This window comes from Desulfuromonas thiophila (assembly GCF_900101955.1).
Classification (GTDB): domain Bacteria; phylum Desulfobacterota; class Desulfuromonadia; order Desulfuromonadales; family Desulfuromonadaceae; genus Pseudodesulfuromonas; species Pseudodesulfuromonas thiophila.
Map to the genome: position 1 here is coordinate 1 of NZ_FNAQ01000004.1, position 57,671 is coordinate 57,671.

The window sequence follows — 57,671 nt, forward strand, 5'->3', positions numbered from 1 at the left end:
TACAACGAGCGAAGTTCAGCGGAGCGCTGCAATGGTCGCTTCAAGGATGAGTTTGGCGGCCGCAGCATTCAGGTTCGCGGCCCGGACAAGGTCATGATGCATGCCATGTTCGGTATCGTCACTTTATTTGCCGACCAGTTGCTCAAAGTCACTGGTTGCTGATGTCAAAGAACAAGAAACTGGAGCTCTGAGGGGGGACGTCCGTCCGGAAATCCGGAAAAGATCCCTTTCTGGCCTGATTTTCGGGCCCAAGCCGGCACTCATGTCCCCAGATCGTTTGTCAACGCCTCAGCTCAGAACTTTTTGCAAGAGGCTCAGTTGTATGCTTTAATCGGAGCAACGGTGTCGATTCACCGCCACAGGCAAAGTCAGGTAAAAGGTCGTTCCGATCTCTGGCGTTGGGTCGCACCAGATCGACCCGCCATGATTCTCCACAATGCGCTTGCACAGGGCCAGCCCGATTCCACTCCCTGCATATTGTTCACGGTCATGCAGCCGCTTAAACATCGCAAACACCTCCTCGGCCTGAGACGGGTCAAAACCGATACCATTGTCAGAAACCGCCACCCGAACCATGGAGGGCGCTTCGGAATCGGCTGTAGCAGAAATACGGATGGCGGGCACGATCCCTTCACGATGAAACTTAAGACTGTTGCCAATGAGGTTCTGAAACAGCTGTATCAGCTGGACCCGGTCGCCCTCAACCTCGACCGGCGCCTCACAGCTTATAGCCGCACCGGTTTCCTCAATAAGAAGCTGAAGGTTTTTCTGTGCCTCCTCCACCACCATGGTTAACGACAACTGTTCGAACGCTTTCCCTTGTGTGGTTAATCGAGAATAGGCCAGCAGATCATTGATCAATTGTTGCATGCGCTGGGCGCCATCCAGAGAATAGGCCAGAAAATCGCGCGCATCTTCATCCAGCCGATCACCATAACGATCGGCCAGCAGGCGGTTGTAACTGCTCACCATACGCAACGGCTCGCGCAGATCGTGGGAAGCAATATAGGCAAACTGCTCCAGATCACGATTGGAACGCTGCAGCTCCTTCAGCGCAACACGCAGACTCTGCTCGGCTTTCTTCCGCTGCGCGACATCAAGAACGATCGCCACATAAATAGCCTCATTATCGATCTCGACCAGCTGAAGATGGATTTCAGCCGGATAGGACAGCCCGTTTTTTCGTTGGTGGACTGTTTCAAAAACAACCTTATCCGCACGTCCTTCGACCAGTGGCTGTATCGCCTGCTTAAAAGACGCCAGATCATACTCGGGTTTGATATCAAGCGGCGTCATCTGCCTTAACTCCTGTTCTGAGTAGCCGAGATTGTCCAAGGCCGCCCGATTAGCCTGGAGAAAACGCAGCGTATCGGCATCAAAAAGGTAGATTTCATTAACCGATTGGTCAAAAATTCTATCAAATCTCTTTTTCTCCAGCTCTGAGAGCTTGCGCTCGCTGATGTCCTGATGTGTGCCAAACATCATCAGAGGCTGCCCCTCCTCCGTGCGGGACAACACCTTGCCCCGATCCAAAACCCAGACCCAGTGCCCGTCGCGGTGGCGCAGGCGGAATTCACACTCGTAGACAGGGCTATCCCCGGAAAAATGCCTTTTCAGAGCCAGCTCGGCATGCTTGAGGTCATCGGGATGAACCAGATCGCTCCAGGTTTGGATCGAAATCGGCGCCAGATCGTCGAGCGCATAACCGATCATCTCCGCCCAGCGCTCATTGAAGCGAGTCTCCCCGGTCTGTACATTCCATTCCCAGGTACCGGCACTGGTACCATGCAGGACATTATCCAGCCGCTGGCGCTCAAGCTTCAGCTGACGGCGGCTAAAATAGAGATAGATACCGAGCAGGCTGACAACCCCGAACAACATGCCTGATAAAACAAGGGTCCCACGGTAAGTCTGCCAAACATCGGCGATCCGCATTTCGGGCAATTCATCAAACGGCGCAACCCGCAGATCCCGCATCAGCTGTTCCGTCGAGGAATAATCGGCCGGCGGCTGAAAGCCCTTCAAGGCAAAAACCGAACCAGACGAGACCGGCAGTTCAACCTTGAGCAGAGCGGCGATCAGCCATTTTTTCTGCTCCGACGGCACATGGCGCAACGATGCCAGCGGCCATTCCGGGTAGAGGTGGGTCGAAACCATGACCGGATAATCGATAAACTGCTGGAGATGAATCACTTTCAACTGCGCAGGATCAATCGTGCCGGCCGCCGCCATCCGCTCGATCGTGCCGGCACGGGCGAACCCGACATCGGCCCTGCCCTCCAATACCGCCAGCACCATTTTGTCGTGGGGCAGCCCGGTCACGACATAGTGATCCGGCTGAACAAGGGGCAGGCCGGCCAGAAACAGCTCATACTGCTGCACCTGGGCGGCGCCGAACGCTGAATCGAATGCAATGGCCACCCGTTTGCCGGCCAGGTCCTCCAAACAGTTGACGGACGCATTGTCCGCACGAGCAAAAATGGTCCCGCCAAACGAATAAAACGAACGTATGCCATTGCTCCGCACCAACGTCACCAGGGGTGCGGACAGTCCATACAGCGTGCGGAAACGAATATACTGGGCCGGATTGGTAAAAACAAAATCGATCTGCCGCTCCGAGATTGCCGTTTCCAGCTCATCCTGGGCAAGGGGAAGAATACGCACGTTCAACTGCGGCTCAAGGCGATTGAGGTACGCCTCCAGCTCCGACCAGGTCCTTGCCGCCACCGGTTTGGGTTGAAAGGACAGAACACCAATGGTCAGCTCACCCGCCTGAGCCGGAGCAACAAAAAGCAGGCCCAGCAACAGGGCCCATAAACATCGGCACTTCATCAGTTTCGCTCCGGGGCAGGAGGCAGAAAGGAGGCGTCGAACAAGCTCGAACAGTCAACGCCTTCCGCCAGAGCACCGGCCTGTTGCAACCCCCTGATCAGCTTTGCCAACTGGGGATTGGTTTCAGGGGTTGACCGGCTGAGAAACTGGCGATTCCACTCCCGGGTGGGAAAGGTAATCTGGCGCAAAATGAGATCGATGACTTCAAAGGGCTGGTTGAGGATTGTCGCGAGGCGATTGATCGTATCCGGCTCATCGGCAATAAGCTTTTTCACAACAGAAAAGTGCCCCGACAGCAGATGTTTCAGCGCCGGACGAAACAGATCCAGACGATCGCCGCGTACCGCCAGCACATCCAGGATCAGGTTCGGAATCTGATGCGAATCGAACAGGCAGACCGCCTCCGGCCCGATGCCCTCAGCCAGTGGCAGATAGGTAATCAGCGCATCGACCTCCGGTTCTTGCCACAACCGGCCGTGGTCCGAAACGATGGCCGTCGTCAAGGTCACATCCTGAGCCGTCAGTCCGGCACGCCGCAGCACCTCACCAAGAATCAGGCGACTGAGGGCGGAATCTTCCATGCCGATGGTCGCCCCTTTCAGAGCCTGCAGGGTTGCGACCGGCGGCTTGGCCAGGAGGAGATCCGCACCGGCCGAGGCATCAAGCACCAGCACAACCGTCAGGGGGACACCCTTCTGCCGCAGAAACAACACCTCGTCCAGGGTCACGGTTGCCGCATCCACTTTGCCCTCGCACAGCAACCGGCTCGACGCAGACAAGGACACACTGGGAACCAGTTCAACCTGAGCGGCATCAAGCCGATGTTCCTGCTGGCAGAGAATCAGGGACTGATAGCCCAGCCAGGGATGAACGGCGACACGCAACGGACGGGACGACAGATCCTGACAACTGCACACCAGCACGACCAGCAGCACTGGAAAAAAAAGTGCGCTGAAACACCGCTGGAAAAAAATCCTGACCCGATTTAGCACGGCCAGCGCCCTGCGAGCACGTACAAATACCATCCTGAACTCACGATCTTTTCCCCCGCGCCGCCTCGGCAGGTCGAGGCAGGGTGAAATAAAAACAGCTGCCATTACCCGGCTCCGAAGTCGCCCAGATCCGGCCGCCATGGCGTTCAACAATTTTTCTGCACAGAGCAAGGCCGATGCCGCACCCTGCGGCCTGACTGTCTGGATCAATTCGTTTGAACATCTGAAAGATCTTGTCCTGATACAGCTCGCTGTCAAAACCGATGCCGTTATCCGCTATCCTGAACTCCCACTCCTGTTCCTTTTCGTCACAGCCAATCTCCAGCCGGGGTGGACGGGACTGATTGTAGCGAATGGCATTACTGATCAAGTTCTGCCACAGCTGTCGCAACTGGCTGCTATCGACAGCAACCCGGGGCAGGCTGTCGACATGGACACAGGCCTGCCGTTCGGAAATCTGGGCATGTAAATCATCCAGCACACTGCGAACAATCGCATTCATATCAACAGGATTAAACGTTTTCTCCTGGGTCTCAAGCCGTGAAAAGGTCAGCAGCCCCTCCACCATTTTGCGCATGCGTGCTGCACCTTCGACGGCAAAATGGATAAACTCACGCCCGATCTCATCCAGACTGGCCTGATAGCGCTTCTCCAGCAGCGCAAGAAAGCCGGAAATTGACCGCAGCGGCTCGAAAAGATCATGGGAAGCCACATAGGCAAACTGCTGAAGATCCTCATTGGAGCGCTGCAGGTTCCGCGTCAGGACATGCAGCATCTGCTGATCGTAGGCCCGCTGCAGGGCAATGGCTGCCAGATCGCCAAACATGGCCGCCAGATGAGCATCGCGCGGGGTAAAGTCTGTCGGCTTGTTCGCCATGCCCATGATGCCGACCGTCCTGCCACCAACATTGAGCGGCGCAAACAGCACGTTGTCGAGCCGGACATGGCCCCCGGGCATCATTTTGACCCACTCACTGTGCATGAAGTCATTTTCGTAAGCGACCCCCTGCGTGCGGTAGGCGATCTCGCGCAGCCCCCGGATCGGCATCGGCAGGCTCGGGTCAACAGTACAGGGCCGCCCGCCGGCTTCAAGGAAGAGAACCTCGTTTTCATCCCCCTTCTCTGACAGCAGGGCCACATAGCCCGAGGTAGCCCCTATCAGGCCAATGGCGGCATCGAAAATCTGTCGCGCGACCTGTTCAAAACTGTCCGCCCCCAGAACCGACCGGGCCGCGTTGAGATACGCCTGGACCAGCGCCTCCTGATCGTGCAATTCAGCTTCGAGCTGCTGCAGTCTGACCCCGAGCTGCGCATCAGTTTCATTCTCCATGTAGCCCCCTTCTGGTTCATCAGCAGGTTCCGCACCTTGAGGCGGGGGCAACGGCAGGCACAGGTGAAAAACCGTACCCTTGCCCGGTGTGCTGTCAACCCCAATGGTTCCCTGGTGCTTACTGATAATATCGTAGCAGACACTCAATCCCAGCCCGGTTCCCTTACCAACCTCCTTGGTGGTGAAAAAAGGATCGAAAATCAGCCGCTTAACCTCGTTACTCATACTACTGCCAGTGTCGGTCACCGTGACATGAGCCCACCCGTCCTCGGCCCAGGTTCACAGGATAATAAGAAAATGCTTCCGAAAACCGGTAAACCGTTCGACAAGCAAAAAACAAACCTTATACTTGATGACACGCAGGGTGGGCAGTGCCTTGGCCGGAGGTCACCACATGGAACCGATAAATCTTGAAAAACTCGAAACCGAGCTGCTGCTGAAAGCGCTTCACGACCGTTACGGCTACGATTTCAGCCACTACGCCCCGGCCTCACTCAACCGGCGTATTGCCAGTTTCCTGAGCAAAAGCGGTTATCAGCACACGGCCGATCTGATTCCGCGGTTGCTGCGCGACCGTGCCTTTTTCAACCAACTGCTGTTCACCATCTCCGTCACCGTCACCGAAATGTTCCGCGATCCGGAGTTCTACCGCGCCCTGCGTGAATCCATCCTGCCGGTACTGCGCACCTACCCGTCGCTGCGCATCTGGCACGCCGGCTGCGCCACCGGCGAAGAGGTCTATTCCATGGCGATCCTGCTGCAGGAAGAGGGGATCGCCGAGCACTGCCAGCTCTATGCCACGGACATCAATGACGACTCCCTCAACCAGGCCAGGCAGGGCATTTTCAATGTCGATCGCATGCGCGAGTACACCCTCAACTACCAGCAGGCCGGCGGGCTCGGCAGCTTCTCCGATTACTACCACTGCCGCTACGACTCAGCGATCATGGACTCCTCGCTACGCCAGCGCATCACCTTCGCCAATCACAATCTGGTTTCCGATGGCATTTTTGGCGAAATGCACCTGATCTGCTGCCGCAATGTGCTGATCTACTTTGATCGCGAGCTTCAGGATCGGGCCCTGCACCTGTTCGCCGATGCCCTGACACCGCGCGGATTCCTCTGCCTCGGCACCAAGGAAACACCGGCTTTTTCCACTGTCGCCGATTTCTTCAACCCCGTCGCAGGAGCGTCGCACTGTTACCAGATCAATGACAAGCACCAGACACAGAACCCGATTTTCACAACCTGAGACCGGAATGGAAACGTGCACGCCACATCAAGAAAAAACCGGACCAGCCAGGCCGCCCTTCCAGTGCGTCGTCATCGGCGGCTCTGCGGGCGCCCTGACCGCGCTCAACGCGCTGACGGCGGTTCTTGCGCCGGGGTTTCCGGTGCCACTGGTGTGCGTGATCCATCTCCATCCACACTCGCACACCGACACCTTCGTTCGCGCGCTACTGGCTCAGACGTCCCTGCTGGTGAAGGAAGCCGATGACAAGGAAGCACTGCGCCCGGCCACACTCTACCTGGCCCCGGCCAACTATCACCTGCTGATCGAACAGGACCGCAGCCTGGCCCTGTCTGTTGACGGAAAAGTCAACCACAGCCGTCCGTCCATCGATGTCCTGTTTGAAACGGCCGCACTGGCCTACCGTGATCAACTGGCCGGAATTCTGCTCAGCGGAGCCTCCAACGACGGGGCTGCCGGCTTGCGCCGTATCCATGATCTCGGGGGCAAGACCCTGGTACAAACCCCGGACACGGCAGAAGTTCCATATATGCCGCAAAGTGCTTTAGCTGCAACGGAAACCGACGCCGTTCTGCCGCCGGTCGAGATCGGCCACTGGCTCAATGCCCGGCTTGCGCGTTTTTTTTCACCCTGAGGAGATGACCATGTCTGCCATGTCTGCCACATCTGTTACAGCGCGTCGGCTTCCCTGCCGAACCCTGCTGCTCGCTCTGCTCACCAGCCTGCTGTTGCCAACCTTCGCCCTGTCCATCCAGCAACCCACCAACGGGGCGCATCACAACAAGCAGTACCGTTTCGCCGTTCTGCTCGCTGGCGACCACCGCACGCCCCGCATTGACGGCTTCAAACAGGAGATGGCCAGGCACGGCGATCAGTACGGCGTCCACCATGTCTACACCTTTTTCAACGCCGAAGGCAACAGCAGCCAGCTCCTGCCGCTGGCGCGCCAGATCGTCGCCAGCCATCCGGATGTGGCCATTGCCGCCGGCGGCATCGAAGCGGACGCCCTGAAACTGGCCACGGATGAGGCCCCCCTGCCGGTCGTGTTTCTCTTCAGCGCTTCCTGCGTCGAGCGCGGCCAGATTGAAAGCATCCGCCATCCCGGTGGCAATCTGACCGGCATTGACAGCAATGACACGGTGCTGACGGAAAAACGCCTGTGGTATCTGCACAAAATGCTGCCAGGAATCAAACACGTCACCTGCTTCAGCATTCCAACCATTGGTTCTTCCGCCGAATCCGCCGTGCTGGCGGTTGAGGCCGGCAAGAAACTCGGTCTGGAGGTACGCATTATCGATCTCGAGAGCAAGGACGAGCTGAAGAGCAAGGCGCAGCAGCTTGTCCGGCGGGACAATACCGACGCCATTCTGCTGTTTCCCTGCGGGCCTATCCATCAGGTATTCGGCGAGGCCCTGGCCCCGTTGGCGACGGAGTTGGGCATCCCCATTTTTGGTGACTTCGATGACAGCCTCGCCAAGGGAGCGTTCGCCCACTACGGCAGTCTGCAAAGTGCCGACGGGGCCCAGGCCGCGCGCCTGGCTATCAAGATTCTTCACGGCGCATCCCCCGCCGACATTCCCGTCGAAATCCCTCAGCATTACGAGCTGGTACTCAATCGCAGCATGATCGAACGGCTGAAACTGAATCTGCCACCCCAGATCTGGCGGCTGGCCGACCGCATCGTCGATGCCGCCCCGGCCTTCTGACGCAGGGAGTGAATGATGGCGCACATCAATCCTTTTAAAACCATCCAGTTCCGGCTGCCGGCCCTGATTCTGCTGATCGGCCTGGTTCCGCTGGCACTCTTTGGTTTCTTCTCGCTGCTGGCCAGTTATCACGAACTGCTCAGGGTTCAGATCCGTGCCGGCCAGCGCACGGCCGTCATGGCCGTGCAGCAGATCGAGCAAACATTGCAGGACAGCGCACGCAACCTGACCACCACCGCTGAAAACCTGTCCTTGTCTTCTCTGCCACCTGAGGAGCAGGAATGGACCCTGCTGATGATGCTCAAGCAGCAGCCGGAACTCAAAGGTCTTAGAATCCTTGACCCGTCCGGTACAACCCGGATCAAAATCGACAACGACAGAGTCCACGCAAGCGGTGCCCTCGCAGACCAGAGTGTCCGGCCAGACATGGCAGCGCTGCGGCAGGGTAAAACCGTCTTCAGCGCGCCAAACTTCAGCGAAGGACTCGGTTACCTGCTGACCATCGACATCCCACTGGTTGATCCGGTCAACCGCACCCTGTCAGCCGTGCTGCGCGCCAAGCTGGCTGCGGCCCCCCTCTTTTCCGCCATAACCGACATCCGCATCGGCGAGCAGGGCGGCCTCTATGTGCTGGATGGTGAAAACCGGCTACTGGCCCATTCCGACCCGAGTCTGGTGTTCAGGGAGACCCGCTTTACCCCGGGATTCATGGCGATCACCCAGGATGGGTCAACGGATGAACACGTTCGCTACGCCAGCCTCAAAGGGATTGAGGTCTTCGGCGCCGGAGCACGAGGCCCGCTTACCGGCTGGTGGGTGGTCGCCGAACGCCCGGCTGCGGAAACCCTGGCTGAAATCCATCGCACCCGCGCCCTGCTGCTGTGGATGCTGGCAGGCATGGGTGCGCTGTGTCTGCCCCTGACCCTGTTTTTCAGCGCCCGCATCACCCGACCCCTGAAGCGTCTTGAGCAGGCAGCACGCGCCATCAGCGACGGCCACTTCAATCAGCAGATTTCGGTAGCAGGCAATAATGAGCTCGCCCGCGTAGCCCAGGCGTTCAATCAGATGTGCCGCGACCTGCTCCACTACGCTACCCAGCAGCAGCATACCAGTTGGCTAAAGGATGGCTTGGGCCTGCTGGAACAACAGACTCGCAGCATCCTCGACTTAAATCAGCTCGGCCACCGGGCGCTGCAGGTAATGGCGCAACACAGCGGCATTGCCGCCGCCCGGTTGCTGATCCCTCTTGCAAACCAGGGCTGGCAGCAGGTCGGCAGCTACTGTGTCGAAGTGGATTCCGCCGAGTCGGTTGACCGCCGGCAGGGGTTGGCGCTGGTGCAGCAGTGCGCTCAGGATCGAACGGTCGTGACCCTCGAAAACATCGCCCGCGATCAGCTGGTGGTGGCCACTGGCTTTGCCGGCATCCATCCGGGGCACTTGCTCGCAATGCCGCTGCTGTTCGAGGACGAACTGGTTGCGGTATTGGAACTGGCCAGCCTACCCCCATTCAGCGAGGCTCAGCGCCAGTTTTTCGATCACATTGCACCAGCTCTGGCCGTCATCCTCCACAGCAGTCAATCACGCAAACGACTGGAACAGGCGCTGAAGCAGTCGCAGGAGCTGAGCGCCCAGCTGCAGGCCCAACAGGAGGAACTGCGCGTCGCCAACGAAGAGCTGGAAGAACAGACCCAGCAACTGCGCGCCTCGGAAGAACAGCTGCGCGTCCAGCAGGAGGAACTGCAGAGCGCCAACGAGGAACTGGAAGAAAAAACTGAAACCCTGGCCGCCCAGCAAAAGCTGCAGATGGAGAAAAACCGCGCCCTGCAGGCGGCACAGGAGAGCCTGCAGGAAAAAGCCGCAGAACTCGAAAAGGCCAGCCGCTACAAATCGGAATTCCTGGCCAACATGTCTCATGAGCTGCGCACCCCCCTCAACAGCCTGCTGATTCTGGCGCATGAACTGGCCGGCAACAAATCGGGCCATCTCGACGACAAGGAAACCGAGGCCGCGCAGATTATCTACAGCAGCGGCAGTGACCTGCTGCAGCTGATCAATGAGATCCTCGACCTGTCCAAGATCGAGGCGGGGCGACTGGAACTGCATCGTCAACCGGTTTTTCTCGATCTGCTGAGCCGGCGACTGGAAGCGGCCTTCCGCCACATGGCCGACAGCAAAAACCTCAGCTTCAGCCTTGAGCGCAGTGAGGGCACCGCCGAACTGGTGGTCACTGACCCACAGAGATTGGAACAGATCCTGAAGAACCTGCTGTCCAACGCCCTCAAATTCACCGACCGGGGTGGCGTCAGCGTACGCTTTTACCAGCCTGACTCCGACGAGGCGGCGCGCCAGCAACTGGGCGATAAGCCGCTGCTGGCCATTGCCGTGCGCGATACCGGTATCGGCATCGCCAAGGACCATCTGGAAGACATCTTCGGCGCATTTCAGCAGGTCGATGGCACCATCTCCCGCCGCTACGGCGGCACCGGCCTCGGCCTGTCCATCACCCGCGAACTGAGCAAACTGCTAGGTGCCAGGGTCACGGTCGACAGCGAGCCGGGCAAGGGATCCACCTTCACCCTTTACCTGCCATTGGGCCAGGAAGCCCCCGCAGCGGCCAGCCAGGAGACTGTACCGGCGGCACCAGCCCAGGCGCAGGGCGTGTCGCCCAGGCCGGAAGAACCTTCTGCACCAGCGGACCCCGCGCAGCGGCCAAAATCCCTCGAAGACGATCGCGAGCAGCTGTCACCACACGACCATGTCATCCTGATCGTTGAGGACGATCTGCGCTTTGCCCGCATCCTGGCCGACCTGTGTCACGAACGCCATTTCCGCTTTCTGCACAGTGCCGACGGCGAATCAGCCCTTGAGCTGCTGCAGCAGACACCGGCCATCTGCGCCATCCTGCTCGATATGCGCCTACCCGGCCTGCACGGCATGGAACTGCTGGAGATCGTCAAAAACGACCGCAACCTGCGCCACATCCCGGTGCACGTCATCACTGCCACGGAGGACAGCAACGAAGCCCTGCAGCGCGGTGCCCTCAGCCTGGTGCGCAAACCGGTTCAGGCAAAAGAATTGGAAGGCGTTTTCAAACAGATTGAAAGTATGTCCCGCCAGTCGATCCGCCAGCTGCTGATTGTGGAAGGGGAATCAGGCGAAGCCGATGAGATCCGCCGCATCATCGGCAATGGCAATGTCCATTCCACTGCGGTCAACAGCGGTGAATCCGCGTTGACAACGTTGCAGGAGAAAAACATCGACTGCATGGTGCTCGATCTCAACCTGCCGGACATGAGCGCCATCGACCTGTTGCAGCAGATCGATGCCCTTGACAATCTGGCCGTGCCGCCGGTCATCATCTACAGCGGGCGGCGGTTGAGCGAAAAAGAAGAACAGCAGCTATCGCACTACACCCGCTCCATCATCATCCGCGACGGCAACCGATCTCCCGACCGGCTTCTGGATGAAGCCTCGCTGTTTCTGCACCGCATGGTCAGCGAACTGCCGGACCAGAAACAGAAGATCATCGATTCGCTGCACCGCAATGAAAACATTTTTGACAGCAAGACGGTGCTGCTGGTCGATGATGACATGCGCAATATCTTTGCCCTGTCCCACGTGCTGGAGCAGCGAGGTCTGACGGTGCTGCAGGCCGCCAATGGCCAGAAAGCACTGGAGGTGCTCGACGAGCACCCGGAGATCAACCTGGTGCTGATGGACATCATGATGCCAATCATGGACGGTTACGAAGCCACGCGGCGCATCCGCGCCCGCGAAAACGGCGGAAATCTGCCCATTCTGGCCCTGACCGCCAAGGCCATGCCGGAAGACCGTCAGCGCTGTCTTGACGCCGGGGCCAACGACTACCTGACCAAGCCAGTCCACGTGGAACGACTGCTGTCGCTGCTGCGCATCTGGCTGTACCGTTAAGTCGCCCAAAGGAGTGTCGGTTATGAATGAAGACTGGATTGATTTTGCCCAGCAGCAGGCGCCGCCACTGGTGCTGCTGGTGGATGACCGGGAAGCCAATCTGAAGGCGATGGAAACCATTCTCGCACCGCTGCAGGTGGGAACCCGCTGCGCGCGCTCGGGCAATGAGGCCCTGGCTTTGACTCTGGAACACGATTTCGCCCTGGCTCTGATCGACGTGCAGATGCCCGGCATGGATGGCTACGAAACCGTTACGCTCCTGCGCCAGGCCAGGAAAACCATGCAGCTGCCCGTCATCTTTGTTTCGGCCATCTACTCCGGCGACTTCCATCACCTCAAGGGGGTGGAAGTCGGCGCAGTGGATTTCATCGAAAAGCCTATCGTGCCCGAGCTGCTGCTGGGCAAGGTGCGCATTTTTCTCGATCTCTACCGTCACAAGAAGGCCCTGGAAAATGGCAACCATTTTCTCGAACAGCAGGTGGCCCAGAAGACCGCCCAGCTGCGCGAGGAAATCGAGCAGCGCAAAGGGACGGAAAAGACCCTGCGTTCCGTGCTCGGCAAGCTGGAGAAATCCAACATTGAACTGAGCCGCTTTGCTTTCATCTCCTCCCACGATCTCAAAGAGCCGTTGCGCACCATCGTCAGTTTCAGCCAGTTGCTGCAGAAACGCTGCAACCACCTCGACAAGGAACCGGCCGAGTACCTGCTTTTCATCATTGCCGCCGCGCGCCAGCTCGAAGCCATGATCGACGGGCTGCTACAGTTTTCCCAGATCGACGAGCTGGGGCCCGGCGACGTGGAGGTGGACCTCGAACGCACGTTACGGCGCGTTCTGACCACTATGGAACCACAGAGCCAGGCCCACCAGCTGCAACTGACCTGCGACCCGCTGCCCGTCATCCGCGGCAACGAGTCGCAGTTCGAGACACTTTGGTTTCACCTGCTCGACAATGCCTTCAAGTTTCACCGCCAGCTGCCACTGAAAATCGACATCCGCTGTGAAGAACAGGATAAAAACTGGCTGCTGCGCCTGTGCGATAACGGCATCGGCATGGATCCCTCCCAGTTTGACAACGTGTTTCTGATCTTCAAGCGCCTGCACACGGCCGAACACTATCCCGGCATCGGTCTGGGGCTGGCCCTGTGCCGCAAGATTGTTGAACATCATGGCGGCGAGATCTGGCTCGAAAACAGCCCCGACCAGGGACTCTGTGCCTGCCTGCGGCTGCCGAAGGAAAATCGGCCACAGCAAAAAAAACCGTCCGGCACGCAAGGAGAAGTCACCCCATGACCCGCCCACAGCACCAGAACCTCTGGGGCTGCGCGCTCCGCTGGCTGATCCGCAGCCTGGCCCTTGTGGCTCTGCTGACCCTGACGGGCTGTGGCGACGCGCCTGGGCCACAGAAGGCAGCCAGCCCGGCCCCCACAGCGGTACGTATTGCGCTGTCGAAAGAAGCCAAATCCACCCTTGCGCTGGTCGCCTGGAAACACCAGCTGTTTGAACAGTACGGTCTCGCCGTGGAAGCCTCCTGGCATCCGAGCGGCAAGCTGGCGCTTCAGGCGCTACTCGACGGCCAGGCCGACATCGCCATGGCCACCACCATCCCTGTCGTGTTTGCCGCCCAGCGCAGCGACCGGCCGCGCATCCTGGCCAGTTTGTCCACCGTGCGCGACACCTATCGCATTGTGGCTCGCACTGATCGCGGCATTGCCCGCGGCAGCGACCTCGTCGGCAAACGCATTGCCACCCAGCAGGCGTCGGCCGTCCACTACTTTCTCTACCTCTATCTACTGGACCAGGGCCTCCACCCCGAACAGTGCCAGCTGACGTTTTTGCCCATCGTCACCCTGCCCGCGGCGCTGGTGCGCGGCGACATCGACGCCTTCTGCGCACGCGACCCCTTCGTCGCCCAGGCCCTGACCGCCGCCGAACAACAGGGCATCGAACTGACCCAGTTCAAGGCGCCCTATCTGTTCGACAGTACCATGCTGCTGCTGGCCGGTGCGGAGTGGCTGGCGGCCAACCCCGAAGCAGCGGTCAACCTGATGCGTGCGCTGGCCGCGGCCGAAACCTTCTGCCTCAACCAGCCCCAGCAGGCCCAGCAGATGGTCGCTGAGCTGCTGGAAATTCCGCCCGCCACCCTGGCCAGCTACTGGCCGAGCATAGATCTGCACCTGGGGCTGTCCCAGAGCCTGCTGGTTACGCTGGAACAGCAATACCTGTGGGCCTGCCAGCAGCCCGGAAGCAACAGCCACGAAGCCGAGTTCCCGTTTCTGCGCTGGATGGCGCCGACCCCGCTGCGCAGGGTCGCTCCCCATCAGGTGACGCTGATTGAAGACGGTTGCCAATGAACATCCGCCGCTCGCTGCGCCTGAATCTGACGCTGTCCATCATCATCCCGCTGGCTGCGGGTATTGTGCTGCTCGTGCTCAATACCGACCTGACACGGGAAATCAGCCAGCACCGCCAGGCCCACATCATCAGGAACGACGTTCATCATCTGATCATCCTCAACACAGAGATGGCCGTTGCCCCCGGCCCACGGGTCATCGACCAGTGGCAACACCAGAGTCAGCGACTCGGTAAGGAGCTGGGGGAACAGGTGTATGACGACGCCAGCGAACAGCAGGCCTTAAGCCGGCTGACTGAGCTGCACAACCTGGCGGAACGCAGCTTTACTGAACTGTTTATCGAACAGCATCTGGCGCATCTTCCAGCAGAGCAGGCGACCCCGCTGCGCCAGATCCGCCAGGTTCAACTCACGGGCCAGCTGCAGCTGATGCATGAACAGCTGGAGATCCTCAGTCAGTCAACACTGGAGCGCACACTTCAGCTCAGCCACCGTTACGGCATGCTGTTATTGGGCAGTTTGCTGCTGCTGTCGCTGGTGATGACGCTGCTGTCGGTCCAGAGCAGCCGCAAGCTGCTGCCGGTACTCAAAAACATTGAGAGCGGCCTCAAGTCTCTTCGACGGGGCAACCGTTCATTTCGTCTGGGCTACCGCGGTCGTAACGAACTCGGGGAGCTGGCGCAGCAGTTCGATGCCCTGCTCGATGAGCTGCACACCAATGAACAGCAGTTGAAAACCTTGAACGAAAGCCTCGAAGACCAGGTCACCGATCGCACGGAAGAATTGCAGGCCGCACTGGAAAACATCCGGCTGAGCGAAGAACGCTACCGCCACTTTTTTGAGCTGGGCCTGATCGGTATGGCGACCATTTCGCCCGATGGCCGGATTCTCGATGCCAATAGGTATCTGTGCACGCTGCTGGGCTACGACCGGGAAGAAATTCTGCAAAAAACCTGGATGGAGGCAACCGCGCCGGAGGATCTGGAGCGCAGTATCGCTGTTAATCAGCAGGTGCTGGCGGGGGAGCGAGACGAATATTGTCTGGAAAAGACCTATCTGCGCAAGGACGGCACGCGGGTTGTGGCAAGAATCTCTGTGACCTGCCAGCGCCAGGAGGACGGCAGCGTCGATCATTTTGTCGCCCTGGTTCAGGACATCAGCAGCCACAGGCAGGCCCAGCAGCAGGTCAGCCAGGCCATGGCCGAGCTGCAGCGCTCCAACGAAGAATTGGAGCAGTTTGCCTACATCACCTCCCACGACCTGCAGGAGCCACTGCGCATGATCACCAGCTATGTACAGCTGCTGCAACGGCGCTACCAAGGGCGTCTGGATGAGGATGCCGACGAGTTTATCGGTTTCGTGGTCGAAGGCACCACGCGCATGAAAACCATGATTCAGGATCTGCTGCTGTACTCGCGCGCCGGGCGCGAGGATTTTGAGCGCCACGTCACAGACCTTAATCAGGTACTGGCAGAAGTGCTGGCCAATCTACAGCTTGAGATTGAAACATCGGGAGCAACAGTGGATTGTGATCCGCTACCAAAAATCCGCGTGGTACCGGTTCAGGCCGGCCAACTGCTTAGCAACCTGCTTGGCAACGCCCTCAAATTCCGCCAGCCCGATCGCCCCCCACACATCGAACTGCGGGTCACCCGCGAACAGGGATTCTGGCAGTTCATGGTGCAAGACAACGGCATCGGCATTGAACCGGATCAGCTTCCGCGGCTGTTTGTGCTGTTCCGCCGCCTGCACACCCGCGACGCCTATCCCGGTACCGGCATCGGTCTGGCGCTGTGCAAAAAAATTGTCGAAAAACATGGCGGAAAGATCTGGGCAACATCCGAACCCGGCACCGGCAGCTGTTTTTTCTTCACCTGGCCGCTGCTGGCTGAGAACGGCCCCCAGGATGTCTCGATACCAAATTAAGAAAAATTTTGCGAATTTTTTTATTCATTAGTTTGGTTTGAACGAAAATGCTGCTATGCTTTTTCAGGTCGACTTTTCTCACTTAGAAATTGATGAAGGCATGAAATTCAAACGACCCATCCATATCCTGCTGGTTGAAGACAATCGTGCCGATGCCCGCCTGGTTGAAGAGGCCCTGAAGGATAGCAAGCGGCCCTGCGAGCTATCCGTCGTCGACGATGGCGACCGAGCGCTGGCGTTTCTGCAGGCACGCGCTCCCTATGGCGAACGGCGCCTACCGGACCTGATACTGCTCGATCTGAATCTGCCGGCGCGGGACGGCCGCGAGGTCCTGCGCGAGATCAAAGCTGACCCCGATCTGCGGCGCATCCCGGTGGTTGTGCTGACCACCTCGGACGCCGAGCGCGATATCGTGGAGGCATACAGCCATCACGCCAACTGTTACGTCAGCAAGCCAGTGGATTTCGACCGCTTCATGGAGCTGATCCAGTCCATCTGTCATTTCTGGTTCGACATCGTCTGCCTGCCCTGAAACGAGTGAGCCATGCATCTGTTGCTGATTGAAGACAACCCCGGTGATGCCCGTCTGATTCAGGAACTGCTGATTGACGAGCTGGGCCGCGGTGGCTTCGAGTTCGTTTCCGCGACAACCCTCAAGCAGGGACTGGAGCTGGCCGGCCAGATCAACCCGGATCTGATCCTGCTTGATCTGACCCTGCCCGACAGCGACGGGCTCGACAGTGTGCGCCAGACGGTTTCGGCCTGTCCGCAACTGGCAATCATCGTCCTGACGGGGGTCAGCAATCAGGAAATCGCCACCCAGTCGTTACGCATGGGGGTACAGGACTACCTGAACAAGGGAGAGTTTGACGGCAACGGCCTGTGCCGGGCCATCTGGCACGCCATTGAGCGCAAGCAGCTACTGCGGCAGCTCCATGAGCATGAGGAAGAGATCTCCCGCAGCAAAACCCTGCTCGAAACCATTGTCAACAGCAACGCCGACGGTCTGATCGTTCTGGGCCAGGATCGCCAGATCCTGTTTTTCAACCCCGCCGCCGAAGCGATCCTCTCGCCCCAGCGCCTGGAACTCGGCAACGAGCTGAACGGTCTGACCATCGGTACTACCCCGGCCCAGAAGCTTGAATGGACCCCGCCAGGGCAGGCCAACCGCTTTCTCGATATCCGTCAGACCCCCATCGTTTGGAAACACCGGGCGGCGAATCTGATCTCAGTACGCGACATGACCGAGAAAGAGCAACTGCAGTACAAACTGAACCTGCAGGTCCAGATGCTGACCACCATCCATCAGGGCGCCCAGAACCTGATGGCGGAGTTCGACCTCGAGACCATGGGCCAGCAGCTGGCCAAAAGCTGCGTCACCGATTTTGGGGCCGACGCGGCCTGGCTGATGTGGATCGACGATCAGGGCCACCATTACGGCCTGGCCGCCTACCCGAAGGATGACGCGCTGGAGTGCCCCTACTATACCGACACCTCCCTGTATGAACGCATTCCCGACCAGTGCCCCACCGCCCAAGCCATCACGGAACGCACACCAAAGCTGGTCGCCCTGGGTCAGGAAACGCAGCAGGCCTGCCTGTGTGGCCGCCGCCAGCGCCAGGGCTGGAGCAGTGTCGGCGCCTTTCCCCTGCTGGGGCGAAACCGGGTTCAGGGTTGCCTGACCCTGTTTTCATATCAGGCCGACTTCTTCGTCACCGAACGCGTGAACTTTTTCCAGTCCTATGTTCATCTGGCCGCCGCCAGCCTGGAAAACGCCCAGCTGTTCAAGCAAACAGCGACCCACCTGAAACATTTCGAGGCCCTGCGCAGCATCGACATGGCCATCACCAGCAGCATGGACATGCGCCTGACACTGGACGTCATCCTCGGCTATGTCCAACGCGAGCTGAACTGCGATGCCTGTGCCATCCTGCTGTGCTCGCAGGGCTGCGGCCTGCTGAGCTACACGGCAGGCAAAGGGTTCAGCACCTCGGGGCTGCAGCACTTCACCGTCACTGCCGGTCAGGGTGTAGCTGGAACGGTAGCGAAGTCGCGCCAGCTGGTTTCCATCCCCGACCTGATGCGCACCGACATGCAGATCGTGCGCCTGCCCCAGTTGCAGAATGAAAGAATTCGAGCCTACCACGGCATTCCCTTGATGGCCAAAGGGCGGGTTCTTGGTGTCCTGGAAATCTTCCACCGCCACACATTCGAGCCCTCTCAGGAGTGGCGCGACTTTTTGCAAGCCTTAGCGACCCAGACGGCTATCGCCATCGACAACATTGCCCTGATTCACGATCTGGAAAAAGCTCACTCCAACCTGTTCGCCTCCTACGAGGAGACCATCGAAGGCTGGGCCAGGGCACTGGACTATCGCGACCGCGAAACGGAAGGCCACTCACGCAGGGTAACGGATATGACGGTCATGATGGCACGCGAAGTGGGTATCGACATCGATGAAATCATGCACGTGCGCAGGGGTGCGTTGCTGCACGACATCGGCAAGTTGGGGGTGCCCGACAACATCCTGCGCAAACCGGGGCCATTGACGGAAGACGAGTGGATCGTCATGAAGCGGCATCCGCAGATCGCCTACGAACTGATCAGCCCCATCGAATATCTGCGCCCGGCCATCCGCATTCCCTACTGTCACCACGAAAAATGGGACGGTAGTGGTTATCCGCGCGGATTGAAAGGAAAACAGATCCCGCTGGAAGCGCGCATCTTCGCCATTATCGATGTCTACGACGCCCTGCGCTCAGACCGCCCCTACCGCCCGGGATGGCCGGAAGAAAAAGTGCGCAACTATCTGCGCGAGGAATCCGGGCATCACTTCGATCCGGATCTGGTTGAACGGTTTCTACGGATTGATTTTGGTACGCTCGATGATGTACCGGGAGTCAGTTCAGAACAGGCTCCGCTAGTGGAAATGTAAGGGTAAAAACCGTGCCCTGAGGGCTGGTGCGAACATCAATATGACCCTGATGCTTGCGTACGATATCACTGGAAACACTCAGTCCCAGACCCGTTCCCACTCCAGCAGCCTTGGTGGTATAAAAGGGGTCAAAAATATGCGGCAGCACCTCATCGCTAATGCCGTTGCCATTATCCTCAATCGCGATCACAATCTGCCCATTCTGCTCGCGCGTCTGAATGCCAATCCTCCCCTGGGGTTCGGCCACTTTCTGTCCGGCCTGACCATATTTTTCTTCAATGGCATGAACCGAATTGAGCAGAAGATTCATAAACACCTGATTGAGCTTTTGGGGTGAACAGAGCAGTGGCGGCAGTTCCGCCAAGTCGTATTCAATCTTCGCCTGATACTTAAGGGCATTCCAGGCCACCCGAACGGTGCTTTTCAGGCAGGCATTGATATCCGCTGCCACCCGCTCCTGAATCCCCTGGTAGGTGAACAGCTTGAGGTTCTGACAGATATCCTCGATCCGGGTCACCCCGTCCTGCGACTCTGTCAGTACATCCGGACAGTCTTCCATCACCAGGGCAATCTTCAGCCGTCGCGCCGCCTCCTTCAGCTCAGGACAATCCTGAAGCGGCAGCAGCGCACAGAATTCGTTCAGCCGCTGAAAATAGTTCTGCAGCGTTTTCAGGTTACTTTTGAGATAACTGAGGGGGTTGTTGATTTCATGGGCTATGCCGGCGGACAGCTGGCCCACGGTTGCCAGTTTCTCCTGCTGAACCAGTTTCATCTGGGCGTCTTTGAGCTGGCGGTTGCTCTGCTCAAGGGAGGCACAGGTCTGGCGAATCTGGTGGTTGAGTTGATGACGCTGAACGGCGTAACGCAGAGACCGGCTCAGGCAGTGATCGTTAAGCTTGTCCTTTTCTTGATAATCCTCCGCCCCTTTTTGAATGGCTTCTTCGGCGAGACCATCCTGCAGTTGACCGGTCAGGACCACGATAGGGACCTCAGGATAGGCCTGCGTCAGACATTCGACAATGGTAATGCCATCGCAGTCGGGCAGGTGCAGGTCGGCCAAAACCAGGTCACAGGGCTGGCTTTCAAGGTTCTGAAGCCCCTCAGCCAGACTTTTTGCCCACCGCACCTCGAACAGGCTCTCCCCATCCAGCAGATGACGCACCAGCCGAGCATCCGCCGGATTATCCTCGATAAGCAAAACTCGGGTCATGGTCTTTCTCCTGGATCCGTGTCCGATCGTCCGCCACGCTCCGGGCCGTTCTGCGGTTGTGCGCCCCCATCGGCCAGCGGCAGGTGAAGGATAAAGTTGGTTCCCTGCCCCAGATGGCTCGACACCACGATTATCCCGCCCCAGCGGTTGACAATATCATAGCAAACACTGAGACGGCACCGGTTTTCATGGACACTGATTTGGGGTAATGCGATACCGCCTCAGCTCCACCACCTTCTCCGTCGTGGCGCCATGCAGCAGGGCTAAGTGTTTGCCATATCTGGGGCCATACTCTGCCTTGCCAAAAGATCGTCGCTCTTGCGGCCTCTCAGGCACCCGTATGTCAATGGCCTTTGTTAGACACTATCAGACCAAGCAGACATAAAAAACCCGCCATTTCAGCGGGTTATGGTCTTTCTTGTACTTGCCTGGATGTTGATTTGGCGGCCCCGGCGCGATTCGAACGCACGGCCTGTCGCTTAGGAGGCGACCGCTCTATCCATCTGAGCTACGGGGCCTAAGGCTAAAGAAGACATGCCGCCAGCTAGAAGTGGAGCAAACTGTAAACCTTGTCCTGCGGCAAACGCTCCCGGCCACGGAGAAAATCGAGCTCCGCTAAAAAGGCACACTCAACAAGCTCGGCACCCAGCTCACTGACCAGCTCGACCACCGCAGCTACCGTACCGCCGGTGGCCAGCAAATCATCGGCGATCAGCACACGTTCACCCGGGCAAAAAGCGTCTTCATGAATCTCCAGACTGTCACTACCGTATTCAAGATCGTAGGTTTTCTTACGGGTTTTATAAGGCAGTTTACCCGGCTTGCGCACCAGTACGATACCGACACCAAGTTTGTAGGCCAGTGCCGAACCCAACAGAAAACCGCGCGCCTCGACCCCAACAATTTTGTCGATTTTGCGATCAAGATAGCGATGCGCGATCAGATCGATCATCCGGTGAAAACTGGCGCCATCAGCCAGCAACGTCGTGATATCCTTGAAAATAATCCCTTTCTTGGGAAAATCCGGAATATCACGAATGATCTTTTTCAAGTCATCCACCTGTTCACTCCTTGTCATGCTTCTGGCGGCAGGATTTCACGCACCTCGTCTTGCATCATGCGCCTGAGCTTTTCAATGCTCTTCGCCTCGATCTGGCGGATACGTTCACGGGTGACGCCATAACGTTTACCAATGGTATCAAGGGTTTCCGGTTCCCGATCTTCCAGTCCGAATCGCAACATCAGAATATCGCGTTCGTTTTTTTTCAGGCCGGCCAACCATTTCTGGACAAATTCGTAACGATCGCGATCCTCAAGCAACTGCAACGGATCAATCGCCGTCGCATCTTCCAAAGTATCCATCAAGGAATAATTATTGTCGCCAAGGGGATGTTCTATAGAATAGGTTTTACGCAGCAACTGCTGCAACTGTTGTACCTGCTCGACCGAACCATCCATGGCCTCAGCAATTTCTTCGTCTGTCGGCTCACGATTGGCGGTTTTAAGAATTTCTTTTGATGTTTTGAGCATGCGATTGACATGATCAGCAACATGGACTGGCAACCGGATTGTTCTGCTCTGATTGATCAGTGCTCGCTCGATGGACTGACGAATCCACCAAGTGGCATAGGTGGAAAAACGACATTGTTTTTCCACACGAAAACGCTCGACGGCCTTAATCAGGCCCATATTACCTTCTTCGATAAGGTCAAGAAACGGAAGACCGCGATTCATGTAGCGTTTCGCGATCTTCACGACAAGACGCAGATTGCATTCGATCATGCGGGCCCGCGCCTGCTCATCGCCCTCTTCTACACGTTGGGCCAGTTCCCGTTCTTCTTCTGCTGTCAGCAAATAGGAACGCTGAATATCATTAAGATAGCATTTGATCGCATCATCGCCACCACTCTCACGTTGCGGCTCATCGATCAATGGCTCATCTTCTTGCTCCGCGTCTTCCTCCGGCATGGCAGGCTGTTCCTGCTTTTCCAAATCATCCAGATCCATACCGCCTCCATCATGGCTACGGGCGTACAGCTATCACTGAACAGCCCGCACAGGCTAGTCAAAGAGCCCTGTTATGGCAAGTAAAAAACCGGGTCGACAGCCTTGTTGCCCTGACGAACCTCGAAATGCAGCATGCCGCGCTGAGATCCGGGAGCCGTGCCAGATCGTGCGATTTCCTGCCCGGCATTAACAAAGCTTCCCTGCTTGACCAGTCCCCGCTGATTGTAGCCATACACGGTGTACAGATTGTCGCTGTGCTGAATGATGATCAAATGGCCATAGCTGACAATACCAGTCCCGCTGTAAATGACCTGACCGGCCGCAGCACTGCGTACCTGACTGCCTGGTGGCACGGCAATCTCGATTCCCTTACCCCGCCCGGCCTTGAACGACTGGGCCAGTTGGCCCTGTACCGGCCAACGCAAGCGCCCTCTGGTCGGCCCTGTTGGCCGGGCAGCGGACATGGATGAAACGCCAGCTGTACCTGTTGCAACGGCAGGTGGCTGCTTTGGCGGCACCGTAGCTGGACGGACAGCCGATTTGATGGTGGCGACAGCGGACTGGGTTGTTTTCCCTGGGACAGACACCCTCTGCGACTGACGGGCACCCGGAATGAACAGAACATCACCTGCCCGAATCTGATCCGGATTAGCAATACGGTTGTAACCGGCGATAACCACCTCGGACACCCCGTAGGTTTTACCGATGCGGTAAAGGGTCTGACCCGGCTGAACCACATGATGAACTCCACGCGCGCTGCAACCGCAGATCAGCACAACAAGGCACAACAGCCATGACAGGCGTAGCCAGGTCAATACAGCCTCCGGCTTGCAGACAGGACAGTGCGACGCGAACAGTTGACCGGCCTGAGCGTTGCCTCCTGTCGTGGCACCGACCAGTAGCGCTGTTAGCGCCACAATTGCGCGACACACAGACCGGCTACCAGGACAAGCCCGGCAGCAAATGTCAGCTTATTAAAATATCGCAGGGTAAAATCGCGGGTTTGTTCTCCAAAACGATAGATAAACAAACCGATCAGTAAAAAACGTAATCCTCGACTGATCAGTGAGGCCAACAGAAAAATGCCTAAAGGTATTTGAAAAACTCCAGCACCTATCGTAAAAATTTTATAAGGCAAGGGTGTAAATCCGGCCAGAAAAACAACCCAGAAGTCATAGCGCAGAAAAAGTTGCTGTAATTGGGCAAAACCGGCAGGGGAAAAACCAGGAACATAATGATAAAAGAAATCAGCCACCAGTGGCCAGCACCACACGCCAACAGCGTAACCCAGCAGGCCACCGGCAACCGAGCCTGCCGTGGTCAGCAATGCCATGCACACAGCGCGCCGTGGGATGGCTAGCCCCAGCGTCAGCAGCAGAATATCAGGTGGGATGGGAAAGAAAATCGCTTCTGTGAACGCCAGCAAGAACAGCATCTTACGCGCATGTCGACTATGGCCCCACGATAACACCCACTCGTAGAGCCGGCGCAGTCCGAACCACTGCCCCAGATTCAGCACGAAGGGCTCCAGCCGGCCTGGCCAACAAGGGGCACAAAACGGCAACTCAGCAGTGCCTCCTCATCGAACTGATCCGGCCCAAGACGGATGATTCGCTTAAGGATCTGTGTATCCTGCGGGCCTACAGGAATGACCAGCCGGCCTCCCACTGCCAGCTGCTCCAGATAGGCTTGTGGGACCTCAGGGGCCCCGGCCGTAACAACAATAGCATCAAAGGGAGCCTGATCTGGCCAGCCCAAGGTGCCATCCCCCACCTGAACAACCAGATTACGACAGCCCAGGGAATCAAGGATCTTGCGCGCGCGCCGGGCCAGACCAGCTAGCCGTTCAATACTGTAAACCTGACCGGCCAGAGCCGCCAGAACGGCCGTCTGATAACCACAGCCCGTGCCGATTTCCAATACACGGTCATCCGGCTGCAGCAAGGCAGCTTCAGTCATCACCGCCACCATATAGGGTTGTGAAATGGTCTGCTTTTCACCTATCGGCAGGGCATAATCGCTGTAGGCCTGATTCTGCAGTGCGGGTTCAACAAATAAATGACGAGGAATCTGCTGCATCACCTGAAGCAGCTGCGGATCACGTATACCTCGGGCGGCAATATGCTGTTCCACCATGCGGCGCCGGGCAATTGCATAATCCATCTTCAGTGGCAGTCCTGTTCTGCGGGAAAATCCTGAGTCCAATGGCGGATAGCGGACAATGAATGGTAATTGGTCAGATCCAGATGCAGGGGCGTCACGGACGCATAACCATCAGCGACTGCACCGCAATCGCAGTCCTGCTGGCGTTCGAATCCGGGAGGCTCGCCCCCTAGCCAGTAATACGGCCGACCACGGGGATCCTTCTTTTCGATGATCTGTTTATCGTAGATCCGTTTACCCTGGCGGGTCAGACGTAACCCCAAAGGGGGCAATGCAGGAAAGTTCACATTCAGGAAGGTATCCGCCGGCAGGCCCTCAGCCAAGACCTTCCGCACCAACAAGCGGATGTAACGCATCATACAGGTATAACTGGCTTTCTGGTCATCGTGAAGCAGATCCTGCGAAATGGCCAGCGCCGGCACCCCCATCAGGGTAGCCTCCATCGCGGCAGCGACAGTCCCGGAATATGTAATATCATCTGCCAGGTTGCAGCCCTTGTTGATGCCGGAAACCACTAAAGCCGGAGCGCACGGTAACAAACCATGCAACCCCAGGTTGACACAATCCGTTGGGGTTCCGCTGACGGCGTACCAATCAGGGCGAATGCGCTCAACCCGCAATGGAGCGTGCAATGTCATGGCATGGCCCGTTGCACTCTGCTCCCGATCCGGCGCTATCACCACGGCCTGGCCCAAGGCAGCTACCGCCTCACGCAAAATCTGCAATCCCACAGAATGGATGCCATCATCGTTCGTTACCAGAATAACTGGCATTGCCGCAGTCTCAGCGGTCATGGACGCAACCGTTCACGTAGGGCCAGCAGTTCCTGTCGCAAATCCTCCAGCCGCTGACGATCCGTCATTGACGTCTTCGATTCATCCGCAGCGTATCGACCAGCCAGCATCTTGCGCGCTCCCGCGATGGTAAACCCTTGATTGTAAAGCAGGTCTTTGAGTTGCAGAACGAGCTCGATATCTTTTTTCTGATATTTTCGCTGACGTGAACTGGTTTTCTGAGGCGAAAAAAAACGAAACTCAGATTCCCAGTAGCGAAGCACATGCGGCTTAATTCCCGTGATAGCAGCCACTTCACCGATCTTAAAGAAAAACTTGTTCGGTATTTCCACACTCACGGCACGTCACCAAAAAAAATGGCTAATTGGCTCCCTCATTGATGGCATTCTTCAAGACTTGACTTGGCTTGAACGTCAGTATCTTGCGGGAACTGATCTCAATTTCTTCACCTGTCTGAGGATTACGGCCTCGGCGGGTCGCCTTCTGCTTGACGATAAAATTGCCGAAACCGGCAATCTTGATCTTGTCCCCTGCCTCCAGGGTCTGCTTAATCAATTCGAAGACTGTTTCTACAATCTCAGCGGACTCTTTTTTGGAAAATCCCGTCCGGAAGTATACGTTTTCGACAAGATCCGCTTTCGTCATACAACCTCCACATGAGCTAAACAAAATAAGTTCTTGATTTCAATGGGTTATAGCATGAACCCAAAAACCACGGCAAGGGCTATCTCAACTGGGCCGGAAGTTTTTTAAGAACCTCTTTGACAAGCCTGCCGTGCATCTGGCTGATCTCCTCGTCCGTCAACGTTTTTTCACGCGAACGGTAACGGGCGCGGATCGCGAGGCTCTTCTTTCCTTCGGGAACACCACTGCCGGTATAGAGATCGAACAGCACCACCTCGTCAAGGTCGACCAGACGCATCTGCTGAACCACGTCAAGCAGCGCCTGCGCCGGCACCTCGGCATCGACCAGGAACGCGCTATCGCGGGTGACATCGGGGTAACGGGAAATCGGTGTAAAGCAAACAGGCGCGCTGCCGAGTGCCACCAGAGCCTCAACATCAAGATCAGCAATAAAAACCGGCTGAGGCAACTCAAAACAGTCCTGCACCACAGGATGCAACTCACCAAGAACGCCGAGTTGGCGCGGCTGTAAACCTCCACTCCACAGACAACAGGATTTCCCCGGATGCAAGAAAGGCTCGCCGCTGCCAGCAACAAAAGACACCGAACCGAGATTAAGAGCCTGAGCCAGCCCCTCGATGAGTCCCTTGAGATCGAAGAAATCGACCATCTGATCCGTCTGCGCCCAGCCTTCGGGCATCCGCCGCCCGGTCAAGGCTAAACACAGACGCAGACCCTCCTGTGGCAGATCCTGATCCGACACCCTGAATACAGGTCGCAGCTCAAACAGGGTCAGATCGGTGTTGCGATAGGACAGATTGCGCGCCAGGGTTTCCAGCATACTGGGAACCAGGCTGGTCCGCATGACGGACTGTTCTTCCGTCAACGGATTGAGAATCCGCACGTTCTGGCGGCGGAGATCATCATCAGCCAGTTGCAGCCGATCCCACAGAGTCGGCGAAACGAAAGAATAATTGATCAGCTCACTGGCCCCCTGTGCAACCAGCTGATCACGTACACGACCGATCAGCTGTTGGCGGGCATCGGGTTTCTGCAACAGAATCCGGCTCACCGGCAAGGTAACCGGAATCTCATCGTAACCATGCAGACGGGCAATCTCCTCAACCAGATCAACTTCGCGCTCCAGATCATGTCGTCCCGTCGGCACCACCACCTCCAGACGCTCATCCGGCAGCTCGCGACAGGCAAGCCCGATGGACTCAAGCAGCGCAGCCATGCGCGTCAGCGACAGGTCAAGCCCAAGCAAGCCGTTGGCCGCCTGACGGCGCAATTGCAGTGTGCGAGGCAGCAGGGGGCGAACATAGCTATCAAGGGTGCCCCGCACCAGCTCACCACCGGCCAACTGCTGAATCAACACTGCGGCACGTTCGAGAGCCAGGGGAACCATGGCGATATCAGCACCACGCTCAAAACGGTGCGATGATTCTGAATGAATACCCAGGCGCTTGCTCGTGCGACGAATGGTCAACGAATCAAAATAAGCGCTCTCCAGCAGCACATCGCGGGTCTGATCGTTGATCTCCGAATTTTCTCCCCCCATGATGCCGGCCAGAGCCACAGGGCCGACGGCATCACAGATCACCGCATCGCCGGACTGCAGCAGACGCTCCTGGCCGTCCAGGGTGGTGAAGCGATCACCTTCTTGGGCAGCCCGCACCTGAATGCGGCCGCCACGCAGGCGATTGAAATCAAAGGCGTGCAGAGGATGGCCAAGCTCCATCAAAACATAGTTGGTCACATCAACGACATTGTTGATCGAACGCAGTCCCAGGGTTTCGAGCCGCCGCACCAGCCACTGGGGCGAGGGGCCAATGGTAACACTGCGGATCAAACGGGCCATGTACCTTGGGCACATATCCGGCTGGTCAATATCCACCCGGGCTAGGTCGGCAATACCATCAGATGTCTCAGGAACAGCCGCCGGCTGAGGCAGCCGCAGCCGACTGCCGGCAATGGCAGCAACCTCACGGGCGATGCCAACAACACTGAGGCAGTCGGCCCGATTTGGCGTCAGGCCAATTTCGTAGCGGACATCCTTCAGCTGCAGAGCAGAGAACAGTGGCTCACCCAAAGGCAGATCCGGCGGCAAAATCAGAATCCCGGCAGATTCACGGGCCAGACCCAGTTCGGTTTCCGAACAGAGCATGCCACGTGATTCATAGCCACGAATCTTTGATTTTTTAATCTTAAAATCACCGGGCAACACCGACCCGACCGTAGCCAAAGCCACCAGATCACCCGCCCGATGGTTGGTTGCACCACAAACCACGGGAATAACCTCGCTGCCGGTATTGACCTGGCAGCAGGTCAATCGATCCGCCTGCGGGTGCGGCTCGACGGTTTCCAGCCGGGCAACAATAACCGAATCCAGCCCAGCTCCGAGATGATCCATGGCATCAACCTCAAGCCCTGCCATGGTCAGGCGATGCGACAACTCTTCGGGAGACAAAGAGAAATCGACGTATTCCTTCAACCAGTTGTAGGTAACGATCATGACGCAAACCCTTTAAACAACGTCGTGACGCTTAACGCGTCGGGACTGAAATCAACAGACGAACTGGCGCAAGAAACGGATATCGTTTTCATAGAACAGTCGCAGATCGTTAACGCCATATTTCAGCATCGCCAGACGTTCCAGGCCCATACCAAAAGCAAAACCACTGTAACGGGAGGCGTCATAATCCACCGCAGCGAACACGGCCGGATCAATCATGCCGCTACCAAGAATTTCCAGCCAGCCCGACTGTTTGCAGACACGGCAACCACTGCCGCGACAAATGACACAGGCAACATCAACCTCGGCACTGGGTTCGGTAAACGGGAAAAAGGAGGGCCGAAAACGAACCCCCACCTGATCGCCAAAAAACGCTGTGATAAAAGCCGTCAGAACACCCTTAAGATCGGCGAAGGTAATCCCTTCATCGACGAGAAAGCCTTCAATCTGATGAAACATCGGGCTGTGGGTCAGATCGGAATCGCGCCGGTAGACCGTGCCTGGGGCAATGATCCGCAACGGTGGTCGCTGAGCCAGCATACTTCTGATCTGGACCGGCGAGGTATGGGTGCGCAGCACTTCGTCAGCGGTAATGTAAAAGGTATCCTGCATATCACGGGCAGGATGATCCTTCGGAATATTGAGCGCTTCGAAATTATAAAAATCCTTTTCCACTTCAGGGCCCTGGGCAACGGCGAACCCCAAGGACGAGAAGATCTCCACCAGTTGCTCGGTCACCAGCGTAACCGGATGTTTGGTCCCACAACGATGACGGCGCCCCGGCAGACTGACATCAATCTTCTCCCGCTGCAGACGCTGAGTCAGAGCCTGTTGCCGTAGTTCCAGCAAGCGTTGCTCACAGAGATCTTCCAGAGCGTCTTTGACCTGGTTGGCCAAGGCCCCGACAACGGGTCGTTCTTCAGCCGTCAGGCTGCCCATGCCCTTCATGATGGCGGTCAAGGCGCCCTTTTTACCCAGATACTGCACCCGTATAGCCTGAAGCTGAGCTTCATCCCCCGCCGCATCGAATGCCTGGCGGGCCTGGGTCTGCATGGATTCAAGTTGATCATTAAGTGACATTTTGATGCCCTTCACTTGACAACGAATAACAGGAACAACCGAGGTGGTGGCAGAAACCGCCGCAGTGCGTATAACATCTGCGGCGTGAAAAAACACGGTCCTACGGAATACAACCGATATAACCAGCCGGTCAAAACAAAGACGCCGAAAGCCAAGAACCTTTCAGCGTCAAAAAAAAGAGGTGAGACGCTTCGCCCTCACCTCTTTTCTGTCGTATCAGGCTACTGCGCGTTGGCCTTGGCCCGGTCCACGATGGCACTGAATCCAACGGGATCGCTGACTGCGATCTGCGCCAGAACCTTACGGTCGAGCGCGACACCGGCAACCTTGAGACCATGCACCAAGCGGCTGTAGCTCAAACCGTCCAGGCGGGCGGCAGCATTGATCCGCGCAATCCACAGAGCGCGAAAATCACGCTTGCGAACCCGGCGATCCCGGAATGCGTAGTTCAGGCCGCGATCGACGGCCTCGGTGGCACTGCGGAACAACTTGCTGCGGGCACCGCGGTAACCCTTAGCAAGGTTAAGAACCTTGTTCCGCCGACGTCTCGCTTTGAATCCTCTTTTTACTCTCGGCATGTGTAAATACTCCTGCTGGCGATATGCTGCTACCTGCTTTCACAAGACGACGCCCTGCCGCCCTGCGGCCGGATCTGCAGGGGGAGACAGATCCCCACAGTTCACGGTCTTATCGAAGATCTTAACCGCCGTCAGTTACAGATAAGGAACCATCGCACAGATGTTGCGATGATCGGCGGCAGAAACAAGCGTTACCTGGCGCAGGTCACGCTTACGCTTGGTGGTTTTCTTGGTCAGGATATGGCTGGTGAAAGCCTTGTTACGGCGAACCTTGCCGGTTCCTGTCTTGCGGAAACGCTTGGCAGCTCCACGATTGGTCTTGATTTTCGGCATCTGATTTACTCCTTCCTGCCGGACAGAATTTAAAAAAATCCCATCTGCGGATTACTTTTTAGGTGACAACACCATATGCATGAAACGCCCCTGCATACTGGGGAAAAACTCAATCAATCCAATATCCGCAACCTTCTCGGATACCCGCTTAAGCAGATCGCGGCCAAACTCGGGATGGGTCACTTCACGGCCACGGAACATGATCGTCACCTTGACCTTATTGCCCTCTTCAAGGAACCGCCGTACATTCTTTACTTTGACTTCGAAGTCATGCACTTCGGTTTTTGGCCGCAGCTTGACTTCCTTAAGTTCGACACGCGCCGCCTTTTTCTTGGCCTCAGCTGCACGTTTCTGCTGCTGATACTTGAACTTGCCATAATCCATAATACGACAGACCGGCGGTTTGGCCGTAGGCGAAACCTCTACCAGATCCAGTCCGCGCTCCACAGCGGCAGCTAAGGCATCCTGCAGGGACAGTATCCCCAGCTGTTCGCCCTCATCGTCGATCACCCGGACTTCCCGCGCCCGAATCGCGCGGTTAATGTTGGTCTCCTGCTTAGCTATGGTGCCACCTCCTAACGGTAATTACTGCACTCTTGGGCAACAAAAGCGCAGAACTCAGTTGCGCTCATCGGTTCAAGATTCTCGCCACTACGGAAGCGCGGTGCAACCGTACCACTCTGCACTTCCTTGTCGCCGATCACCAGCATGTAGGGGATCTTCTGCAACTGAGCTTCACGAATCTTGAAGCCCAGTTTTTCATTGCGGACATCCAACTGCACACGAATACCGGCTGCACGGAGGGTTTCAGCCACCTCACGAGCATAGGCACACTGGTCGTCCGTCACATTCATGACAACGGCCTGGACCGGTGAAATCCACAAGGGGAAATTGCCGGAGAAGTGTTCAATCAAAATGCCGATAAACCGCTCTATGGAGCCGAGGATAACGCGATGCACCATAACCGGCCGATGTTTTTCCCCGTCCGGTCCGGTGTAACTCAGGTCGAAGCGCTCAGGCAGGGTAAAATCGCATTGGATTGTAGCACACTGCCAATGTCTGTCAAGCGCGTCCTTAAGCTTGATATCAATCTTGGGACCATAGAACGCGCCATCCCCCTCGTTGATTTCGAAAGGCATCCGGGTATCTTCCAACGCCGAAATCAATGCCTTGGTGGCACGCTCCCAATCGGCGTCGGTGCCTATCGACTTTTGCGGCCGGGTCGAGATCTCCATCTGGTAATCAAAACCGAATATCGCCATAACATCGCGAACAAAATGAAGCACGCCCTTGATTTCGCCATCAAGCTGCTCAGGAGTACAGAGAATGTGCGCATCATCCTGCGTAAATCCCCGCACGCGTGTTAACCCGTGCAGCACACCGGATTTTTCGTGACGATGCACTGTACCCAATTCAAAATAACGCACAGGAAGATCACGATAAGAACGCTTCCGGCTTTTATAAATCAGCATGTGCGCCAGACAGTTCATCGGCTTAATGCCAAACCCCTGTCCTTCAACCTCCGTGAAATACATGTTTTCTTTGTAGTTATCGTAATGCCCGGAAGTCTGCCACAAGTCAGTGCGCAAAATCTGCGGCCCCTGCACAATATCATAACCCCGACGCAGGTGCTCGCGTCGTTCGAAATCCTCCAGCACCGTCCGCAGCATGGCACCCTTCGGATGCCAGATCACCAGGCCCGCCCCCGCCTCTTCGCTGAACGAAAACAGGTCGAGTTCCTTACCCAACTTACGATGATCGCGCTTACGCGCCTCTTCAAGTCGAACCAGATAAGCCTTCAGCTCCTTCTTATCCGGAAAAGCCGTGGCATAAATCCGCTGCAGCATGGGCCGCTTTTCATCACCCCGCCAGTAGGCGCCGGCCAGGCTGGTCAACTTGAACGCCTTGATGCGTCCCGTTGACGGCAAATGCGGGCCACGACACAGATCGACAAAGGTACCCTGTCGATACAGCGACACCATCGGCACATCAAGATCTTCGATCAGCTCAACCTTAAAGTGCTCTCCGAGCGAACGAAACAAGGCGATGGCCTCATCGCGCGACATCTCGATGCGCTCGATTGGCAGGTCGGCCTTGACCAGTTCTTCCATCCGCCGCTCAATGCGTTCGAAATCCTCAGGCACAAAGCGGTGGCTTTCGCTGTAGAAATCATAATAAAAACCATTGTCGATAGACGGTCCAATGGTCACCTGAACCTGATCGCCAAACAGATCCTTGACGGCATGGGCCATCAGATGCGCCGTGGTATGACGGTAGACATCGAGCCCCTCGGCAGAAGAAAGCAGCACCAGTTCCAGCCGGGCATCCCGTTGCAGCACCCGGCTCAGGTCACTGAGCTCACCATCAAGGCGGGCGGCCACCGCATTGCGCGCCAAGCCGGCACCAAGACCTGCTGCCACTTCAGCAATGCTCGTACCAGCAGGCACGGTTCTGCTGCTGTCATCAGGCAAACGAATTTCTATCGGTTTTTCCATGGGTGGTTTCTCCCGGCTACCGACGAAAAAAGGCATCCACTGGGATGCCTTTTATCACGTTGACGTTTCTGCGGCCTGTCAGGTTCCGGTCCTATCGAACCGGTATCTGGTAGGCACGGGCGGGATTGAACCGCCGACCCCTACCGTGTCAAGGTAGTGCTCTCCCACTGAGCTACGTGCCTGTATGCCGCGAACTGTCGGGGTTATACCGAAATCGCTTTTGCGTGTCAACTCTTTATCTGCATTTTTTCGCCGCTGGGACTGCATACCGCTGGCATTCCGTTACAAAGGAAAATTTCTTGCCCGAGAGAGGCTGTCGGGGCTAGACTCCTGCGCGCCGCAAACGCTGTCTATCCCGGCGTCCTTCCATGTCAGCGGCAATCGGTGTTCGTCAGCCCAGGTTATCACCGGGGTCTGGATTCATGCTTTTATCTCACGCGAGGCTTCCCTTGAGCACGATACCCGATTTACTACAAAACAGCTGTCAAAACCATCCCAGCCAGATTGCTTTGCGCGAAAAACGCAACAAAAGCTGGAAAACTCTCAGCTATGCCGACCTCTGGCGAGATTCCGATCTGGTTGCCAGTGGACTTCAGCGTCTCGGCAAGAAGAAAGGGGACCATGCCGCACTGCTTGGCCCTTCGTCACTGCGCTGGGTGACAACCTACCTTGGCATCCTCAAGGCTGGTCTGGTGGCCATCCCCATTGACAAGGAACTCAAACAGAACGAATTACGCCATGTCCTGCGTGACAGCGATGCCAACATTCTATTTACCACCCAGGACTATGTCGAAATGGCTCTCGACATCCGCACCAGCACTCCCGATCTGGCTCAGATCGTTATCCTTGATTCCGCCGCCGGTCCAGGTCTGGATATCCAGATCTTCAATACCATTGGCGACCTGATCGCCGAATGGCACCAGTTGATCAATGAATTACAGATTCCTCGCGACAAAGCCGCGCGGCTGGAGGCTCTGGCCAACCGCACCCACAGGCTGCTGACTCAACCACAGGCCAGCGGTGAAGAGGGCAATCCGGTATCCGATCTGTTTTCACCGGCGGCAAGCCTGCGCAAAGAGGCTTTAAAAAAAGGGATCCTGCTCGACTACGAACATCTGCTGGGCAACAACCTGCCCGAAACGGTCGAATTGACCTCACAGGACACTGCGGTCATTCTTTACACCTCCGGCACCACCGGCCGCTCCAAGGGCGCCATCCTGACACATGCCAACATCACCTCGAACATCAAGGATCTGATACCCCACTTTCAACTTGATCAGCGCATCCACACCCTGTCATTTCTGCCCATCAACCACGTATTTGAGCAGGTCTGCGGAATCCTCTTGCCCCTGGCTCTGGGCGGCACCGTTTCCTTTGCCGAATCGCTCAAAAAACTGGGCGAAAATCTTTCAGAGGTCCGCCCGACCTTTCTTCTGGGAGTTCCGGCCGTCTATCGTATTTTTCTTGATCGCATCCTCAAGAACATCCAGTCGAAAAAACTCAGCAAGGCCCTCTACGCGATTCCGGCCACACGTGCCCTGGTGGCCAAAAAGGTCCGTGAGGTGCTGGGCGACGGCACTATTTTTGTCAGTGGCGGCGCCGCCCTTGATCCCGTCGTAGCGGCCCGATTCAAGGAACTCGGCATCCTGATTTACCAAGGCTACGGCATCACCGAAACCTCTCCTGTTCTTACAGCCGAACAGCCCGGCCGCATGAAACTGGGAACCGTCGGACGGCCATTACCTTCCGTGCAGATCCGCATCGCCAACCCCAACGAGGAGGGTGTCGGCGAAATCCTGTGCAAAGGGCCTAATATCATGAAGGGGTATTATAAAAATGAAGAGGCCACAGCGGAGGTGCTGACTGATGGCTGGTATCATACCGGTGACATGGGGCGGCTTGATGAGCACGGCTTTCTTGCCATTTGTGGCCGGGTCAAGAACCTGATCGTTACTCCCAACGGTAAAAACGTCTATCCCGAAGAAATCGAGAACGAACTGCTCAACAGCCCGTTCATTCTCGAAGTCATGGTCTACGGCCACAAGGTCAGTCCAACAGCCGAAGAGGTCCACGCCCAGATCTATCCGGATCAGGAAGCCATTGATCAGCACGCCCAGCAACAGGGCATCTATCCGATGAATCAGCAGCAAATTGAGGCCCTGATTCGTGGCGAAGTGCTGGAGATCGGCAAACAACTGGCCGATTACAAACGAGTCAAGAAATTCACCCTGCGCGAAGATGAGTTTCCCAAGACCACAACGCGCAAGATCAAGCGCTTTGCTGTTGAAGCCGACATCAGCACAGCCGATTAGTCCGTTTTGCTGCCCTGCCCTCCCCTGTCACCACGCTATCCGGCAGCCACACCGCCCTTCCTTGAAAAGGAATAGCCCCCAGCCGTTCAGGGCGCTGTATCCGCCATAAAAACGCCGCAAGGAACTGGTGGTTCCTTGCGGCTATTGCCGATCTCGTCACATGTCTGCCCCATCTGTTTTCACCAACAGAGCAGGTTCGGTTACTACCCGCAACCCAGCAGTTGCTTGTCATCCTTGGCATATTTCTGAAAATAAAATTCCAGATCACCCAGTTGCTCGGTGCTGAGTTTCTGCCAGACCGGCTGATGGGCCGACGTGGGGCCGGACTGAAAGAACTCCGACCACTGCGCCTTGGTCCGCGCATTGAGTTGCAGCCGGTCTGCCGCACCACGGCTCTTGTGACATTGCATACAAACATCGCGGTGCAGTTTCTTGCCCTTGCGCCAGTCGGCAGCTGCCATTGCCTGTCCCGCAAGAAAAATTACAGCGATCAGAACCATTGCGGTTACCAGTGCCTTGTTCATGACGGACTCCTTTAAAGTGAAGACGTGTCTGCATCTTCCGGCAGACGGAAGGTCTCGATCGAGGCCAGCAGTTCGCCCGACTGTTCGGTCAAGCCGGTGGTGATAGCAGCGGAATCCCTGACCTGACGCAGGGTCAGTTCGGAAATCTCTGCCACCTTGCGCATAGCCTGCTCCACATTACGGTTCATCTCCAATTGCTGACGCGACAGCTGAGAAATCTCATTGACGACCTGCCGGGACTGGCCAGTGGCTTCCTGAATCGCATGAAAAGCCTCCCCGGTATCCTGTGCCAGCCGGGTCTGAAGCTCAACCGTCCGGGTTTCCTCATCCAGCGAGGCCGTTACCTCACCGGCCTCAGTCTGAATCGACTTAATGATGCCGTTAATCTGTTTGGTGGCTTCGGCCGATTTATCCGCCAGACGTTTGATCTCATCGGAAATGACCAGAAAGCCACGCCCCTGCTCGCCGGCCCGCGATGCCTCGATGGAAGCATTCATAGCCAAGATGGTGGTTCGGGTGGCAATTTCCGAGATCAGCTGAGCGATGGTGCCAATCTCCAGCAAACGTTCCGAAAGCGACTTCATCTTCTTGTTAATCACCTGTACAGTGACACGGATCAGCTGCATACCTTCGATATTGTCGTTGACCAGACGATGCCCCCCGGTCGTCGCCTGATCGACCAGACTGGCAACATTCTGGGCCAGCTCAGCCTTATCGGAAATATCCTGCGCCGCCGTCGCTGAACGCTGAACGGCCTGGGTCGCCTGCTCCACCTGGCGCGACTGGGTTTCGCCACCCATTTCCATTTCCTGAAAGATCTGAATCAGATTACGCGACTGCACCCCGACATCCTGGGCATTGCGGCGTGTTTCCTTGAGCAGCTCCGCCAAACTTTCAACCATGAGGTTATAAGCATCCGCCACGGAACCGAAGGCATCAGCCGTCACCGGCGCCTTCAGGGTCAGGTCTCCATCAGCCGCCTCGCTGACCACCTCCAGAAAGCCAATCAGGTGTTCCTGAGTGGTCTCCCGTTCGGCATCAGCCAGAATAGCGTCCTTGTACTGACCAATACTCTGCTGGAAATGCAGGGCGGCGGCGGCAATTTCATCCTTGGGCTGTAGCTGCATTTCGGTGAAATCGGCACGTTGGATGCGGTCGATACCCTGACGCAACAGCTGGGTCGAAGCCACCAGCCGACGATTCCAGCGCACAACCGTAAGAACCACCAGACCAAAGAGAAAAACCACCAGAGAAACACCCAGATAGTAAATCCGGTTTTGCTTGGTCAGACGCTGCTGGAGCTGCAGGGTGCGAACCAAATTTGTCCTGAGCTGTTCAAGATTGCCCATAAACTCACGCACATCCTGCGTATAGGCGGCAAATTGCCCAGCCAGCTCCTCAGGCCGCGCTCCCTGCCCCAGGTCTTGGGCTGTCTCCTCTAGCGTGGCTTCAAGGGAAGTGAAAATATCCGTCAGCAGTTCCACCAGCCGTTCGTTCTGGTAACGGTTATAGTCGGGGCGCTCCAGGCGCAGCAGCTGTTGTAAACGACGAAGCCAGTGTTCGGCCAACCCTTGGGTCTGCATTGGCGGCAACACCAGAGCAGTAAGGGCATCAAGCTGATCAGCGACCAACTGTAGCTGGCCGGTCAACAGTGCTCCACGTTCATCCACCCGAACGGTGTCCCGCTGCAGCGCCGCCAGCGCCATTTCGCGCTCCACCACCTGCAGACGACCGAGCTGCCCCAGCATCTGTTCAACCGCATCAAGCCGTTCCAGGCTGATCTGGGCCTGACGCCTGGCCTGTCCAGTCAAAAAATGATAGGTGACCAGATTCACGCCGATCAACAGCAGCACCAACAACCCCATGGAAATCAGGTTACGGCGGGTGATCTGCCGGACAGTTAAGAAGGTTCCTGACTTTTTCGCCATAAGGAAACTCTCTCCTTTTAAAAATGGACCGAATAAGGGGTCGGGCGGTCTGCAACCCGGCAGGTCACAGCGTGCAGAGCGTGTGTTCCCGTACCATGTCGACCAGCCGCTGTTCATCAAAGGGCTTAACCAGATAATCGGCAGCCCCAAGCTGGCGTGCCTTGTTCTGATGCGCCTCACCGGAGCGTGAGCTGATGACCACCACGGGGATACGGCGCAGGGCTTCACGCCGTCGCATCTCGGCAAGCAATTCATAACCATGCATCACTGGCATTTCCAGGTCAGTGAGAACCAGATCAACCTCTTTATCAAGCAGCAGGTCCAGAGCCTCCTGTCCGTTGGTAGCAGTAAACACTTCAACACCCTGATGTTCGAGAATCAGGGAAGCATATTTACGCACACTCAGGGAATCATCAACCACCAGCACACGCGCCACTGCGGCCTTGGCAGGCGTCACGGCCCCCGTTGTTGCGGCCGGATCGCCTCCCGCCTCCTGGTCGACAACCTGGGCCAGCCGCGCCGGATTGAGAACCAGACGTATCTGCCCGCCGCCGGAAACGCTGGTACCAGAAAAGACCGGCATATCAGCCAAAAGACGACCGAAAGGGCGGATGACGGTATCTTCCTGACTAATCACCTCTTCCACCAGCAGCCCCAGTCGGGCCCCCAGGGTTCTGACGTACAGCACACAGCGCCGGCTGTCATCCTGACAGGGTTGCGCCAGCAGGTGATTGAGATCAACCAGCCGATAGCTTTCCTCCTGCCGATGCATAAAACGGGCACCGGCAGGGATATCAATACAACTCTGGATTTCCTCGATCAACGCGGTAGGCAAGACAAACAGCTGCGTCCCAAGACGGAACTGGATGACGTTGATGATGATCAATGACAAAGGAATCTGTAAAATGAAACAGGTTCCCCGGCCGGCATCGGTTTCAACATCGACCGTTCCGTTCAGATCGGACAGCCGACTGAGCACGGCGTCAAGACCAACCCCGCGTCCCGCAATGTCGTCCACCGCTGACCGGGTACTGAATCCTGGGCGAAAGATCAGATCGATAAGAGCCTGATCGTCGGGCCGCTCTTCAGCTGCCAACCAACCCAAGGAGACCGCCTTGTGGCGAACCTGTTCCAGGGGAATACCGCGACCATCATCCTCAATACGGATCAGGGCACTGTTACCACGCCGCTGCGTCAGAATGCGGATGGTACCGCTGTCAGGCTTGCCCTGAGCGCGTCGTTCTTCAACTGACTCGATGCCGTGAGCCAGAGCATTGCGCAGCAGATGCACCAGAGGGTCAAACAAACCATCAATCACGGTGCGGCCCAAGCGCGTTTCACCACCCTCAAAGCGCAATTCAGCCTGCACACCGCTGGCGCGCACCAGATCGCGAAAAGTCCGGCGAAAGCGCTGGTAAAGACGTTCAACCGGCAGGGTTCGAATCACCGAAAGCCGATCCTTAAGTTCGGCAGTCATGCGATCGAGCACCTCGACATCGACACTGATCTGGCCGAAGGCCGAACGAATCGACACCAAGGCTTCCTGAATATCATTACTCATTTCGTGCAATTTGCGCGAAAAGAGATTCAGCTCATCATAGCGGTCGAATTCGAGCTCTTCAAAATCGGCAACGAGAGAAGCACCATCGGCAGGGACAGCCTCCTGGGGTCGGGCATATTCATGGCGTTCCGAAAACCGACGAACCTCGCGCAACAGACGTTCCTGGGCGAAATCGATCTCTTCCTTCATCTGCTCAGCCTGCTGAACCTGTTCAAGCAGATGATTTTTCGTCATGGTCATTTCGCCCAGTACCCGCATCAACTGGTCAATTTGATCAATTTCAACCTTGACGCTGCTGGTCTGGCGCTGACCCGGCACTTGGGCAGCCAAGATTCCAGCCGTTGATTCCTTTTCCTCCTCGGGCTCTTGGCTTGAACAAGCTGTCTGCAACTGCTGACACAGACGAAGAGCCTGCAAGGCAGAAAAATCAGCATAATCAGGCCGGCCGATCATCTGCAGCAGGGTGCGCATGCCATCAATGGCCGCCAGAAGAGCGTCGAGTAAGCGTTCGCCTGGATGCAGGGTGCCTAACTTGATGGCTTCCAGCAGATTTTCCACTTCATGAGCGATTTCACTGATCGCCTGATACTTGAGCAAGGCAGCCGCGCCCTTGAGACTATGGGCGGAGCGAAACAGCTGATCAATCATGGATTGATTAGCCTGTTCACCCGGATCGTCCTCCAACGCCAGCAGTCCAGCTTCGAGCACGTCGAGATGTTCCAGAGCCTCTTCGGAGAAAATTTCCTGTGCCGAGGTCGTCGAAATCATTCCAAGTCACATCCCTGCACGCTGAAGTTCAATGAATGCAGCAACATCCAATACCTGGCCCTGTTCTTCCACCAAGCTGAGCTGCGGAATCCGGTCACTGACAAACGCAATACGGTCTGCCCCGTGGAACGCCACCACCACAAAAAAACCCGCCATCAGCATCACCCGCCGATCGGTCTGAGTCCTCGGGCTGACAACCGGCACCACCTCACCTCGCAGATTCAACAAGCCCAGAACAGCCGGTGGGGCAAAGGGCAGCGGCGTTACAGACGCGGCCTGAACAATCTCGGCCACCTGATCGATCGGCAAGACATAGGTTTGCTGGTGCAGATAAAAACAGCAGCTGGCAGGCCGGACCAGTTCATCAGCTACGGCGGCATTCTGATGCAGCTTCATCATGAACGGCAAAGCAAAGTCGCGGATCAGGTCTCCGCCCAGAGCCTCAGCGCTCGTGCGTTCCGTCATTCCGGAGCGATCAGCAACAGCGTCCGTCGAAACGCCATCAGCTGGCCGCGTCGTTACAGTCAGACAGTTCTGCAACGCTCGGCAATGGTTTTCCAGCTGGTCGGCATCGGCCTGCGACAATAAACGACCCTGCGCAATCCATTCCTCCAGCAACAGCTCCAGAGTACGACCCAGTTCGCTCGCCTGCTGGCGTTTTACCAGTGCCGCCGTTCCCTTGATGGTATGTGCGGCACGCCTGGCATCGTCCAATAAATCGGCGGTCACCTGCTGCTGCTCAATGGCAGCCTGCAAAGCCCGCAACTGACCCAGACCGCTTTCGGCTTCGGTCAGGAACAGGGGAATCAGGCTTTCCTGCAGGTTGGTCATCTGTCTGCCCCCCCAGAAGTCAACGCAGACTCGCCAAACCGGACTGCTGCAACACGAAACAGATCTGCTGCAGCGAATCGGCATTCAACCCTGACTCGACAACCAGATCAGCCAGCGTACGACTCCCGTCAAGGAGCAAGGCAACCCGCTCTTCGGCATCCTCCAACAACTCGTTCTGCAAGGCCTCCGCGCAACTCGGCAGACGCTGAACAATCTGATCAGCACTAAAAAAATCGGCCGGGACCAGCAACTGGCGAACTCCCGGCAGCAAAACTTCATAGAGGGGTAAGCGGAAACGGATATCCTTCAGATTGAAGGGTAAGGCATCCTGCTCAAGAAAGAAATTTCCTTCCCTGACCGCCAGAGCAGTGGTCAGCGCCTGCTGGGCATGCTGCCGCAGGTAATACATCAGATCCTCTTCGCTGATCAGATTATGAGCTACCAGGGCTCGGCCGATAGGAAGATTCTTTTCACGCGCTTCCTGTACCACCTGCTGCAGTTGCATACGATCACAGTTAAAACGATCGTCCTGACAAATCAGGTCGGTAAGAAAACAATGCTTGCCTTTCTGGCTGGCAGTAGCAAAAACGAACCGTCCCTGCTCAAGAAAGATTTCAGCAAAGGTATCGGCAGAAAAAACCGACAAACGGCCACCATGACGGCAATGCATGCAAAAGCACAGAACCTCGGCAAGCGAGGTCCGGCAAAGGTCACCGGATAGAATCAGGGTCTGATGTTTGATAAGGCCGGTTTCACGCAAGGTGTCCGACAGCACATTTTTCATCAGAACCGGAAAATCCTTCTGAAAATAATGCCGGACTACACGGTCAAATCGTTCATTAATGGAATCAAGCAGCGCTTCGACATCCCCCACTGGCGCATCAGGACGCTGTTGATCGGCCAATGAAACCTCAGCAGCAGGCACAGTAGCAACGGACTCATCAGGCCGACAAACCTCGCGAATTTTAGCCACGAGCTCTTCAGGTTCGAAGGGCTTAGTGAAATAATGAACGATCCCGAAGCTTTCCTCGAAAGCCTGTCCGACCACCTCACTTTTTGATGAAATCAAAATGACCGGGATCTTACTCAAGTGCGCATCCTGACGCAGGGCCTTGCAGAACATGTGGCCGTTCATACGCGGCATAACAAAATCGACCAGAATCACGTCAGGACAATGCTGCTGCGCCAGTTTAAGACCTGTTTCACCATCCTCTGCACTGAAAATCTCATAACCGTTTTGACTCAGAACCAGTTCGACCAGTCGCCGAACCGTCGGAGAATCATCGACAACCAAAACCTTCTTCGGACGATCTGACATAAAATGAATCCCTTCACAGCCAACGGCTCGGCAGGCCTGTACAGGAAGACTGCAAACCTGCAGAATTACATTCCCGAAGTTTTCAATTCAAAGTTAGCACAATTACCTAACATCATTATTATTGACGCAAAATGTCCATTGCTTTCGACAAAGAAACCTTCATCCGGTCAAATGCATCCGCAAGGAGTCTTATTTCGTCATTCGTTTTAACATTAAATTGACAATCCAGCTTACCTCTACTGATGTTTTCTGAGACTGAAACGATGTGTTCAATTGGTTTTACAATGCTACTGACAATAAAACGGTCGACTGCAAACATAACAACAAGGAAGAAAATGCTAAATGCAATTGAAAAATAAAGAATGCGACTATATGCCTGCTCTTTAATCAACTCAACAGGCACATAGATAAATCGTGCCCCGACAACGTCACCCTCAACGTAACCATATCCGGAGCGGGTTCCGTAGCGTTCTACCTGACTCGGATGAGCAACCTCCGGCACATCGTGACAGCTGATACAATCCGATCCGGCAATCAGCGGACGGGCTACCGCATAAAACTGTACCCCTTCGCGTTCAGTAAAGCCCTTCCATTGCGTGTAGCGCCCGTCCTCGAAGTCCGAGATGACGCCATCCTCGAAAGCATCAGCCAAGCTTTCCGGGTTCAGTGGATTGGGCGAAGCATAACGAAAAATATATTCCGGATAAATTTCCTGAATGTAGCGGGCGGTCTCTGTCAGCATCAGCACCCCGACCCCACTTTCAGGGAAATAAGCGTCCTCGGGAATCAGCTCTTCTGCCTTGGGCCGGATCACGTTGTGCAGATAGCGGGCAGAACTGGTCATGACCGCCGCAAACAAATCCGTTTTTTCCTGAGCTTCGCGTTCAACATCCTTGCGCAAAACATAACTGCCGGAAACAACAGCCACCAGCAGGGAAAGCACATATACCACTGCCAGCATGACGACAATGCGCTTGCGAATGGACAGATTTTTCAACATCCGGTGCTCCTTCAGTAAACGGGGACAAAACAGGAATAGGAAATGTTTCCGTTTGATCAGCGACAGGCTGAAAGAAACTGTTCACGCAGATTGGCAGGCACATCCATCAGCAACTGATTGAGCAAAAAACGGAAAGACTCACTCTTGATGCTATCGCCACGATGATAACCAATCTGTTGCAGATACTTTTCTGCCATAACCACTCCCAACGGGCCAACAATGTCGACATAGGCAGAGAGCATTTGCTCAACCTGGGACCCCATCAGGATTCCGCCGCTGCCGGCCTGGGTGCTGGTCACCGTTTCTGCTGTCGTTGTCGAGCTACCACCCTGCTGCAACAGGGCAGCAGTGATGGGAGCATCAAGGCGGTGACGTGAACGCACCCCCTTGATAAAGCTTGCCTCAAGAGGCGTCTTCCCGAGAATGAACTCTAGCGTCTGCTGCGGATCAAGCAGGCCCAAGCGGATATACACCGCCTCTCCGTCCTCGATGGCAATCTTGCACAAATGCGGCGTCTCGGCAAACTTCAACACCAACTGACCGGTTCCTTCGGCAGCGTAGCGTCTAACAACCGCAGACAGATCCACTAGATACCTCCGAGATACTTCTTAACTGCCAGCAGAATATCGACAGGCTCGTAGGGCTTGACGATATACTCATCAGCACCCTGTTTTTTGCCCCAGAACTTGTCACTCTCACCTGATTTTGAGGTTGTCAGAATAATGGGTATCTGCTTAAGCGACGGATCGCGCTTCAGCGCACGACAGACCTGAAAACCATTCTTGTTCGGCATGATCACATCAAGAAAAATCAGGTCAAAACGTTCGGCGCGGGCCCGTTCTTCAGCCTGCAAACCATCAACTGCCGTCACGATTTCATGGCCGGTTCCCTTAAGAATATCCAGAAGAAACGCCAACTCGGTTTTACTGTCATCTGCCACCAATATCTTCGCCATCGAAACTCCTCCCCACTTGAGCAGAGCACAGAAAACAAATCCGTGCACATTGCAATGAATACACCAATCATCCGTATTCGCTATTAACAACCTAACATTCAGATTTCATCGCCCTCAAGACCAACCTCAGATAGCGTCTTTTAACGGAAATACCCCGTTAAACAACGCAACGGCCATTGCCCCTGCACACCAAACAAAAAAAGCTGAACCCGGCAAGCAGATTCAGCTCTCATTTTTTTATTGGTCGGGGCGAGAGGATTTGAACCTCCGACCCCATGCACCCCATGCATGTGCGCTACCAGGCTGCGCTACGCCCCGACGTTGAACGCTGCGGATTGTCTTGCATTTAGCCATCGAAGTCAAGTTGATTTTATCACTTTTTATCGACCAGCCGCCGCCGGTCAATCACACGACTGGCTTTGCCTTCATACCGCGGCATACTGGAGGGTTCGACCAGTTTGACACGGGCACCAACCCCCAATGCCGACAACAGCCGTTTTTGCAACATGTCGACAAACTGGCGTTGTTTCTTCATTTCATCGAAGAAAATACTTTCGTTAACCTCAACCTGCACCTCCAGCGTATCAAGGGTCCCCTCGCGCTCAATCACCAGCTGATAGTGAGGCTGACAGCCCTCCACCTGGAACAGAACCTCTTCAATCTGGGTCGGGAAGACATTGACTCCCTTGATGATCAGCATATCGTCGCTGCGGCCGCTGGTTTTCATCATGCGCACGAGAGTCCGCCCGCAGGCACAGGGCGTCTCATCGAGCCGCGTGATATCGCGGGTACGGTAACGAATAATGGGGAAGGCTTCCTTGGTGATGCTGGTCAACACCAATTCTCCCTCGGCGCCCGCATCAAGCACGGCTCCGGTTTCCGGATCGATGATCTCGGCAATGAAATGATCTTCAAACAGATGCATGCCGTTCTGGCACTGGCATTCACCGGCCACGCCCGGCCCCATTACCTCTGACAGGCCATAGTTATCCGTCGCCACCAAGCCCAGTCGGTTCTCGATCTCCCGCCGCATCTCCTCGCTCCAGGGTTCGCCACCAAACAGACCATATTTCAGAGCCAACGCCTCCGGTGCGATACCTTTTTGCTGCATCCGATCCGCCAGAGTCAGGGCGTAGGATGGCGTGCAGACCAACGCCGTGGAGCGATAATCCTGCATGATCATCAGCTGTTTGTCGGTGTTGCCGCTGGAGATGGGAATTACCGAGGCGCCAATCTCCTCCGAACCATAATGCAGACCGAAGGCGCCGGTGAACAGGCCGTAACCAAAAGCGATATGAACAATATCATCAGCCGTGACACCGGCGGCGGTCATGAAACGGGCCACCAGGTTGGACCAGACCCGAATATCGTTGCGAGTGTAGCCCACCACCGTCGGCTTGCCCGTGGTACCGGACGAGGAGTGAATACGTACCACCTCACGCATAGGCACAGCGAACATGCCATAGGGATAGTTGAGCCGCAGATCCTCCTTGGTGGTGAACGGCAAATGGCGCAGATCCTCCGAACTGCGGATGTCACCGGGTTCGACACCCAGGTCCCTGAACTTGTTCTGATAGCAGGGCACCTGGGCATAAACGCGGCGCAAGGTCTGCTGCAACCGCTGCAGCTGCAGCTCGCGCAGCTGCTCACGGGGCATACATTCGTATTGGCGATCCCAGATAGTCATTTCAGCGGTCATAACCCCGGTCATCTACATGCTGTAGACGCGCTCTCCTTCCAGCACATGGACACCCTGTTGCAGCAGCACCCGAATGGCGGCTTCAGCGTCATCAAAACGGAAAATGATCACGGCATTGCCGCCACAACGCTCGACAAAGGCGTACATATATTCGACATTGACCTGACCACCATCGAGAATCCCAAGAATACTGGCCAGTCCGGCGGGCCGATCCGGCACCTCGACGGCCACCACCTCGGTTTTACTGACAGTAAAACCGCGCCCCTTGAGGGCCGTCAACGCCTGGTCGGTCTTATCGACAATCAACCGCAGAATGCCGAAATCGGAGGTGTCGGCCAAAGAGAGAGCCCGAATATTGACACCAGCATCGCCCAGGGCCTGGGTAACCTCGGCCAGCCGACCCGACTTGTTCTCGATGAAAATGGAGATCTGCTCTACCTTCATGCGCACCTCGCCGCTTGAGTGAAAAGGAACGGGAACAAAAGCCTATTTCGGCCGCCGATCAATTACCCGCTGAGCCTTACCTTCACTGCGGGCAATGGTCTTAGGCTCCACCAACCGCACCTTGCAGGTGATGCCGAGCAAATCCTTGATGGCCTTGCGGATGCTATCACTGCGTTCCTGCAAAACCTTGATTTCGTCGGAAAAGGTTTGCTCGGTCACCTCGACCTGTACCTCCAGGGTGTCGAGATTGTCCTCGCGATCCACGATCAGCTGGTAATGCGGCTCGATGCCCTTGATGGTAAGCAGCACGCTTTCGATCTGCGACGGGAACACATTGACCCCGCGGATGATCAACATATCGTCGCTGCGACCGCTCATGCGCTCCAGTCGCCGATGGGTACGACCACAGATGCAGGGCTCGGCAATAATGCGCGTAATATCGCGGGTACGATAGCGGATCATCGGAATACCCTCTTTGGTGATGGTGGTGATCACCAGTTCACCGCGCTCACCGTCAGGCAGATTTTCGCCACTGTCGGGGTCGATGATCTCGGGAATAAAATGATCCTCCCAGATATGCAGCCCCTGCTGCGCCTCGACACATTCAATGGCCACACCCGGTCCCATGATCTCGGACAACCCATAGATGTCGATGGCCTTGATGCCCAGCTTGCTTTCAATTTCACGACGGATCGACTCGCTCCAGGGCTCGGCTCCGAGAATGCCAATACGCAACTTGAGGCTGGCAATATCAACCCCCTCTTCCGCCAGCGCCTCGGCCAGATAGAGGCTATAGGACGGCGTACAGGTGATCACCGACGAGCCAAAATCCCGCATGATCAGAATCTGTTTTTTGGTGTTTCCACCAGACATGGGAATCACCGACGCCCCCAGGCGCTCGGCGCCATAATGGGCGCCGAGCCCGCCGGTAAACAGACCGTAACCATAGGCGTTGTGAATGACATCACCGCGGGTGGCGCCGGCAGCGACAAAGGAGCGCGCCATCAGCTCGGCCCAGTTATCGATATCGCGCCGAGTATAGCCCACCACCGTCGGTTTGCCCGTGGTACCCGAGGAGGCATGGATGCGCACGATCTGATCAAGAGGCACAGCGAACAGGCCATAGGGGTAGTTGTCGCGCATATCCTGTTTGAGCGTGAACGGAAAGCGCCGCAGATCAGCGAGACTGCGCAGATCCGCCGGACTGACCCCTGCCGCGCCGAAGCGCTGCCGGTAAAAGGGCACGGCGGCATAGGCCCGCTCCAGTGTCTGGCGCAAACGTTTGAGCTGCAAAGCCTCAATGGCCTCGCGCGGCAGGGTCTCGAATTCGTCATTCCACAGCATGCAACACCTCGCGCAGCGGATCAGGCCGCCGCCTGACCAGCTTGTCGGCCAAGTTCGAAAGCCCGTAGATTTTCATCGATGAAACGTTGCGGCACCATTGTCCGCAACGCCTCCAGCCATAACGCCTCGTCCAGTTGCAGCAGGCAGGACAGCGCCCCCAGCAACACCGTGTTGACGGTGCGGGCATTGCCAGCCTGCAACGCCAGCTGCAGCCCATCGATCAGACGGGTACGCGGCACCTGCCGGCTGATGCGCTGCTGCAAATCGGCCGGATAGGTCTCGCGCCCCGTTGCCACTGCCGGCGGCATGATGCGCAGGCTGTTGCTGACCACCTGACCCTCAGCCCGCAGCAGGGACAAATAGCGACAGGTTTCCAGCAGTTCAAAACCGAACAGGATATCGGCCTCACCTTCAGGAATAATCGGCGAATAGACCTTCGCGCCATAACGGACATGGGACACCACGCTCCCGCCCCGTTGCGACATGCCGTGAATCTCGTTCTTCTTCACATCAAATCCGGCCAGCATCAGCACCTCGGACAGCACCTCGCTGGCCAGCAGGATACCCTGGCCGCCAACACCAACCAGCAGAATGTTCGTTGTTTTCGCCATCAGTTGGTTCCTCCCTCGCCGGCCAGTGAAAAGGCATCAAAACGGCACAACTGGGCGCAGATGCCACAGCCGACACAGAGCAGTGTATCCACCACCGCCTGCCCCCGCTCACCCTTGTCCGCCTGCCAGGAAATGGCCGGACAGCCTATCTTCAGGCAGGCCTTGCAACCTGTGCAGCGACCTTCGTCGATCAACAGAGGCGGCTTGCGCTGGCCGACATCGCGCTTGATCAGCACACAGGGGCCGCGCGCGATAACGACCGAAGGCGCCGGCCGCGCCATTTCCTCGCGGATCACCGTCTCGGTACCCTGCAGATCCCAGGGATCCACCAGGCGCACATGCTCCACACCGACACTGCGACACAGCTGCTCCAGATCAACCTCTTTGCTGCTGACGCCAGCCAGGGTGTAACCGGACGCCGGGTTTTCCTGCCGACCGGTCATGGCGGTAATGCGATTGTCCAGAATGACCAGGGTGGCGGTGGAACCATTATAGACCATATCCATCAGACCATTGATACCGGTGTGCAGGAAGGTGGAATCGCCGATGACACCCACCACCTTCTGCTTGTCCTCTGCCGGCAGCACGCGGTTGAGACCGGCGGCATTGCCAACACTGGCGCCCATGCAGACACAGGTATCCATGGCCGATAACGGCGGCATGAAGCCCAGGGTGTAGCAGCCAATATCGCCAGTAACAAAGGCCTTGAGCCGGTTGAGGGCATAAAACACCCCGCGATGAGGACAGCCGGGACAAAGATTGGGCGGCCGCTGCGGCAGATCCTCGCCGGCACTGAAGGCCGTCGCAATGGGTTGATTCAGCAGCCCCTGGCGCAGACGGCCCGGTGTCAGCTCACCACAAAGGGACAGCCGATCCTTGCCGATGACATCAAATCCCAACGCCCGTACCTGCTCTTCAATAAAGGGTTCAAGCTCCTCAATCACATAAAGCGTCTTGAAACGAGTGGCAAAATCACGCACCAGAGCCAAAGGCAGCGGGTAGACCTGGCCGAGTTTCAGCACCGAGGCCTCGGGCAGCACCTCGCGGGCGTACTGATAGGCCACCCCGGCGGTAATGACACCGACCTCATCGCTGCGTTCCTCGATGCGGTTAAACGGCTGGCTACAGGCCCAATCGGCCATGCGCTGCAAACGCTCTTCCACCACCAGATGCCGCTTACGGGCGTTGCCCGGCAGCATGACAAACTTGGGCGGATCTTTACGCAAAGCCGGCTGCGGCAGGCCAGTCAAGGGCTCCCCGAGCGTGACAATGGATTTGGAGTGAGCGATACGGGTAGTGGTGCGCAACAGAATCGGCGTATCGAACTGCTCACTGGCAGCGAAAGCCAAGCGGGTAAACTCCAGCGCCTCCTGACTGTCAGCTGGCTCAAACAAGGGCACCTTGGCCGCCCTGGCGTAATGACGACTGTCTTGTTCGTTCTGCGATGAATGCATTTCCGGGTCATCCGCTACCGCCAGCACCAGCCCACCCACCACGCCGGTATAGGACAGGGTGAACAGCGGGTCAGCCGCGACATTGACCCCGACATGCTTCATGGCCACCAGACTGCGGGCACCACCGAAACAGGCACCAATCGCCACCTCCAGCGACACCTTCTCATTAGGAGCCCAGGAGGCATCTATGGACGGGTACTGGGTGCAGTTCTCCAGAATCTCGGTACTCGGGGTGCCCGGATAAGCCACCGCCAGTCGCACACCGGCCTCAAAGGCACCGCGGGCAATGGCTTCGTTACCAGAAAGCATTTTACGGTTCATGTCACCTCTCGCTTAAAAAACGGTCGTGGGGAGCAAGATGCCCCGCAACAACGTCACCATGTCGCACATCTGGCCAATCACTTCTTGCCGATAATGGCCCGTGCGATACTGTGGGTATGATCACCAATTTTCTCAAAGTTGTGAATCATATCGATAAAGATCAATCCCGGATTGACAGAGCACTCACCGGTATTAAGCCGCTGGATGTGATTGTCACGCAGTTGCGCCTCCAGGGTATCGATCTGGTTTTCCATGAATTGCGCCTTCTCGATGATGGTCTGATCCCGCCGCTCGAAGGCCTTCTGGATGAAGGAAACAAATTCACGGGTTTTCTGTGCCAGATCAACCACCTCGGCTTCGGCCACCGAGGAAAAACGGATGCGCTGCTCAATTCTGCGCTCACCCAGTTGCCACAGGTTCTCGCAGTAATCGCCGATCTTTTCCAGATCATTGACCACATGCATGAGGGAGGAAATCTCCCGCGAGGCCTCCTGAGAAATCGGCCGTTGCGAGATAGCCACCAGGAAATCGATAATTTCACGCTGTAGCAGATCGAGCAAGTCCTCTTTCTTGCGCAATGATTCGAGCATGCGCAAGTCAGCCTTATCAAGAAATTGCAGAGTTTCATCAACACATTCCAGCGCCAGCAGCGCCATGCGGTTGGTTTCGGAGCGAGCCTGGCTCAGGGCCAGCGGCGGTGTATTGAGCACCCGGCTGTCGATATACTTGAGCTGAAAATCGAGCTGGCTGTCCTTCCCCGGCACCAGTCGCGTCGCAAGGTTGGCCAGCACCCCGATAATCGGCAAAAACACCAGGGTATTGATGATATTGAACAGGGTGTGGGTATTGGCGATATGGCGGGCAATATAGGGCTTATCCCCCACCGCCAGGCCGAATTCATGGGCCTGCTGCTGGGTGGTAACCACCAGATCGGCATCCCCCGGCGTAATGGCATTGACGAATTCAACAAAATACGGCAGCAGCACCAGCATGTAGGTCACGCCGAGAAAGTTGAACAAAAAATGCGACAGGGCTGTCCGCCGAGCCGCAACATTGGTGCCGATAGCCGCCAGATTGGCCGTCACCGTGGTGCCGATGTTCTCGCCCAGAATCAGGGCCACGCTGCCCTCGAAACTGATCAAACCACTGGTGGCCAGCGCCAGGGTGATCCCGATGGTGGCACTGCTGCTCTGGACAATGACGGTCATCAACGCGCCGATGGCGACCGCCAGCAGTGGGTGATTATCCACCAGCAGAAACACCTGACGGAATTGCTCGCTGCCCTTGATCGGATCGAAGGCTTCCTTCATCACCGACATGCCATAGAACAAAATACCGAACCCCAGCAGAATCTCACCGAGATAGATATTCTTTTTATCCTTGCAGAACAACTTCATCAGGGTACCAATCCCGATGGCCGGCAAGGCAAACTTGGTAATCTTGAACGCGATCAGCTGGGCGGTGATGGTGGTTCCGATATTGGCTCCCAGCACCACGCCAATAGCCTGGACCAGCGACATCAGTCCGGCATTGACAAAGCCCACCACCATAACGGTCGTCGCGCTGGAGGACTGAATGATCGCGGTCACCGCCAAGCCGACAAAGGCTGCGACGTAGCGGTTATTGGTCAGGGCCGCAAGAATCTTGCGCATGCGATTGCCCGCCACCTTCTGCAGCCCCTCCGACATGATCTTCATGCCGAACAGGAACAGGCCGAGACCACCCATCAAACCGAAAAGCAAATCCTGACTGAAAAACCCTGTCATGCTGCCTCCATTGCGCCAGCTGGGGCGGCGGAGCAATTGTTAGAAATTTGTTTGACCGAAAAAACGCAGAGACTATAACGAAGCCGCCAGGGATTGACAACCGAAAACGCCGCGAAAAAATTGCTTTATTTTCATTTCCCGGTCGGCTCAACAGCCCTTGTCAACCCTCGGTGGTAACGCATACCAGCGGACACAAAAAACCGTGGCGGAACAGCCCAGAGGACCGTTCCGCCACGGTGGCGTTATGGCTTGGCAGTAACAGGCTGTTGAAAAGAAGCCTGCCGAGCCCATGGATGGGTGACCAAAATCAATCATTACTCCGTAAAAAATTGATTTTGTGAGCAAGACGGAAATCGCATTTTCGGCTTGCGTCGTTGAAAAAGCCCTGGAGGGGACTTTTTCAACATCCTGGTAATGCAGAAGCGCGAGCCTGCCCAGGATCTAAAAGAAATAGGTCAGATTGGCCGCAAACAGATGGGCATCGCTTTCGTAGGTACCTGCCTGGGTCTCATTGTTCACACGCCGATCATCGAAGTCCACCCACATGTAGGCAAAATCAAATACCGCCCGCTCACTGTGGTAACCGAAGCCGAAGGTGTAATTGTTCCGGTCGGAATCGGGCAATTCCGGCCCAAGGGTACCGTTGGGAATCGGATTATTGTCCCGGGCATAGCCGGCGCGCAGATCCAGCTGATCCGTCAAGGCATACTGCAAGCCAAAACGGTAAGCCCAGACATCGTTCCAGTTCTTGGGATTGAGAGAATCCGCCAGGATGCGGTTCTCACTGAAATAAATATCCAGACTGTCATAGGAACTCCAGCCAAAGCGGTCAGCGTCCAGCTCAAGAGTCAGGCGCTCAATCGGCTTGATCGCCAAGCCGAAGCTCCAGGTTTCCGGCAACGTGATCTTTGTCTCAGCGCCAGTGCCATAGACCATATCGCTGTAACCGGCCAGCGCACTGTAAACCTGATTTCCCGCCGCTGTAATCTGGTAATCGGCATCGCCATCGAACTCCAATTCGATTTCGCTGCGATAGGCAACACCGACAGACAGGCGCTCACTGGGCCGCCACAGCAGACCGGCGTTGTACCCCCAGCCGTCGCCGTCGGCCTCCATCTCCAGTTCCCCCAGTTGCACAGCCGCCAGACCAGGCAGCGGTGCGGCACCCAGGGCATAGGCATCGGCACAGGCCGATTTTTCCAGCCAGACATCGGCATAGGTGTAATCGACACCAACGGCCAGCGCCAGCTTGAGGGCGTCAAAACGGTAGGCCACTGTCGGGTTGATGTTGATGGGCTTGATGGCGATTTCCTTGATCTCATCACGGAACGGGCTGGTGGTATCCCAGCGCTTGGCCAGCGGATAGAGCGACCCGACGCCAATACCGAAGGCCCAGGGGGAATCGGCTTTACTGCTGGTCATGTAAAAATTGGGCGGGAAAAAGACATCGTCGCGCGCCTTGGTGTCAACGGCTTGCTCAACACCCAAACCGGGACGGTTATCACCCAACCGCGTGGTACCCTTGAATTCCGTTTCCGGCACATTGATAACGGTAACCCCCAGACTGACCTGGGTTCCGCTCTGGAAGGCGATACCGGCGGGATTGTAGAAGATGGCGGAAGGATCGTCAGCCTGGGCAACAAAGGCGTTGGCCATGGCCATGGCCTTGGCGCCCTGTTCACGGATATGAAAGCCAGCGGCACCGGCCACGGCTGGCAGCAGTGTGACCAGGCTCAGCAGCGCCACCCCCATCAGATGCTGTTTCGGGCTTGATTTCACGTTTTTCTCCTTTGACCTCAAAAGATTAGAAAGACAGCAAAGGCTGCTTTATAGCGGAAAAAAACGTTTTTTCGCAACAGGAAAACTTTGTTCTACTCCTTGGGCCGCGCCCTGTCAGCCAGGCGCAAGGCACCATAGATTATTCCGAAAATGAGTAAAATAAATAGAATATCGGCAGCTCGCATCAGGTTTCCTCCAGCGGATTGACCGGAAACGGTCGTTTTTTTCAGTAACGCCGATCCGGATCAGGAAAGCTGTTGACGCCGGCATCGACACCGACGGTCTTATAGATTTTAATGTTGTCCCAGGGCCGCGGCAAAATCCCATCATGAATGGCCCAGCTGCGGCCGCGCACGCTGGCGGCAAACTCCGGCCGGCGGAAAGGAGTCGAACCATCGAGGCGACGGTACAATTCCCCTCCGGGACGAAATTCCCTGTCGATCCAGAACATCAGCTGCTTACCGCTGATGTAGTCGAAGCCATAGTTCTCGTAGCGAATGGCGTTACTGTAGGTGAGCGGCTCGGCCACAATACTATCGATGCCAAGCGCAGCGACAAAGGTCTCGAAACGACGAAAAAAATCCTTGAAGGTTTTCAGGCCGGCACGCACCTGACAGGGAGACAGCCCCGCCTCCATGGCACGAATCTCCTCGGGGATATTGCGCCGCAGGGTACCAAAGGCATTTTCGCGCCCTTGCGGATCGACATCGATTGCGAAACGCGGCGCATCCGGATCGTTGATCAGACAAAAGGACAACTCAATCTGGCGATAGGGGGTATCCGCCATTTCGACAAAAAAAAGACAGTCCTTATCCTGTGGCTGCCGGCGCACCTCAATACGCAACAAACCCAGCCCGGTCGGGCAGATGAAGGCAATTTTGTGGCCACCCTGCGGTGCGCGAAAGCTCTGCCGGTCGAAATGAAAACGCCTGAAAACGATCTCCGGCAGAATACGACCGTAAATGGCCTCCTTTTCCGCCTGCGGCAGGGCGTTGATCTCCAGCAACGAAAACAACGGCAGGCCACTGGCATCGTACAGTCGCCCGGCGGCGTTCAGTCCCATGCAACAACCTCCCCTGGCCCAGCAAGCGAGTAAAAAAACCTTGCAACCGCTGCCCTTACGGGCTCAAAAGCCCTGCAGGGACATCTCCAACCGTCCGTCAGAGTCGATGCAGCGGAAAGATGCGTCGCTCCAGAAACCGCAGGCAGGTATCCAGAGCCTGCTGGGCGCGACAATAATCGTCGGGCGTCGCCAGATGCGGTGCATCGCGCAACGCCAGGGCACCGGGGGTAAACTGCCGTGCCAGGGGAACAAACGCCAACGGCAGGGCATCGGCCACGGGAGCTCCGGTCATGGCTGCCCACAGCAGCGTCCAGGCGCGGGCAACATTGAGGCGATCGTAGCCGCCACCACCGACCGCCACCCAAGGCAGGCCCGTGGCCAGAAAGGCGCGGGCGGCATATTCCATCATGGCCGTCGTACACTCCAGCCGGGTCAGCGGATCGGTGCGCAAAAAATCAGCCCCCATCTGGGTGATCAGCAAATCGGGCCGATAGGCCGCAATCAACGGCAGTACCACCTTTTTGAACGCCTGTTCAAAGATCAAGTCATCGGAATGGGCTGCCAGGGGGACGTTAATGCTGTAGCCGTAGCCGGCACCCTCACCCACCTCTTCAACAAAACCGGAATAGGGATAAAAATCCTTGCCGTTTTCATGAATGGAAATCGTCAGGACCTGAGCACTCTGATAAAAGGCTTCCTGAACGGCGTCACCGTGGTGACCATCAAGATCGACATAAACCACCCGCTTGCCAGCTGCCAGCAGCGGCTGCAGCGCCACCACCACATCATTCAGGTAACAGAAGCCGGACGCCCGGGCACTGTGGCTGTGATGCCAGCCGCCGGCCATACTGAAAGCCGCCCGACAACCCCCTTCGGTCACCTGGCGCAGCGCTTCGATGGTTCCGCCACACATTAGCCGCGCCCAGTCGTACAGTCCATGAAAAACCGGATTTTCAACATCGCCCAGACCATAACGGAAGTTGGCCTGCGGTCCATCGGTCTGACTGAAGCGTTCCAGCGTATCAAGATAGTCCGGCCGGTGGAAAGCCTCCAGTTGTCGGCGGCTGGCATAAGGAGGCGCCACCTGGATCGTACCGGGGAAATCAAGCAGACCGCAATGCCCCATCAGTTCATAGGTCAGTCGGTAACGTTCCACCTTGAACGGGTGAGCCTCACCATAGCTGTAGGCACTGAATTGGGGTGCGTAGACCAGGGCTCGTGGAGCAGACATCAGGACCATCCCGGCTGGAAAAATACCAAAAAACGGTGCCCCACTGCGGCATCAAAAAGCAAAGCTACAGGGTTGCCGTCAGCGGCGCTGGTTGTACCCTGCCAGGTTGCCAGCGGTCAAGTCAGAGGCGGTCGGCCAGCGGGTAAAAACTGCGACATTGCCATTTACCGCGCCAGAGGGTATAAGAAGCCCTCGCCGGCGGCAGCATCCACAGCCATCAGACGTCGGCTTCAAAAGCCTTACGAGGCGATTCGACAAGGAACAGGTGAACCGTGCAACCCCTGACAGGAAAACAGATCCGCCATCTGCGTGCCCTGGGCCACCATCTGCAACCGGTGGTGCTGATCGGCAAGGAAGAACTCAGCAGCAGGCTGCTTGGCAGCGTCGAGGAAGCCCTTGCCAGTCATGAATTAATCAAAATCAAGCTACAGGAAGGCTGCCTGACCGATCGGCGCGAGGTAGCATCCCAGCTGGCACAGGCCTGTAACGCCCAGCAGGTCCAGGTACTCGGCCGCACCATCCTGTTATATCGGCCATCGGACAAAAACCGCATCGAACTGCCGGCCGCCGGCCGGCAGCGCTGAACGTTCCATGCGCATCATCGCCGGACAGGCGCGCGGCCGCCAGCTGGCCGACTTTTCCGGCCGGGCCATCCGCCCCACCAGCGACCGGGTGCGGGAGGCCCTGTTCAGCATATTGCTCAGCCGGCTGGGCAGTTTTGAAGGCCTGCGGGTGCTGGACCTGTTCGCTGGCAGCGGCGCACTGGCACTGGAAAGCCTCAGCCGCGGAGCCTGCGAAGCGGTATTGATCGACGCCGCGCCAGCAGCCGCCCGTCTGATCAGACAGAACGCCGCTCGCTGCGGCCTGACCGAGCGCTGCCAACTGGTAACCCGGTCACTGCCAGAGGCCCTTATGCCCCTGCAGGGCAGGCGTTTCGATCTGATTTTTATCGACCCGCCCTATGGTCAGAACCTGCTGCCGCCGTTGCTGCAACGCATCGACCAGCTGCAACTCCTGACACCCGGTGGACTGCTGTGCGCCGAGGAAGGTCGCCAAAGCCTGCCGGACGAACGGTACGGTGATTTGCACCTGCTTTTGCGCCGCATCTATGGTCAGACCGCGATTCATCTCTACCAGCCCAGCCTGGCTGCCATTTCCTCCAGGGGAGAGCCGTCATGAGCGATCGTATTGCCGTCTATCCCGGATCATTCGACCCGATCACCAACGGCCACCTCGACATCATTCAGCGCGGTTTGCACACCTTCGACACACTGATTGTCGGAGTGGCGCGCAATTCCAGCAAAAAAAGTCTGTTTTCCGTCACCGAACGGGTCGAAATGATCCGCGAGGCCCTAGGCAACCATCCCCGCGTCCAGGTCGATGTGATCGACGGCCTGCTGATTGACTACGTCCGCCGCAAGAATTCCCGCATCATTCTGCGTGGCCTGCGGGCGGTATCCGATTTCGAATATGAATTTCAGCTGGCTCAGGTCAACCATAGCGTCGAGAAAGAAATCGAGACCCTGTTCATGATGACCTCGGTGCGTTACGGCTACCTCAGCTCGTCCATCGTCAAGGAAATGGCTGCCTACAACGGGCCGGTGGAAGACTTCGTCCCTCCCAACGTTCTCGGACGCCTGCGGCAAAAATTCTCTGCCGCGACACCGGTCTGAAACGATCAGGTCCGCTTAGAGCATTCCCAGATAGCG

49 protein-coding genes, 3 tRNA genes and 1 pseudogene (1 of these 53 running past the window's edge) are annotated in these 57,671 nt (G+C 56.7%); 13 read left to right on the forward strand and 40 right to left on the reverse strand.

What is annotated here, in order from left to right:
• Positions 1–327: 327 nt before the first annotated feature.
• From BLR80_RS05235 to BLR80_RS13215, 4 genes and pseudogenes are all read right to left on the reverse strand, one after another.
• Entirely contained in the window at positions 328–2,832 is a 2,505-nt protein-coding gene (locus tag BLR80_RS05235; RefSeq protein WP_092076996.1) for a PhnD/SsuA/transferrin family substrate-binding protein, read from the reverse strand.
• Positions 2,832–3,767: an ABC transporter substrate-binding protein gene (locus BLR80_RS05240; protein ID WP_171906327.1), complete on the reverse strand. Its 936-nt coding sequence runs from the start codon at positions 3,765–3,767 to the stop codon at positions 2,832–2,834. The genes BLR80_RS05235 and BLR80_RS05240 overlap by 1 nt, the downstream gene beginning before the upstream one ends.
• Positions 3,768–3,864: 97 nt before the next feature.
• Positions 3,865–5,154, reverse strand: a complete 1,290-nt coding sequence (locus BLR80_RS05245; protein ID WP_245691371.1) for a sensor histidine kinase — start codon at positions 5,152–5,154, stop codon at positions 3,865–3,867.
• A gap of 57 nt (positions 5,155–5,211) precedes the next feature.
• Positions 5,212–5,412, reverse strand: a pseudogene (locus tag BLR80_RS13215) (sensor histidine kinase); the annotation flags it as partial.
• A gap of 136 nt (positions 5,413–5,548) precedes the next feature.
• Here BLR80_RS13215 and BLR80_RS05250 point away from each other — a divergent pair.
• The 9 genes from BLR80_RS05250 (at position 5,549) to BLR80_RS05290 (ending at position 19,254) form a co-directional block, all read left to right on the forward strand.
• Entirely contained in the window at positions 5,549–6,406 is an 858-nt protein-coding gene (locus tag BLR80_RS05250) for a CheR family methyltransferase (protein ID WP_092077002.1), read from the forward strand.
• 7 nt (positions 6,407–6,413) lie between these two features.
• The gene (locus tag BLR80_RS05255; RefSeq protein ID WP_092077004.1) at positions 6,414–7,040 is read left to right on the forward strand and encodes a chemotaxis protein CheB; all 627 of its coding nucleotides are present in this window, start codon (positions 6,414–6,416) and stop codon (positions 7,038–7,040) included.
• 10 nt (positions 7,041–7,050) lie between these two features.
• Positions 7,051–8,112: an ABC transporter substrate-binding protein gene (locus tag BLR80_RS05260; protein ID WP_171906328.1), complete on the forward strand. Its 1,062-nt coding sequence runs from the start codon at positions 7,051–7,053 to the stop codon at positions 8,110–8,112.
• Positions 8,113–8,127: 15 nt separating this feature from the next.
• The gene (locus BLR80_RS05265; RefSeq protein WP_171906329.1) at positions 8,128–12,042 is read left to right on the forward strand and encodes a response regulator; all 3,915 of its coding nucleotides are present in this window, start codon (positions 8,128–8,130) and stop codon (positions 12,040–12,042) included.
• A 22-nt stretch (positions 12,043–12,064) separates the two neighbouring features.
• The gene (locus BLR80_RS05270) at positions 12,065–13,333 is read left to right on the forward strand and encodes a response regulator (RefSeq protein ID WP_092077010.1); all 1,269 of its coding nucleotides are present in this window, start codon (positions 12,065–12,067) and stop codon (positions 13,331–13,333) included.
• Entirely contained in the window at positions 13,330–14,394 is a 1,065-nt protein-coding gene (locus tag BLR80_RS05275; RefSeq protein WP_092077012.1) for an ABC transporter substrate-binding protein, read from the forward strand. The genes BLR80_RS05270 and BLR80_RS05275 overlap by 4 nt, the downstream gene beginning before the upstream one ends.
• Complete coding sequence (locus tag BLR80_RS05280) at positions 14,391–16,319, forward strand: sensor histidine kinase (RefSeq protein WP_092077014.1); 1,929 nt, start codon at positions 14,391–14,393, stop codon at positions 16,317–16,319. The genes BLR80_RS05275 and BLR80_RS05280 overlap by 4 nt, the downstream gene beginning before the upstream one ends.
• A gap of 100 nt (positions 16,320–16,419) precedes the next feature.
• A complete protein-coding gene (locus tag BLR80_RS05285; RefSeq protein WP_092077429.1) occupies positions 16,420–16,851 on the forward strand; it encodes a response regulator in 432 nt (143 codons plus the stop codon).
• 12 nt (positions 16,852–16,863) lie between these two features.
• On the forward strand, positions 16,864–19,254 hold the full coding sequence (locus tag BLR80_RS05290; protein WP_092077016.1) for an HD domain-containing phosphohydrolase: 2,391 nt from the start codon (positions 16,864–16,866) through the stop codon (positions 19,252–19,254).
• On the opposite strand, the gene BLR80_RS05295 is transcribed toward BLR80_RS05290, so the two are convergent.
• The 17 genes from BLR80_RS05295 to BLR80_RS05375 all read right to left on the reverse strand — a co-directional run bounded on the left by BLR80_RS05295 (position 19,220) and on the right by BLR80_RS05375 (position 33,235).
• Positions 19,220–20,464: a sensor histidine kinase gene (locus BLR80_RS05295; RefSeq protein ID WP_092077018.1), complete on the reverse strand. Its 1,245-nt coding sequence runs from the start codon at positions 20,462–20,464 to the stop codon at positions 19,220–19,222. The genes BLR80_RS05290 and BLR80_RS05295 overlap by 35 nt on opposite strands.
• A 441-nt stretch (positions 20,465–20,905) precedes the next feature.
• A tRNA-Arg gene (locus BLR80_RS05300) sits at positions 20,906–20,982 on the reverse strand.
• 26 nt (positions 20,983–21,008) lie between these two features.
• Entirely contained in the window at positions 21,009–21,524 is a 516-nt protein-coding gene (locus BLR80_RS05305; RefSeq protein ID WP_092077020.1) for an adenine phosphoribosyltransferase, read from the reverse strand.
• A 14-nt stretch (positions 21,525–21,538) separates the two neighbouring features.
• On the reverse strand, positions 21,539–22,471 hold the full coding sequence (locus tag BLR80_RS05310; RefSeq protein ID WP_092077022.1) for a sigma-70 family RNA polymerase sigma factor: 933 nt from the start codon (positions 22,469–22,471) through the stop codon (positions 21,539–21,541).
• A gap of 71 nt (positions 22,472–22,542) precedes the next feature.
• Positions 22,543–23,286, reverse strand: coding sequence for a peptidoglycan DD-metalloendopeptidase family protein (locus BLR80_RS05315; protein WP_143012082.1), 744 nt, complete (start codon positions 23,284–23,286; stop codon positions 22,543–22,545).
• A gap of 92 nt (positions 23,287–23,378) precedes the next feature.
• Positions 23,379–23,990 (reverse strand): YqaA family protein, encoded by a 612-nt coding sequence (locus BLR80_RS05320; RefSeq protein WP_245691356.1) that lies wholly within the window; start codon positions 23,988–23,990, stop codon positions 23,379–23,381.
• Positions 23,984–24,634, reverse strand: a complete 651-nt coding sequence (locus BLR80_RS05325) for a protein-L-isoaspartate(D-aspartate) O-methyltransferase (protein WP_092077026.1) — start codon at positions 24,632–24,634, stop codon at positions 23,984–23,986. Before BLR80_RS05325 ends, BLR80_RS05320 begins: the two co-directional genes overlap by 7 nt.
• Positions 24,635–24,636: 2 nt before the next feature.
• Positions 24,637–25,407 carry a 5'/3'-nucleotidase SurE gene (gene surE, locus BLR80_RS05330; RefSeq protein ID WP_092077435.1) on the reverse strand — a complete coding sequence of 257 codons (771 nt, stop codon included), beginning with the start codon at positions 25,405–25,407 and terminating at the stop codon, positions 24,637–24,639.
• A gap of 17 nt (positions 25,408–25,424) precedes the next feature.
• Complete coding sequence (locus tag BLR80_RS05335; protein ID WP_092077028.1) at positions 25,425–25,766, reverse strand: MerR family transcriptional regulator; 342 nt, start codon at positions 25,764–25,766, stop codon at positions 25,425–25,427.
• 22 nt (positions 25,767–25,788) lie between these two features.
• A complete protein-coding gene (locus BLR80_RS05340; protein WP_092077030.1) occupies positions 25,789–26,073 on the reverse strand; it encodes an integration host factor subunit alpha in 285 nt (94 codons plus the stop codon).
• Positions 26,074–26,152: 79 nt separating this feature from the next.
• Positions 26,153–28,567, reverse strand: a complete 2,415-nt coding sequence (pheT, locus tag BLR80_RS05345) for a phenylalanine--tRNA ligase subunit beta (protein WP_092077032.1) — start codon at positions 28,565–28,567, stop codon at positions 26,153–26,155.
• Between the two features lie 51 nt (positions 28,568–28,618).
• Positions 28,619–29,620 (reverse strand): phenylalanine--tRNA ligase subunit alpha, encoded by a 1,002-nt coding sequence (gene pheS / locus BLR80_RS05350; RefSeq protein ID WP_171906343.1) that lies wholly within the window; start codon positions 29,618–29,620, stop codon positions 28,619–28,621.
• 248 nt (positions 29,621–29,868) lie between these two features.
• Complete coding sequence (gene rplT, locus BLR80_RS05355) at positions 29,869–30,225, reverse strand: 50S ribosomal protein L20 (RefSeq protein WP_092077036.1); 357 nt, start codon at positions 30,223–30,225, stop codon at positions 29,869–29,871.
• Between the two features lie 135 nt (positions 30,226–30,360).
• Entirely contained in the window at positions 30,361–30,558 is a 198-nt protein-coding gene (rpmI, locus tag BLR80_RS05360; RefSeq protein WP_092077038.1) for a 50S ribosomal protein L35, read from the reverse strand.
• Between the two features lie 51 nt (positions 30,559–30,609).
• Positions 30,610–31,122 (reverse strand): translation initiation factor IF-3, encoded by a 513-nt coding sequence (infC, locus tag BLR80_RS05365; RefSeq protein ID WP_092077040.1) that lies wholly within the window; start codon positions 31,120–31,122, stop codon positions 30,610–30,612.
• 11 nt (positions 31,123–31,133) lie between these two features.
• Positions 31,134–33,053: a threonine--tRNA ligase gene (gene thrS / locus BLR80_RS05370; RefSeq protein WP_092077042.1), complete on the reverse strand. Its 1,920-nt coding sequence runs from the start codon at positions 33,051–33,053 to the stop codon at positions 31,134–31,136.
• 107 nt (positions 33,054–33,160) lie between these two features.
• Positions 33,161–33,235 (reverse strand) — tRNA-Val (locus BLR80_RS05375).
• A gap of 267 nt (positions 33,236–33,502) precedes the next feature.
• Between BLR80_RS05375 and BLR80_RS05380 the strand changes: the two genes are divergently transcribed.
• On the forward strand, positions 33,503–35,365 hold the full coding sequence (locus BLR80_RS05380) for an AMP-dependent synthetase/ligase (protein WP_092077044.1): 1,863 nt from the start codon (positions 33,503–33,505) through the stop codon (positions 35,363–35,365).
• A gap of 203 nt (positions 35,366–35,568) precedes the next feature.
• Here the strand turns inward: BLR80_RS05380 and BLR80_RS05385 are convergent, their stop codons facing one another.
• From BLR80_RS05385 to BLR80_RS05470, 18 genes are all read right to left on the reverse strand, one after another.
• Complete coding sequence (locus tag BLR80_RS05385) at positions 35,569–35,889, reverse strand: c-type cytochrome (protein WP_092077046.1); 321 nt, start codon at positions 35,887–35,889, stop codon at positions 35,569–35,571.
• 11 nt (positions 35,890–35,900) lie between these two features.
• On the reverse strand, positions 35,901–37,817 hold the full coding sequence (locus tag BLR80_RS05390) for a methyl-accepting chemotaxis protein (protein WP_171906330.1): 1,917 nt from the start codon (positions 37,815–37,817) through the stop codon (positions 35,901–35,903).
• 64 nt (positions 37,818–37,881) lie between these two features.
• Positions 37,882–40,146: a hybrid sensor histidine kinase/response regulator gene (locus BLR80_RS05395; protein ID WP_092077050.1), complete on the reverse strand. Its 2,265-nt coding sequence runs from the start codon at positions 40,144–40,146 to the stop codon at positions 37,882–37,884.
• Between the two features lie 6 nt (positions 40,147–40,152).
• The gene (locus BLR80_RS05400; protein ID WP_171906331.1) at positions 40,153–40,977 is read right to left on the reverse strand and encodes a chemotaxis protein CheW; all 825 of its coding nucleotides are present in this window, start codon (positions 40,975–40,977) and stop codon (positions 40,153–40,155) included.
• Positions 40,978–40,996: 19 nt separating this feature from the next.
• A complete protein-coding gene (locus tag BLR80_RS05405) occupies positions 40,997–42,271 on the reverse strand; it encodes a response regulator (protein ID WP_171906332.1) in 1,275 nt (424 codons plus the stop codon).
• A gap of 142 nt (positions 42,272–42,413) precedes the next feature.
• Positions 42,414–43,295 (reverse strand): c-type heme family protein, encoded by an 882-nt coding sequence (locus BLR80_RS05410; protein ID WP_092077056.1) that lies wholly within the window; start codon positions 43,293–43,295, stop codon positions 42,414–42,416.
• A gap of 56 nt (positions 43,296–43,351) precedes the next feature.
• A complete protein-coding gene (locus BLR80_RS05415; RefSeq protein ID WP_143012083.1) occupies positions 43,352–43,882 on the reverse strand; it encodes a hypothetical protein in 531 nt (176 codons plus the stop codon).
• Complete coding sequence (locus BLR80_RS05420) at positions 43,882–44,250, reverse strand: response regulator (RefSeq protein WP_092077060.1); 369 nt, start codon at positions 44,248–44,250, stop codon at positions 43,882–43,884. Before BLR80_RS05420 ends, BLR80_RS05415 begins: the two co-directional genes overlap by 1 nt.
• Before the next feature lie 241 nt (positions 44,251–44,491).
• A tRNA-Pro gene (locus BLR80_RS05425) sits at positions 44,492–44,568 on the reverse strand.
• Between the two features lie 55 nt (positions 44,569–44,623).
• Positions 44,624–45,937 (reverse strand): phenylacetate--CoA ligase family protein, encoded by a 1,314-nt coding sequence (locus BLR80_RS05430; protein WP_092077438.1) that lies wholly within the window; start codon positions 45,935–45,937, stop codon positions 44,624–44,626.
• A gap of 24 nt (positions 45,938–45,961) precedes the next feature.
• Complete coding sequence (locus tag BLR80_RS05435; RefSeq protein ID WP_092077062.1) at positions 45,962–46,393, reverse strand: ACT domain-containing protein; 432 nt, start codon at positions 46,391–46,393, stop codon at positions 45,962–45,964.
• A 42-nt stretch (positions 46,394–46,435) separates the two neighbouring features.
• Positions 46,436–47,737, reverse strand: coding sequence for a phenylacetate--CoA ligase family protein (locus BLR80_RS05440; RefSeq protein WP_092077064.1), 1,302 nt, complete (start codon positions 47,735–47,737; stop codon positions 46,436–46,438).
• 20 nt (positions 47,738–47,757) lie between these two features.
• Positions 47,758–48,348, reverse strand: a complete 591-nt coding sequence (locus tag BLR80_RS05445) for an indolepyruvate oxidoreductase subunit beta (RefSeq protein ID WP_092077066.1) — start codon at positions 48,346–48,348, stop codon at positions 47,758–47,760.
• Positions 48,348–50,123, reverse strand: coding sequence for an indolepyruvate ferredoxin oxidoreductase subunit alpha (iorA, locus tag BLR80_RS05450; protein WP_092077068.1), 1,776 nt, complete (start codon positions 50,121–50,123; stop codon positions 48,348–48,350). The genes BLR80_RS05445 and iorA overlap by 1 nt, the downstream gene beginning before the upstream one ends.
• A gap of 77 nt (positions 50,124–50,200) precedes the next feature.
• Positions 50,201–51,889 carry a Na/Pi cotransporter family protein gene (locus BLR80_RS05455; protein WP_092077070.1) on the reverse strand — a complete coding sequence of 563 codons (1,689 nt, stop codon included), beginning with the start codon at positions 51,887–51,889 and terminating at the stop codon, positions 50,201–50,203.
• Positions 51,890–52,330: 441 nt separating this feature from the next.
• Positions 52,331–53,668: an OmpP1/FadL family transporter gene (locus tag BLR80_RS05460; RefSeq protein WP_143012084.1), complete on the reverse strand. Its 1,338-nt coding sequence runs from the start codon at positions 53,666–53,668 to the stop codon at positions 52,331–52,333.
• 226 nt (positions 53,669–53,894) lie between these two features.
• A complete protein-coding gene (locus BLR80_RS05465; RefSeq protein WP_092077074.1) occupies positions 53,895–54,731 on the reverse strand; it encodes a hypothetical protein in 837 nt (278 codons plus the stop codon).
• 97 nt (positions 54,732–54,828) lie between these two features.
• Positions 54,829–55,962, reverse strand: coding sequence for an acetoin utilization protein AcuC (locus BLR80_RS05470; RefSeq protein WP_092077076.1), 1,134 nt, complete (start codon positions 55,960–55,962; stop codon positions 54,829–54,831).
• Positions 55,963–56,234: 272 nt separating this feature from the next.
• Here BLR80_RS05470 and yhbY point away from each other — a divergent pair, with 272 nt between their 5' ends.
• From yhbY to coaD, 3 genes are read left to right on the forward strand one after another with little or no spacing between them, the layout of a single operon-like run.
• Positions 56,235–56,546, forward strand: coding sequence for a ribosome assembly RNA-binding protein YhbY (gene yhbY / locus BLR80_RS05475; RefSeq protein WP_245691358.1), 312 nt, complete (start codon positions 56,235–56,237; stop codon positions 56,544–56,546).
• Positions 56,547–56,553: 7 nt separating this feature from the next.
• Entirely contained in the window at positions 56,554–57,141 is a 588-nt protein-coding gene (gene rsmD, locus BLR80_RS05480) for a 16S rRNA (guanine(966)-N(2))-methyltransferase RsmD (protein WP_092077078.1), read from the forward strand.
• Positions 57,138–57,635, forward strand: a complete 498-nt coding sequence (coaD, locus tag BLR80_RS05485) for a pantetheine-phosphate adenylyltransferase (RefSeq protein ID WP_092077080.1) — start codon at positions 57,138–57,140, stop codon at positions 57,633–57,635. The genes rsmD and coaD overlap by 4 nt, the downstream gene beginning before the upstream one ends.
• 15 nt (positions 57,636–57,650) lie before the next feature.
• Here the strand turns inward: coaD and BLR80_RS05490 are convergent, their stop codons facing one another.
• Positions 57,651–57,671, reverse strand: partial view of a 7-carboxy-7-deazaguanine synthase QueE gene (locus BLR80_RS05490; RefSeq protein WP_171906333.1) — the final stretch only. The gene runs 705 nt beyond the window's last position; only the last 21 of its 726 coding nucleotides appear in the window; the start codon falls outside the window, past its right edge; its stop codon occupies positions 57,651–57,653.

Coding starts and splice junctions, on each gene's coding strand:
- BLR80_RS05445 (WP_092077066.1), bottom strand. CDS start 48,348: ATGGCGAAAACAACGAACATTCTGCTGGTTGGTGTTGGCGGCCAGGGT.
- rpmI (WP_092077038.1), bottom strand. CDS start 30,558: ATGCCGAAAATCAAGACCAATCGTGGAGCTGCCAAGCGTTTCCGCAAG.
- BLR80_RS05285 (WP_092077429.1), top strand. CDS start 16,420: ATGAAATTCAAACGACCCATCCATATCCTGCTGGTTGAAGACAATCGT.
- BLR80_RS05440 (WP_092077064.1), bottom strand. CDS start 47,737: ATGCTGTGGAATGACGAATTCGAGACCCTGCCGCGCGAGGCCATTGAG.
- BLR80_RS05340 (WP_092077030.1), bottom strand. CDS start 26,073: ATGACGAAAGCGGATCTTGTCGAAAACGTATACTTCCGGACGGGATTT.
- BLR80_RS05245 (WP_245691371.1), bottom strand. CDS start 5,154: ATGGAGAATGAAACTGATGCGCAGCTCGGGGTCAGACTGCAGCAGCTC.
- BLR80_RS05410 (WP_092077056.1), bottom strand. CDS start 43,295: ATGTTGAAAAATCTGTCCATTCGCAAGCGCATTGTCGTCATGCTGGCA.
- BLR80_RS05265 (WP_171906329.1), top strand. CDS start 8,128: ATGGCGCACATCAATCCTTTTAAAACCATCCAGTTCCGGCTGCCGGCC.
- BLR80_RS05470 (WP_092077076.1), bottom strand. CDS start 55,962: ATGTCTGCTCCACGAGCCCTGGTCTACGCACCCCAATTCAGTGCCTAC.
- rsmD (WP_092077078.1), top strand. CDS start 56,554: ATGCGCATCATCGCCGGACAGGCGCGCGGCCGCCAGCTGGCCGACTTT.
- BLR80_RS05270 (WP_092077010.1), top strand. CDS start 12,065: ATGAATGAAGACTGGATTGATTTTGCCCAGCAGCAGGCGCCGCCACTG.
- BLR80_RS05275 (WP_092077012.1), top strand. CDS start 13,330: ATGACCCGCCCACAGCACCAGAACCTCTGGGGCTGCGCGCTCCGCTGG.
- iorA (WP_092077068.1), bottom strand. CDS start 50,123: ATGAACCGTAAAATGCTTTCTGGTAACGAAGCCATTGCCCGCGGTGCC.
- thrS (WP_092077042.1), bottom strand. CDS start 33,053: ATGGAAAAACCGATAGAAATTCGTTTGCCTGATGACAGCAGCAGAACC.
- coaD (WP_092077080.1), top strand. CDS start 57,138: ATGAGCGATCGTATTGCCGTCTATCCCGGATCATTCGACCCGATCACC.
- BLR80_RS05255 (WP_092077004.1), top strand. CDS start 6,414: ATGGAAACGTGCACGCCACATCAAGAAAAAACCGGACCAGCCAGGCCG.
- pheT (WP_092077032.1), bottom strand. CDS start 28,567: ATGATCGTTACCTACAACTGGTTGAAGGAATACGTCGATTTCTCTTTG.
- BLR80_RS05295 (WP_092077018.1), bottom strand. CDS start 20,464: ATGACCCGAGTTTTGCTTATCGAGGATAATCCGGCGGATGCTCGGCTG.
- BLR80_RS05290 (WP_092077016.1), top strand. CDS start 16,864: ATGCATCTGTTGCTGATTGAAGACAACCCCGGTGATGCCCGTCTGATT.
- pheS (WP_171906343.1), bottom strand. CDS start 29,620: ATGCAGACCCAGGCCCGCCAGGCATTCGATGCGGCGGGGGATGAAGCT.
- BLR80_RS05455 (WP_092077070.1), bottom strand. CDS start 51,889: ATGACAGGGTTTTTCAGTCAGGATTTGCTTTTCGGTTTGATGGGTGGT.
- BLR80_RS05430 (WP_092077438.1), bottom strand. CDS start 45,937: ATGACTATCTGGGATCGCCAATACGAATGTATGCCCCGTGAGCAGCTG.
- surE (WP_092077435.1), bottom strand. CDS start 25,407: ATGCCAGTTATTCTGGTAACGAACGATGATGGCATCCATTCTGTGGGA.
- BLR80_RS05395 (WP_092077050.1), bottom strand. CDS start 40,146: ATGATTTCGACGACCTCGGCACAGGAAATTTTCTCCGAAGAGGCTCTG.
- BLR80_RS05435 (WP_092077062.1), bottom strand. CDS start 46,393: ATGAAGGTAGAGCAGATCTCCATTTTCATCGAGAACAAGTCGGGTCGG.
- BLR80_RS05260 (WP_171906328.1), top strand. CDS start 7,051: ATGTCTGCCATGTCTGCCACATCTGTTACAGCGCGTCGGCTTCCCTGC.
- BLR80_RS05420 (WP_092077060.1), bottom strand. CDS start 44,250: ATGGCGAAGATATTGGTGGCAGATGACAGTAAAACCGAGTTGGCGTTT.
- BLR80_RS05465 (WP_092077074.1), bottom strand. CDS start 54,731: ATGGGACTGAACGCCGCCGGGCGACTGTACGATGCCAGTGGCCTGCCG.
- BLR80_RS05385 (WP_092077046.1), bottom strand. CDS start 35,889: ATGAACAAGGCACTGGTAACCGCAATGGTTCTGATCGCTGTAATTTTT.
- BLR80_RS05390 (WP_171906330.1), bottom strand. CDS start 37,817: ATGGCGAAAAAGTCAGGAACCTTCTTAACTGTCCGGCAGATCACCCGC.
- BLR80_RS05280 (WP_092077014.1), top strand. CDS start 14,391: ATGAACATCCGCCGCTCGCTGCGCCTGAATCTGACGCTGTCCATCATC.
- BLR80_RS05400 (WP_171906331.1), bottom strand. CDS start 40,977: ATGACCAACCTGCAGGAAAGCCTGATTCCCCTGTTCCTGACCGAAGCC.
- BLR80_RS05250 (WP_092077002.1), top strand. CDS start 5,549: ATGGAACCGATAAATCTTGAAAAACTCGAAACCGAGCTGCTGCTGAAA.
- BLR80_RS05310 (WP_092077022.1), bottom strand. CDS start 22,471: ATGGATCTGGATGATTTGGAAAAGCAGGAACAGCCTGCCATGCCGGAG.
- BLR80_RS05235 (WP_092076996.1), bottom strand. CDS start 2,832: ATGAAGTGCCGATGTTTATGGGCCCTGTTGCTGGGCCTGCTTTTTGTT.
- rplT (WP_092077036.1), bottom strand. CDS start 30,225: ATGCCGAGAGTAAAAAGAGGATTCAAAGCGAGACGTCGGCGGAACAAG.
- BLR80_RS05325 (WP_092077026.1), bottom strand. CDS start 24,634: ATGGATTATGCAATTGCCCGGCGCCGCATGGTGGAACAGCATATTGCC.